Genomic DNA, 56069 nt, shown 5'->3' on the forward strand with positions numbered 1-56069 from the left:
TCACGTTGTCGAACATGCGGCGATTGCCGACGCCGGTGAGGCCGTCGCTCAGCGACAGATGTTCCAGTTCCTTATGCAGGCGCGCGAGTTCTTCCTCGGTGCGCTTGCGTTCGCTGATGTCGAACATGAAGCCGATCAGCGAATCCACGCCGCCTGCCTCGTTGCGCACCACATGCACGACATCGCGCAGCCAGACATAGCCGCCATCCTTGGTCAACGCGCGATAGTCCGCTTCGTGATCCGTGCCCGCCTGCGACTGCGCCACGCAGAAGTTCACGACCGCCTCGCGATCGTCGGGATGCATGCGCGCGGCCCAGTCGTTGACGTCCTTCCACGACGATGGCGCCCAGCCCAGCAACGCCTCGATCTGCGGTCCGATATACGCGAACTGCATGGTGGCCCAATCGATCTTCCACGGAATCGCCTTGGTCGATTCGAGCAGCGTTCGATAGACCGCGTGATCGTCTTCGCCGAGCGCGCGTTCGGCTGGCGCGAGCGTGTCTTCGTGGCGCAGGAATTCAGCCTTGAGCGGGCTTTCAAATGGGTCTTGGCTCATCGTGTCGGTCGGAATGGTTCGTTGCGCGTGTTTACGGCCGTTAAGCGCACGTCTTTAACGCATTCGTTCCGCCCTGTCCCGAAGCCTTACCGCACCACGAAATGCATCACATCGATCCGCCCTTCACCAAAGCCCGCCTCGCAAAAAGCCAGATACAGCCGCCACGTGCGAATGAACGCATCGTCGAAACCAAGCGCACGCACTGCGTCGAGCCGCGCTTCGAAAGCGGCGCGCCAGTGATGCAGCGTGCGCGCATAGTCCGCGCCGAACGCAAGCGACGGCGCCGCGTTCATCCCCGCTTTCTGCGCCGCCTGCACGAAGCGCTCGGGACTCGGCAACATGCCGCCAGGGAAAATCTGCTCGCGGATGAAATCGCTCGACGCGCGATACGCCAGAAAACGCGCATCCTCGATCGTGATCGACTGCACCAGCGCCTGCGCGTCCGGCGCGAGACAGCGGCGCAGCGTGCGGAAGTACGTGGGCCAGAAGCGCTCGCCAACCGCCTCGAACATTTCGATCGACACGATGGCGTCGTATTGCTCACGCAGATCGCGATAATCGCGTAGCTCGATATCGACGAGTTCGCTCAAACCCTCGCGTTCCATGCGTTCGCGCGCGAACGCATGCTGCGCCGCCGATATCGTCACGCCATGTACGCGAATGCCCTCGCGAGCCGCATGCCGCGCGAAACCGCCCCAGCCGCAGCCAATCTCGAGCACGCGCATGCCCGCGCGCAAGCCGAGTGTCTCGACGATGCGCCGGTACTTGCGTTCCTGCGCCGCTTCGAGCGAGGGGCTCGCGTCGCCGTCGAACCACGCGCTCGAATAGGTCCACGTGGGGTCGAGCCAGAGCGCGTAAAAGTCGTTGCCGATGTCGTAATGCGCGTGGATATTACGACGGCTGCCGGCGCGCGTGTTGGGCCGCAGCCGATGCCTGACGTTATGCACGCACTGCGCGATCCAGCCACCGTTCACAGTGCGCTCGACGACCTTCTGATTGCGCATCGCGAGCCGCAATACTGCGGCGGGATCGGGCGTATCGAGCCAGTGATCGCGATACGCCTGCGCAAAGCCGATATCGCCTGAACGGAGAACGGCCCGGCACGCGCGCCAGTCGTGTAGGTGCAGCGTGGCCGCGGGCTGCTGCAGGGCATCGCCGAACACACAGCGGTCGCCGTCGGGCGTGACGAGCACGAGATGACCCACGCGTATGCGTTTGAGGAGGCCCATGAAAAGCCGCGCCGAAAGCGGCATGCCCGCCTGCGCGGAAATCGTCCGCAAAAGATTCATGTCTAGCCTTGTGTTTTGTTATTCGGTCCGTTCTTTCATCGCGTTCGGGTCCTCGGCCGATGGCGGATGTCTGCCGTGGAACGGCACGCGCTTGATCCATAGCCGAAGCGCCTGCCAGTAAATGCGCGCGACGACGGCGACAGCCAGCAGCGGCTGGCTCAATAGCGTGCGCAAGGCAAGCGGGCCGGTCAGCGGCCGCGCCTTCAGGCCGATTGCCGTGCGAATCAATAGCCCGTCGCGGTCGCGATAGTCGATCGCGACCGACAGCCGGTCGCCATGCCGCCGCACGCGAAAGGCATAGTCGCCATCGACGTCGCAGAAAGGGGATACGTGCAGCGTCTTGCGGCAGGCGAGCTCGGTGTCATCGACGATAGGCGCGTGGTCGGGCGCGCTCAAGAGATAGCCGCGATGCTCGCCGAAGGTGTTGCGCACGTCCGCGTACAGCGCGCGCAAGTTGCCCGCGCGGTCATGGCAGAACCAGAAGCTCACGGGATTGAAAGCATGGCCGAAGACGCGCGGAATGGAGAGCAGCCGGATTTCGCCATCGGCGGGAATCGCAGCATCGGCGAGGCGGGCGCGCATCCACGTTTGCAGATCGCTGCCATCGCGCGGACCGAAGTCGCGCTGAAAAAACGCGAACGGCCGAACCTGGTCGATGCCGAACCACGCACGCTTCACTTCGCCAAGGCGCGCGAGGTCGCAAGAGACATAACAAACCGGATACTCGAAGCGATGATGCACCGGCCGCAGGCGCTCGTGCATCACGCGGCCCGTGAGCAAACGTGCTGCCTCGCCGTGGCCGCGCGCGACCTTCACAAGCGCGCCCATTCCGGTTCCACGCCAAAGTCCCGCGCAATCCTCAACGCCGACTTCAGGCCGTCCTCGTGAAAGCCGTATCCGGTCCACGCACCCGCGAACCAGGTGTTGTGCACGCCCTGAATCTCGGGCAGGCGCTGCTGTGCATCCACGGCGGCGAGATCGAGCAGCGGATGCTCGTATTCGTAGCGGCCGAGTTCGCTGCCGGGCGCGGGTTCATCGACGGGATTGAGCGTCACGATCACCGGTGTTTCGAACGGCAGCGGCTGAAGCTGATTGAGCAGATAGCTCACGCACACCGGTTCGGCCTCACCGTGGCCCGCCCACGCGCGCGCGCCGAGATAGTTCCACGCCGACCACACGCGGCGGCGGCGCGGCAGCAACGCGCGATCCGTATGCAGCACGGCAAGATTGCGCTGATAGCGCACGGCAGAAAGCAATGTGCGCTCGCTGGCCGAAGCGTCGTCGAGCAGATGCAGGCTCGTTGGCGCGTGGGTGGCGAGGACGAGAGCATCGAAACGCTCGGGTCCGGCGTCATCGGTCATGACGACGACGCCTTCGTCATCGCGACGAATACCGCGCACGGGCGTGCCGATGCGCACATCGTCGAGCGTTGCCGCGATACGCCGCACATACTCGCGTCCGCCGCCCGTCACGGTGCGCCACCGCGGCCGGTTGTTGACCTGCAAGAGCGCGTGATTGAGACAGAAGCGCAGAAAGGTCGCGGCGGGAAAACGCAGGATGTCGCTGGCGGCGCTCGACCAGATCGCGGCGGCCATCGGCAAAAGATAGTGACGCTGAAACGGCGCGCCATAACCGCCTTCGAGCAGCAACTCGCCGACCGAACACCGGTTGAGCGTTGCACGCTCCAAATGCTGCTGCGCCGATGCATTGAAGCGCAGAATGTCGCGCAACATGCCGATGAACGCGGGCGAAAACAGATTGCGCCGCTGCGCGAAGACCGTGTTCAGACTCGTGCCTGCCCATTCGAGCCGCCCGCCATCGAGCGACACGGAAAACGACATGTCGCTTTGATGCGTCGCCACGCCGAGTTCTGCGAGCATCGCGATCAGGTTCGGATACGTGCGCTCGTTGAAGACGAGAAAGCCGGTATCCACGGGATGCCGTTTGCCATCCAGTTCCACGTCCACGGTGTTGGTATGGCCGCCGAGATAATCCGCGGATTCGAACAACGTCACGCGATGCTTGCGCGCAAGCAGCCACGCGCTCGCCAGTCCGGCGATTCCCGCGCCGACCACGGCGATGCGCTGACCTTGTCCTGGTGCTCTTCGGTTCATGTCGAGAGGTCTCCTCGCGCCGAGTGGGCCATTGCGGGCAGCGGTCAAACGTGTCGTCGCAAATCAATACGATGCGGCGCGCCCGCCGGATGCAAATGGCATGCAAAGGTTTTCAGTCGCCCTGTCCGGGACTGTGAAAGCCTGGCTGTCCGATCTGCTCGGGGCTTTGCGGCACGCGCCGGAACTGCGTCGTGTCGTATCCCATTGCGTCCAGACGCGCGAGGAGCGAGCGATACGTCTCGTCGTTCATGGTCGGCTCGCGCGAGAAGATCCAGCCGAGCTTCTTGTTGGGATAGCCGAGAATGGTGTAGCGATAATCCGGATCGACATAAAGCGTCATCTGCGTCACGTGGATCGGCCAGAAGATGCGTACGCTCCATTCGCCGCCGCCGCTGCCGGGCTTCACCGAATCGAGAAACTGATGATGCGTTTCGGGCGCGTCGAAGCCCTTCTTGCGGCCGAAGAACTCGTCGACGATCTTGCCGTCGTCGCGCAAGGTCCACATGACATGGCTCGCGACGAAATCGCGTTCGGCGAAGTAGGGGATATTCGCGATCACGAACCAGCGTCCCATATAGCGCGGCAGATCGACAGGCACGCTTTGCAAAGGCTGTTCGGCGCGCGGGTTCGGATTCGGCGGACCATTCGAGCAGCTTGCAACCAGCAGGATGATGCCCGCGCCAGCGAGCGCGGCAATGAGTGCGCGTTTCATGAGATGACCTTTGACTGAAGAGTGTTCGGCCGAGTGTTCAGCCGCTTCTCGAACAGGTAGTGCGCGACGCCCCACTCACTACCGGACGCATAGCCGAACAGTTCGGACACTGCCATATAAAACATGCGCCAGCGTTGCAGCCAGAGTGCGGCGTCGTCGCCATAAGTGTTCTGAAGCATCGGCATGACGCAAGCGCGCGCCGCGTCGAGCGCGGCGAGCCAGAGATCGGCCGTGCGCGCGTAGTGCGAGCCGTTGACCCACCATTGGCGCGTCACGCGCAAATCGTCCTGGAAGTTGAGCAGCAGCGCGGCGGACGGCATGGTTCCGCCGGTGAAGAAATAGCGCGACATCCAGTCCGAACTGTCGCGCGAGGAGAAGTGATAAGCGAGCGTGCGATGCGCGAAGATATGCACGAAGAGCTTGCCGTCGTCGGCGAGCCAGCGCGCAATCTTTTCGAGCAGCAGGCCGTAATTCTTCATGTGCTCGAACATTTCGACAGACACAATGCGGTCGAACGCGACGGCGTCGCCATCGGCGGGGAAGTCGAAATCGACGATATTGCCGGTCGTGACCAGCAGGTTCGTGAGACCGCGCTGGGCCGCGCGAGCCTCGATGAACGCGCGCTGTCCATGCGAATTCGACAACGCGACGATGCGCGCATTCGGGTAACGCTCGGCGAGCCACAACGCGAGCGAGCCCCAGCCGCAGCCGAGATCGAGAATGCGCTGGCCATCGGCGAGTTGCGCGCGTTCGGCATAGCTTTCGAGCATCGCGATCTCGCTTTGTGCGAGCGTTTCCCGGCCGCTCGGAAAATAGCCACACGAATATTTGAGGCGCGGCCCGAGATGAGCTTCGAAGAACGCGCCCGGCAACTCGTAATGCTGCGTGTTGGCAGCTTGCGTTTCGATGGCAATGGGGCTCGTGCGCAAATCGGCCAGCAGCGTATCGAGCGCTTGCGTGCGGCGCTCGCCGTCGCCCGCGTGTTCGTCGCGCAGACGCTGGCGGATGAACGCGCGCATGCCGGCGCGCACCAGCGTGTCGGGAAGCCAGCCGCGTTCGCAGAGGCGAATCATCCAGCTTTCGTCCAACGGGGGATTCGAATTGTCGAGCGGGCTGGCTTGTCGTGTCGATGCGTTCATCGGCAAAATCCTCGGTTATGAATGCACGGGCGGCTTCGGCGGCCACGGCACCAGCACGCTGGTCGTGCGCATGTAGTCGCGATAACCGTCGCGCGTTTCGGCAAGCCGCGCTTCGAGCAGCGGAATGCCCGACACCTTGATAAGGAGCCACGCCATCAACAGCGGCGGCGCGATGGTGAGCCAGCTCCACGGCAGGCCGATCGACAGCACCGCGTAGGCAACCCAGTGCACGCACTCGAAGAAATAGTTGGGATGACGCGAGTAACGCCAGAGGCCGTCGCGGCACACCTTGCCGTGATGCGATGGGTCGGCGGCAAAGCGCTTCAACTGGCGGTCGGCCAGCGCTTCGCCTGCCACGGCGATGATCCACACCACGACCGCCGCCGCGATAGCCACCGGATGCGCGGGCTCGACCGAATATGCGGGCACGAAGAACGCGAGCGCGAGCAAGATGGAGATGAGCACCTGCAACTGGAAGAACCAGAACATGTTGCGCGCCGCTGCCGCGCCCCAGCGTTCACGAAACGCGTGATAACGCGGGTCTTCGGGTTTGCCGTGATTGCGCCGCCACAGATGCAAGGCAAGGCGCGCGCCCCAGACGCATCCGCCAGCCGCGACGCATAGACGATTGATGGACGCGCCAGTCCCGGCCACCGCGATAAACAGCGCGACGAGTGCGAGCGATGCCGCCCAGATCGGATCGATCATGCCGGCGTTTTTCGAGCGCAATTGCCAGAGCCATACGGCGCTGAAGAGCAGCACGAGGCCGGCGAAGGCAATCAGGAAGGAGACGACAACGGGCATGCGAAGCTCCACGAACATGCGTTCGATAGAGCAATACGGATGCCGGTTTGGGATGGATGCAGTTAGAGCGCGTCTTGTCGACGGCGAACGAAAACTCGACGTCGGCGTGGGCGTTGGTTCGTCGGATCACCGGTGAAGCAGGCTTGTTAGGCGGCGCGACGACTACTTTCGATCGCGAAGCGCAAACGGTGCGCTGCAAAGAATGCAAGCGCACCGCCTATGTAACGTAGCGCCTTACGTGCCGCGAATCTCGCCCGTGCCGATCACGGGACCCGTCGGCGCACCGGTCGGCGATCCGCCCGGCGGTTCCACCGACACCGCCAGCACCGCCTTGTTGCTCAGCAGCGCCATAATCTCGGGCGGAAGGTTCATGGTCGCAGGCGTGTTCGACGGGAATACGCCTAGCGCGATCGGCTTCGCATCCGGCGGGATCAGCCAGAGCTCGGTCGCGCGATCCGCCGCGATGACCGATTGCACCGCCGGTACGACCACCATGCGCGAACGCGAGACATCGACGGTTGCGGTCCAGTGCGCGACGCCGTCCTTCTGCGCGATGGTCGCCACCATGTATTGCGGCGCCTGAGCGACGGTTGGCTGCGGCGGCGCTTGCGGCGCGCGCGTGAGATTCACCGCGACCAGCACCAGAGCGACGGCGCTCGCGCCGACGGCCAGCCAGCGCCACAGATCGAGGCTGTTCCACCAGCCGCTCTTCTTGGCCACCGAGCCTTCCGGCAGGAAACCGAGATCGCGCTGGATTCGCGTCCAGATGCGTGCGGGCGGTGTCACCGGCGCGATGTCCTGCGCGAGCGGAGCGAGCCGCTCGTGCCAGTCATCCAGCGTGCGTTGCAGGCCGGGATTGCGCGTCACGTCCGTTTCCAGCGCGCGGCGCTCCTGCAGGTCGAGCACGCCGAGCGCGTACTCGGCGCAGCGCAGATCGTCTTCGTTTTGGGCGGGCGTGTTCATTGTTCGAGGCACGTCCTGAGTTGCATGAGGCTTCGGCGAATCCAGCTCTTCATGGTGCCGAGCGGCACTGCCAGACGTTGCGCCAGCTCGTTATACGTCGCGCCCGTGAAGAACGCTTCGCGCACCGCGCGGCCTTGCTGCGGCTCCAGACGGTCGAGACATTGTTCGAGCCGCCGCCGCTCTTCGCTCGATTCGGCCGCGGCGGCGGGCGTCGGGGCATCGTCGGCGATTTCGGGGGTTTCGTCGTCGCCGAGCAATTCCTCGCGGCGCTGACGCATGCGGTCGATGGTGCGATTGCGCCCGAGCGTAATGAGCCAGGTGATGGCGCTGCCGCGTTCGGGATCGAAGGAATCGGCGCGACGCCAGGCGGCGGCGTAGACCTCTTGCAGGATGTCCTCGGCTTCGCCTCGGTCGTGCATCATCCGCAAGATCACGCCGAAAACGCGCGACGAGGTCACGCGGTATAACTCCGCGAACGCTTTCTGGTCTCCCTTCGCGACGCGCACGAGCATGTCGTTCAGGCGCTCGCGCCGCAACAGGCCGGCGTCGGTGTCGCTGCCGTCGTTTCGGTCGGAGTAATTGCCGGTGCTGCCGGAGGTAGTGTCCGTCATGGGCAGAATGGGTCGAGCCGCGCTCGGGGGTGAGGTCCTGCCGAAATATATCACCGTGCCGGCGCGCTGCAAGCAATCTGTCGCCAGGGCGCTATAAAGAAGCCTCGTCATGTCCGTGTCCTTCCGGCATCCCGTTCGTATTCTCAGGGAAGATACGGATCACAACGCGCACGGGATGCAAGCCGCGGCTATTCGAACGCCTCGGAAAAGCGCGCCATCGCCCAGTCGATAAACACGCGCAACCGCTGGCTCATATGCCGATCGGGCGGATAGACGAGAAAGAACGGATAAGGCGCCGGCTGCCAGCCTTGCAGCAGCGGCACGAGTTCGCCGCGCGCGATCGCGGCATTGGCCGCATAGGCGAACGTCTGAATGACGCCGAGTCCCGCCAGCCCCGCCGCGAAGTGCGCCGTACTTTCGTTCACGCCCATGTAGCGGTTCTGCACGCCGTCCACGACGACCTTCGTCGCACCCTTTTCGAAGCGCATGGGCACGACGCGGCCCGATCGTGCCGACATGTAGTTCACCACGCGATGCCCTTTCTCCAGATCGGACGGATGCCGCGGCTTGCCGTATCGTTCGATGTAGCCGGGCGTGGCGCACGTGACGAAGCGCGCGCGTCCGAGCGGCCGGGCAACGAGCGATGGTTCGTCTGCCCGGCCGCCGCGAATCACGCAGTCGACGTTGTCGCCGATCAGGTCGACCTGACGGTCGCTCACGCCGAGCCCGATGTTGATCTCCGGATATTGCGCGGTGAATTCGGGCAGCGCCGGAATGAGCACGCAACTCGCCGTGGACGAACCGATGTCGATCCGCAACCGTCCGCGTGGCCGCTTCTGCGCGGCGCTGAAGCTCGCGTCGATATCTTCGAGTTCGTGCAGAAGGCGCGTGGTGCGTTCATAGTACGCATTACCTTCCGGCGTAACGGAGACTTGACGCGTCGTACGCTGCAGCAGCTTCATGCCGAGATGCTTTTCGAGCGAACCGACGAGCTTGCTCACGGTTGCAAGCGGCATGTCGAGCGAGCCGGCGGCGCGCGTGAACGATCCGGTTTCGACGACGCGCGCGAACACCCGGATGGCAAGAATCTGGTCCATTGATTATCTATGCAGGTGGATAAAGTAATCGCGTTCGACGACTTTATTCAACAATCCATTGTTTGTACAGTGAGGTTCATGCGCTGGCGACGACGCCGGCTTAACTGATCGAATCGGAGAACATCATGACTCAAGAAACGCAAGGCAAGCTGGCAAACAAGATTGCACTGGTGACGGGCGGATCGAGCGGCATTGGTCTTGCGTCGGCGCAGGAACTGGCGGCGGAAGGTGCGACGGTGTTCATCACAGGCCGTCGTCAGGCGGAACTGGATGCGGCGGTCGCGGCCATTGGCGCGGGCGCGACGGGCATTCGCGCGGATGTATCGAAGCTCGACGATCTCGACCGCGTCTTCAGCGAGATTCGCGAGCGTGCGGGGCGGCTCGATATCGTCGTGGCGAACGCAGGCGGTGGCGACATGGTGCCGCTTTCGCAGATCGATGAGGAGCACTTCGACCGCATTTTCGGAACCAACGTGAAGGGGCTCGTGTTCACGGTGCAAAAGAGCTTGCCCTTGCTCGTGGATGGCGGCTCGGTCGTCCTGATGGCCTCGACCACTGGAATTCAAGGCACGGAAAATTTCAGCGTCTACAGCGCGAGCAAGGCGGCGGTGCGTAACTTCGCGCGCTCATGGATTCTGGATTTGAAGGATCGCGGCATTCGCGTGAACGTGGTGAGCCCGGGCCCGGTGCGCACGCCGGGGCTTGCGGGCATCGTGCCCGAAGGTCAGCAGGAAGGGTTGTATGCGCATCTGGCTTCGTCGGTGCCGCTCGCGCGACTGGGCGAGCCGCGTGAGATCGGACGCGCGGTGGTGTTTCTTGCATCCGCTGACGCAAGCTTCGTGAACGGGGCCGAGTTGTTCGTCGATGGAGGGATGGCGCAAATCTAAGCGTCGACGTTGTCGGCGAGGCACTACCTTCCCGCCGACAACATCGTTCCCCGACAGCCCGATGCCTGACATCGGCATGCATAAAGCCGCTTCATTGCCGCCGTGCGCCGTCCTTCCACCGTCAGGCGGTAATCGATGAACAGCTCATCGCCCTTTCGAATGGGCTGGATGGCGAAGATGAAGACGCGCTCGCCGTCCTGCTCGGCTTCGCAGTTCGGCGCGCAACTGTGATTGAGCCAGCGTGCGGAGTTGCCGCCGCGTGCGCCGTCGATCACGCTGCCATCGTCGAGACCGAAGAAGAAGGTGTGACCGTCCTCGGCGGTCGAGCGTTCATGGCTGCGTTGCGCCTGCTTCCACGTCAGCCGCTGCCCCTTGTATTCGAGCAGCAGCGCGCCGGTGGGTAGATCGGCGAGGGCGAAAACGCCCCGGCCATGGACGGGAGAAGTTCGTACTGTGATTCGTCGCATGGTGTGGCGGCTCGCTTGGGTTTGCTTGAATTCGCTCGAAGACGGGAGATTTGTTTGAGCCTGTGCGCGGCGATGGTTATGATGATGCCGTCATAAATCGCTGTCACGCCCATGCACGCTGTTTTAACCCGCAGGCGCAAGAGACGCAAGCCACTCAGAGGCACGCTCGCGCGCTATCGTAACCGTATCGTCGAAGTGTTGGGAGAGGCTCGCGGCGAACGCGTCATGATTCGCTCCATTCACGACGATGGCGTCGAGCGGCGCACCGCCGTCAAGTGGATCAACCTGCTGCCGATGGATACCGAACTCTTCTGACTTGCACTACGTCCTCATTCTTCTCTCATTTTCGGCTCGCAGAATGGCTTCATCGACGAACCGGAAACAACAGGAGACGAACATGAAGACGATCAAAAACATCACGCTGGCACTGGCCTTGAGCGCCGCTTGCATGACGGCGGCAGAGGCACATCCGTTCATTGGCGTGGGTATCGTGGGCGGGCCCGTGTTTCCCGTGGCTTCCAATGCGCAGAGCGCGCCGCCGCTGCCGGTCTACCCGCACGCAATGTACTCCGGCCCCGCGCCGCTGCCGCTCGATGCACCGCCGCCCGTTTATGTGCAACCGGCCCTCGGCAATATCGCGGCGATCATGGGACATGCGAATCCGGCGAACGGCATAGCGGGATCGTAAGGACGCATGTGCTCAGGCCGCGAGGCTGTGCTTGCGCAGCCATTCGAGCACGATCGCAGCGATGGCGTCGCTGTTGTCGTCGGCCATGAGCGCGTGAGAGTTGCCGGTAATGCCGCGCGCGGGCAGATCGATCCATTCGACATCCGTGCCCACCGCGGCCAGCGCGTCATGCCAGCGCCGGACGTTCGGCACCGAATCGACCCAAAACGAATGCTGATCGAGATAGTCGCCCCAAAGGAAGAGATGCGGCACATCGCGCAGAAGAGCGGCGTCGTGATCGTCAGGGGACGGCGCGCCGGATGGCTCCAGCGAGATCACCGCCTTCACGCGTTCCGGCGCATTGAGCGCGGCCGTCAGCCCGAAGTTGCCGCCCTGACTATGCGTGAGGATGATGCTGGTGTCGAGGCTCGCGATGAGCGCGTCGTAAGCATGTTGCGTGCGGGCATTGTTGGTCGCCCAGCGCGGCACGAACTGATGCATGAAGGTTTCCATCCGCCCGACAGGAAAGCGCACGCCTTCGTGCGAGCGTCTTGCCGCTTCATCCGGATGCCACGAGCCCGCCGGCCCGAAGCGGAAGGTTTCTTCCCACGCCTCGCGCGCCGTGCGAAAGTAGGGCGCTTCGGCATATACCTCGGGATACGGCGCCCACGACGCGCGTCCGCGTTCGACCGCATCGGAGACATACACATCCAGACCCGAGCGCAGGAAGAACATCTGCCAGCCGGGACGGCCGTCGGGCGTGGTCTCCCAGTTGACGCCGCTCATGCCGCCGCCATGCCATAGCAAGAGCGGCCATCGTCCGGTGGGACGTTCGAGCCTGATGTATTGCACGTACATCTGTCCCGCGATGATCTCGCCATTCTGATCGACAGGATGCACCGCGCCCTGGTTCGTGCTGACGCGGTCGCGATGCGGCATGCCGCTTAGCGTAAGCATCTCGCCGCCGACGAAGAAGCTGCCGATGTCGCGTACCGAGATGCAGGTTTGCAACTGGCGCTGTGTGTCGGCTGCGTGGGGATGATCGGTCATGGATGGCGCCTTTTTCGGTGGGCACGCGGGATAGATCGTTCCTCATTCTAGATGCTTCCACGACGCGCACCGGCGCAATTACAAACCGCTTCACGCGGTCCCCCGGCGCGTGGTGCACACTACGCGCAGACGAATGGCTTTCACTCGGGAACAACGGCTTATTGTGTGGCTCTAAGGGGTCGACAAACACGCGACAGTGCTTCAGGTGCCGATCGCGTCCACGACACACGCGTGCCTCGCGGCGGCTCTTTTTTCGATTGGAGCCGAGCCAAAGCGCGCCAGCTTGCGGACCATGAATACCCAACTCAGCAACGAATGCAGGACCCGGCTTTTCCGGATCACACTTGAAACGCCGGCAGAAGGCGTGGCCTTCGTCATGGCGGACAGCCGCGAAGCGGCATGGCGAATCGGCAAGACGGTGATGGCGGTCTTGCGCGGCATCGGCATCTACGATGTCGCGCTCAAACACGTTCACTCGTTTGCCGAACTCGTCGCAATGGGCAAAGGCGATGACGAAGACCTGCGAATCTTCGAAGTGGCTTACGACGATGAAAACGGCCCGGTCTGGGCCGGCTCGCCGTACTTCCTGACTAACGATTCATCGCTGCTCGGCAAGTGGGCCGAGCTTTGCGCGGATCTCGCGGCGGATGTGGCGCGTATGGCCATCCGGCGAGCGAAATAGTCCTTGGGCCTGGAACGGACCTAACTCAGGCGGCTGCACGCCGGTTCTGAGCGTCCTCATGCGACTCGGGGTACGCGGAGTCGAGCGCGTTATCCAAAAGAGCAAGCTTGCGTTGCAGCGAGGCGACGCGATGGCACTGCGACGGGACGAGATCGTAGTCGGCATCGAGCTGGGCGATGCGTTTGTCCCAATATCCGGTCGGAAAACGTCCCGGCGCCACGTCGGGCGGCCCGGCATAGCTTGCGAGAATCAATTCCAGATGCCTGAGTTCGCTTTCCGCAAGTTGCGCGGTTCGGCGCTGTCGAAACTCGGGGATGGCGGCATCGATGCCCTTCTTCATAGTCCTTTTCCTGCTCGATTCGTAAAGTAACCATCTGAGCAATTGACGTTCCGATCGTTCGCTTTACCTTCTTCGAAATTGTTTCCAATTGAAAACCAGCTTGCGGTGAGGCTTATCTGGTCTCGTTTCCGCACCTTTTGACATCGAGCGGGTTTTCCCTGATTTTTCTCCGAACGACCGTTCGAGGCATGGAACGCATGCAAAGCACGGAGGAATCGACGGGACATTTCTTCATTGCCTTGGCGCTTTCTTCAAGCAAGTGGTGCTGGGTCTGCTGATTGCTTTGATGCTGTTCGAAGGCAGCGCGGCAACTCCTGCATAAGCGCTAGCCTCCATCGAGGTATCGACAATGAAAAAGACAGCGTCTTCCATCCTGTGCTGCGCCGTTGCGTTGACCGGACTCATCGGCTCGATCGCGGCGCATGCTGAAGAGAGCACCGTGCCGGGCAACACGCAATCGGGCTCTGGCGCATCCGGCAAGTCGGCTGGAACGGCAGGTGGCGCGGGCGCCGCAGGCAAGGCGGGCACCGATCCCACGACGCTCGCGCGTACCGAAGAGGAACGCGTGAAACAGAAGAACGCCAAGAGCAGTGGCTCTGGCAAGGCCGATTCGAAAAGAAAAGACTGGAAAGACTAAGCCCTCGCCATCTCCGACTTATGAACGATAGCCGCACACGCAAGAGCCGTTCGTCGCGACCGCTCGACGCCGAACTGGAAAAGGCACTACTCAAGGTATTCGGATTTCCGCATCTGCGGCCGGGTCAGGAAGAGGTCATTCGAAGCGTGCTCGACGGCGCCGATACGCTCGCCGTCATGCCGACAGGCGCCGGCAAATCGCTTTGCTATCAACTGCCGGCGCTGCAATTCGAAGGCATGACGATCGTGGTATCGCCGCTCATATCGTTGATGCGCGATCAGGCTGCCAAGCTCGCGGAAGCGGGCGTGGCGACGAGGGTTCTGAATAGCACGCTCAAGGCAAGCGAAGCGCGCGAAGCCATGCAGGCCATCGCCGATCATGCGGTTCGCATACTGTTCGTCACGCCCGAGCGTCTCGTCGATGCCGAGTTCAACGCAACACTTCTCGCCGATGGCATGCCCGAAGTTCCGCTCGTGGTGATCGACGAAGCGCATTGCATCTCGCAGTGGGGACACGACTTCCGTCCCGCGTACGTCGAACTCATTCATGCGGTCAAGACGCTGGGCCGACCGCCCGTGCTCGCGCTGACGGCAACCGCAACGCCCGCGGTCGTCACGGACATCGTGCGCGAATTGCAAATGCGCCATGCAAACGTGATCCATACGGGCGTGTATCGCGAGAACCTGCATTTCTCCGTCGAGCAGTTGACGAATCCCGAGGAGAAACGCGCGCGTGCAATCGAACGCGTGAGCGCAATGCAAGGCAGCGGCATTGTGTATTGCTCGACGGTGGCCGAGTGCGAGGCGCTGCATGCCGCGCTCGTCGATGCCGGCGTCGAGGCCGAGCGTTATCACGGCAAGCTTGCGGCGAGTGTACGTTCGGAAGCGCAGGACGCTTTCATGGAAGATCGCGTGCGCGTGATGGTGGCGACCAATGCATTCGGCATGGGGATCGACAAGCCGGACATTCGCTTCGTGCTGCATGCGCAGATGCCCGGCAGCCTCGATGCGTACTATCAGGAAGCAGGCCGCGCGGGCCGTGATGGCGAGCCTGCGGATTGCATTCTGCTCTTCGAGATGAAGGACAAGCAGGTTCAGCAGTTCTTTCTCGGTGGCCGCTATCCGAGTGCGGAGACTATTCGACTCGTGTCCGAAACCGTATGCAAGCTCGCCAAGGAAGACGCTGGCCACACGCTGCAGAAGCCGCTTGAACGCTTGCAGGAAGCGATGCCGAATATCGGTGCGAACAAGTTGCGCGTGGCGGCAACATTGTTGAACGAACTCGGCATGACGCGGCGCACGCAGCGCGGCGGCATGAAACTCATCGACGATGGCGCGGCCTTCGCGCATCTCGATCAAGCAGCGGGCGCGTACACCGCGAGAGCGGAGCGTGACCGCGCGGTGCTGGAACGAATGATCACGTACGTGCAGAGCGCGCAATGCCGCTGGCGCATCGTGCTCGACTATTTCGCTGCCGATATCGACGATGCAAAGTCGCATGAGCTTCTGCGTCAGGCGGAGATGAATTATCGATCGCCGGAGGACGAGCTCGGCGGCAAGACATGCGGTGCTTGCGATAATTGCCTGCATCCGCCGGAGATCAGCGTAAGCGCGCGTGAAGAACGTGAGCACGCACGCGTCGATGAAGCGTCGAAGCCGCTGGGCAAACTAAAGACTTTCGAAGCGGGCGATCGTGTTCGCGTGCGTCGCTATGGCGTGGGCACGGTGGAAATGATGAGCGGTGAAAGCGTTGCCGTCCGCTTCGCCGATGACTCGACGCGCACGTTCGTCGCCCAATTCGTCAAGCGCGCCTCTTAGGTTTTCTTTAGCGTTTTCTTAGCATTTCCCAAGCGCGCAGCTTAAGCGCCTTAAGTCATGAAAGCGCGTTAAACGACGCTTGACAATCAAGCGCAAACAAAGCGTAAAAAGGGCGGCTTCCTCTCGCGAAGCCGCCCCTGTCCCTGGACTGCAATTCGGAGTTCTTCAGGACATGACGAAGCGTAACAACCCGATCGCCAACAACAAACCGCATGGCTCGCAAATGGCTCTTGCGTGGATCGGTGAAATGCCGTCGTTCATGCACAACACGAAACCTCGTCTGTATTACTCGCCAAGAGACCTAAGCGTCTGAGCTTAAAGGGATATGAAGCGTCCACTTAGCTTAGTGCGGTTTTAGCAAAATATTGTTTCCTGGCGACCGCAGCGGAATAAGCAAAGTGCTCGCATATAGTGTCCCTCAAGTTTCTTGAGGAGCGCGCTTCTGCTTGCGCGGTAGCCTGATCTTGAAGAAGCCTGGTCTTGAACATGAACACTTAGCAGGGCACTTAGAGAACCATGAAAAAAACTCTTCTCATCGCAGGCGTTCTTGGCACATTCGCCGCAACGGCTCAGGCGCAAAGCAGCGTCACCTTGTACGGCACGCTCGACGCGGGCCTCGTCTACACCAACAACTCCGCGGGACACAGTAACTGGCAGCAAGGCAGTGGTTCGGTATCGGACACGTATTTCGGTTTGCGCGGGTCTGAAGATCTGGGCGGCGGAATGCACGCCCTTTTCAAGTTGGAAAGCGGCTTCAACCTCAACAACGGCAGCTATAGCGAAAGCAACTCCATGTTCAGTCGTCAGGCGTATGTCGGCTTGCAACATGACCAGTACGGCACGATCACGCTCGGTCGCCAATACGACTCCATGGTCGATTACCTCGCGCCCTTGTCGGAACCGGGCGGCGGCTATGGCAATAACCTGACGGCGCATCCGTTCGATAACGACAACCTCGACAACTCGTTTTCGATCAAGAATGCAGTGAAGTATCAAAGCGCCAACTACGGCGGCTTCAAGTTCGGCGGCTTGTATGGCTTTAGCAATGACGCCGGCCAGTTCTCGAACAACCGCGCATGGAGCGCGGGTGCTTCGTACAGCACGGGTCCGTTGAACTTTGCGGCGTCTTACCTGCAAATCAATAACTCGCGCACAGGCAATACGGGCGGCGCGGTAGCGGCGGGTCAAGGCAGCAACAACAATCTGACCGCCGATCAGCAACGCACCTTCGGCGCAGGCTTGAATTACGCTTATGGCCCGGCGACCGTCGGCTTCGTGTGGACGAATACGCATTACGACAACCTGATCGCGGCGTCGCAAGGCGGCTCCACGTTCGCGCTGCCGGGCGGCACGAACCTGCATATGAACAACTTCGAACTGAACGGCCGCTATGCGTTGACGCCTGCGCTCGATCTCGACGCGTCCTACGCGTACACCGACGGCAAGATCGACGGCGCAAACGGCTCGGGCGATCCGAAGTGGCATACGGTGTCGCTCAAGGCGGATTACTCGCTCTCGCGTCGCACGGATGTGTACGTCGAAGGCGTGTATCAGCATGCTTCGGGCGAGCTTGGCAATGCAGGCGCCAATGTCGCGATGATCAACACGCTGTCGCCTTCGACGACGCAGAATCAGGTGGCGGCGGCGGTCGGCTTGCGTCACCGCTTCTAAGCGTGCGTGCTTCGTTGTTGCCCTAGCATCACGCGATAAAAAGGGGCTGCGATCTCATGATTGCAGCCCCTTTTTGCTTAAATAACGAAGCGCTTATTTCTTCTCTTCCGAGCGCTTGACGAGCTGTTCGAAATCCTGCGCCGCGCCGCCCGTTCCCGCTGCCAGCCGCGCCAGCGCCGAAGCCGCCGTATCGCGCCGCACGCCGCTTTCCGGCCGATACTGCTTAGGCAACGCAATGAAGAACGTCGCGCCGTGATCCGGCTGGCCTTCGCCCCAGACCTTGCCCCCATGACGCTCGATGATCCGCCGCACGTTCGCAAGCCCGATTCCCGTGCCATCGAATTTATCATCGACGTGCAGCCGCTGGAACACGCCGAAGAGCTTGTCCACGTAGCGCATGTCAAAGCCCACGCCGTTGTCGCGCACGAAGTACACCGTGTAGCCCGCGAGTTCGCCCGTGCCTTCCCGCGAGCCGATTTCGATGACTGGTTGCTCGCGCGCGCCGCTGAACTTGACCGCATTGGCGATGATGTTGTTCAACGCCACATGCAAAAAGACGTGATCCGCTTCGGTGGGCGGCAGCGCATCCACCTTCCAGTGCACACGCGCTGACGTTTCCTCGTCGATGTCGGTCTGGATGACCGTATGCACGAGCGCATGCATATCGACCTTATGCGGCCGCAACGCCGCGCGGCCGAGTTGCGCGAAGGAAAGCAGGTCGTCGACGAGACGCCCGCCGAAGCGCGCCGATGTCACGATACGCTCCAGATAGCCGCGCCCACGCTCCGACAGTTTCTGGCCGTCCATTTGCTTGAGCAGATCCGCAAAGCCCACGATATGCCGCAACGGCGCTCGCAGATCGTGCGACACCGTGTACGAAAAGCCTTCCAGTTCGTGATTTGCGCGGCCGAGTTCGGTCGCCAGTTGCGCGATCTCTTCCGCACGCCGCAGCACGATGCCGAGCACGGCCGCACGGAACTCCAGCGCAATCTCGCGCTCGGCGGTGCGCCACGGCAAGGAGCGATTGCGCACCTCATCGGTCCACGTTTCGAAGCTCACGCGCGGCGAGAGCGAAGAAGAAAGCCCCGTTAGCTTCGCGCGCGGATCGCCTGCCCATTCGATGGTCTGCACCACCTCGCGGCGAAACCAGATCACGTAATTGCGATAGATCTTCGAGATCGATACCGCGAGAAAACCCGCGACATTCGGCGAATCTGGCAGCACGGGACAATCCGCCGATGCGCGATCCGACAGCACCACGTCCTCGCTTTGCTGATCGAGCCAGTCGACAAGCGCTGTCACGTCGTGCTCGCTCGGCGTCACGCCGATGAGCGACGTGCGCCCCTCGAAGATCACCGCCGCGCCCGATGCGCGCGTCAAGCCGAGCAGGTCGTTCGAGTCGTTGACCAGGGCTTCGACGAAGCTGTCGGTATTGGCCATCGACGAAAGCAGCTTCGAAAGCATGCGGCGCAGTTCAAGCCGGTAATGGGCTTCGTTTTGTGTTTCACGCGCCTCGATCTGCAGCGAGACGATCTGCGCGACATGCTCGCAAGCCGTGCGTACTTCGAAGGGCGGCAGGCGCGGCGTCGCGTGATGACAGGAGATCAATCCCCAGAGCGTGTCGTCGACGACGATGGACATCGACATCGAGGCAAGCGTGCCCATGTTGCGCATATATTGCAGATGCACGGGCGAGACGCTGCGCAAGGACGCGTAGGTGAGATCGGTCGGCCGGCCAGTCTGCGGATGCAGCGCGGGCACGAGCGGCGCGGCTTCGTAATCGGCGTTCGAAATCAGGCGGATGCGATTGCGCTTGTAGAGTTCGCGCGCCTGGGCGGGAATATCGGACGCGGGGAAATACTGGTTCAGGTATGACTGATAGCCCGGCTCGATGGCTTCGGCGAGCACGTGGCCGTTGCCGGCTTCGTCGAATTGATAGACGAGCGTGCGCCCGAAACCGGTAATGCGCGCAATCTCCGTCGCCGCGAACTGGCAAAGCTGCTCGACCGTGCGCATGGACTGCACTTCGGTGACGAAGGAGCGCACGAGCGGATACATGCTCGAAAACACTTCGGCGGTATGTTGCGCGGGTTCCAGTTCAACGAAGAGCAAGCCTTCATGCCGATGCACGACGAGCGCGAACGGGCCGCTTTGGCTCCAATGATCGATGACGACATTGCCCGTGTGGATCGTCGCGCCATCGCGCGTAAGCCTTCCCAATTCGGCGACGGCGCGGCGGCTGGCTTCATCGCCGATGACGAACGACAGCGGCTCGCCGAGGCAACGCTCGGGCGCGATCGACGTGAGTTGCGCGACATTGCCACTCACTTGCAAGATCGTGCCTTGTGCGTCGATGCTCAAGAGAAGACCGTGCGGCTGGATGCCGCCAGGAACGTGAATGGGCTCGCGCGCGCATTCGGCATACGCCGATGCATCGGGCGCATTGAATTCACTGCTGTGTGCGGTGGAGGAGTTGTCCGTCATTGTCTCGATAAGGCGTTTCGGCGGCGCAAAGGCGCGCCGGTTTGTCCAATGGCCGCAAGCTTCCAGGCAGCAGACGCATTAAGACGACGATCGGGTCGCGGGCTTCGTACGGCCGTGATTCGATGGTCGAAGACGATTTACGGTTCGCACGCCGGTCTTTGAACCGGATTTTTTTCTGCATGTCGATGCGGCACGGCCGGTCATTTCTACTCCGGGCGGCGCATCCTGGCTGATGAAGCAATTGTAAGCGGGCATCGCAATCCTTGTTTTCAGACCGGCGCATTCATGCGGATATTCGGGCATACCGGCGCTTTCGCATGAATCGTTCCGCGCTTCGAGTCGCGCGAAGTCTCGCGGTACAGTGGCAGTTGGTCACGAGCCTTTCATGGAGTCCGACCGTGAAATCCGGCACGGAAAAGAGCGCGCCTTGGGTGGAGGAATATGCACGGACCGCGTCCGCCATGTGGTGCGGCGACCAAGTGCGTATTCGCAATGTCCGCAACTTTGTCTACCGAACGCGGGACGAAGCCACGCCCGCCTATTTCGACGCCATCTATGAGATCTCGCGACTACAGACGGTCGATCTCGTGGTGTCGCGCTGGACGCATGAATCCATTGCACATGTGTTCGTAAGCTTCGGTTTCGATGATGGCCGTTATCTCTCCATCTCCATCGAAACGCGCCGTCGGCAAGGGCAGCATTATTCGACGTGGCGCGGCTTCTTCAAGCATTACGATCTGATCTATGTCGTGGCCGACGAGCGCGATCTGATCGGCGTGCGTACCGATATACGGCGCGAACGCGTGTCGCTGTATCGCGCGCAGGTCACGGCCGCCACCGTGCGCGCGCTGTTCAAAGACTACATGCAGCGCGTGAACGACCTGAACGAACGCGCCGAGTTCTATCACACGCTCTTCAACAACTGCACGAGCAATATCCTGCATCACGCGCGAACGGTCGCGCCGCATCTTCGTTATAGCTGGAAGGTGCTGCTAAGCGGCCACGCCGACGACTACACCTATCGCATGGGCCTGCTCGACAACACCTCGACGTTCGATGAACTCAAGCGGCGCAGTCTCATCGTGCGGCCGGAAGGCGCGCTGATCGACGAAGACTTTTCGGCGGCGATCCGGCGCGCTCATTGAGTGCTTGGGTCAGCCAGCCGTTCTCGCGGCGACGCTGCCGGAACCGGCATGAAGCGCCCGGCGTGCGCAAAGCGCTAGCAACACGCACGACAGCCCGTTGAAGAGAAAGAGTCCGCGTGGACCGAAGACGGTCATCAATAGCGAAGCCAGCGCCGGACCGGTCATGCCGCCGAGCGAGAACAGCACGAGCAAGGTCGCCGAGATGGCGACGCGCAAATGCGCCTCCGTTCTATCATGCACGTGCGAAACGATGAGCCCGTATTGCGTGAACGTCACCGCGACATACGCCAGCGTGCCGCACCACACCACCGCGCGAAAATCGAAGCACAGCAGCACGAAGCTCAAGGTCGCCGAAATCGATGCCGTGTAAAACACGAGACGCCGTCTGTCCACTTTGTCGGAGAGACGGCCCATCGGCCATTGCGGCAGGAGTGCGCCGATCAGCGCCACGCCCATGAAGGTCGCGAGTTCGCTCGTCGAAAAACCGGAGCGTTGAAGATAGACCGGCGTCATCGAATAGAACGCGCTGTAGAGAAAGCCCGCGAGAATGCAGCCCGGAACCGCGAGCGGCGTCGCGGCCATCATCTCGCGCAGGCTCTCGCGCCAGGTTCGGGCGGGCACGCGGTCGAGGTTTTCATCGGCGACCTTGACGGGCCAGCCTTCCAGCAAGGTCACGGGCAGCACGGCGGCGGCGAACAGCGCGGCGGCGATGGAGAATTGCTGCGCACCCGTGCCCGCGCCGACATTCAGCAAGAACTGCCCGGTGCCGACCGCGAGATAGTTGATGGCTGCATACGAGCCGAAGACTTGGCCGCGCCGCTCGTTCTCCACCGTGCCGTTGAGCCAGCTCTCGATGGACGTATAAAGCCCCATGAACGCGACGCCCGTGAGAATACGCACGAGCGCGAGGAGCCACGGCGACTCGCTCGCGCCGAACGCCAGCGCGAGAATCGACGCGGCCGCTGAAAAAGCCACGAATGTCCGATGCTGCCCGATCCGGTCGATGAGCCGCCGGTTCACCACCGCGCCGAGAATGAAGCCCAGGTAATAGCACGACTGAATGAGGCCGATCACGAGCGTCGGATAACCCGCCTGCAGGATGCGCAGCGGTATCAGCGTCTGGAAGAGTCCGTTTCCCGCGACGAGCAGCGCATAGCCGCACAACAGGCCCGCGAGCGCGCGATAACTGCTGCCCGCGCCGCCGGGCGGTGGCGGCGGAAGCGGGTCGCCGCCCGAAGGCGGTGTCTGACGGCCGAAGAGCTTGGCTTCGGTGAGCGGTCCGGTCCGTGCGATGGATGAGGACTCCGGCGTTGTCTCGCTCTGTGTCTGATCGGAAAACTGCGGCGTTTCGTCTGCTATTTTTGTCATGACACTCGTTTGCGTTCGGAACGGCCCTTGGTCGAGGCGCGTTCGCACCCGATGCTACCTGAAACCGGAACGGCGCCTGAGCACGTGTGCGACCAATTCGTGATCGACACCGACATCGTGGCGCTTTCGAGCTTCGCCTCGCGCGCTCACGGTCATGCCATTAGCGAGTACGATGTCAGGCCGCCGCGTGACGATGCGGACATTGAGACGAGGAGCGCCTTTGCGACAGACTTTCGATCTTCGCCGTGGTTGGCCCGCGCGTCGGCGCGCCGGTAGCGCATGACGCGGGCATCGAAGGGGAGCGTGCGGTTCACGCGGCTCGCGTGCTGCATTGCCGCCGCTCATGCCGCTGTTTATGCCGCCGCTTATACCGATGCAGCGCACGCGCAATCATATAAAGACGTCGCGCCGATTGCCCCGCCCGCCGCCGAGCGTCCGCGTGCACCGCAGCCGCCCGCCGAATCCGGCGATGCGTCGCAGGCCGTAGCGATCGCGGATTTACGCGGCATCGCTTTCGTGCGCTCGGACGGCGCGGCCGGTTCCGCCAGCACGCAAGGCACGCAGAGCGCTGCGATCACGGCCAGTGGCGCGCCGCTGCTCGATTCCGCTTTCCTCGATACCTTCGCGGCCGATCTCGCCCATCCGCTCACCTTCGCGCGTCTGGCCGAAATTCGCCGCGCCGTCGTGCAGCGTTATCGCGAGGCGGGCCTGCCGCTCGTCGATGTCTACGTGCCCGAGCAGGACGTGAGCGACGGCGTGGTGCGCATTGCGATTGCCGAGTTTCGCGCGGGGCGCGTGCTCCCTCAAGGCAATCGCTATTTCTCCGATGCGCTCCTCGCCCGCGAGATGCCGCTGCCCGCTGGCGAGCCGATCCGCGAAGCCGATGTCGCCGCGGGCCTCGCGCTCCTGAATTCGAACCCGTATCGCCGTGTCGACGTGATCTATGCGCCGGGCGCCGCCGCGAATACCACCGATGTCGTCCTGCAGACCGAAGACCGGCTGCCGTTGCGCGTCTACGGCGGCTACAACAACGACGGCGTGCCGGACCTGGGCCGCGACCGCCTGCTTGCGGGTTTCGACTATGGCAATCTGTTCGGCACGGATGCACGCATCGGCTATCAGGCGACGGCGAGCAACGACCTCATTTCGGGTAATCCGGATATCGAAGGGCGGCCCAACCGGGCGCGCTTCGTCGCGCATTCGTTCAACCTGATTGCGCCGCTGCCGTGGCTCGACCGTATCGAACTGTTCGGGGTGTATGCGCAAAGTACGCCACGCTTGCCGGACAGTTACGGACAGATGGGCACGAGCGCGCAGCTCAGTTTTCGCTACGACTGGCGCCTTCCGCCGCTCGACAAGGCGGGTGCGTGGCAGCAGCAACTGCAACTCGGCTACGACTTCAAGCGCTCGAACAACGACCTCGAATTCGGCGGCTTTCAGGTGTTCAATGCCAATACGCACGTCCATCAGTTCGTGCTTGCCTACGATCTGACGAAGAGCGACGCATCCGGCGACACGCATCTGAATGCATCGCTCTACGCGAGCCCCGGCTATCTCGACGGCAGCAACAACAGCGACGCCTTCGATACCGCGCGTCTCGGCGCGAAGCCGCGCTATCAGTATCTGCAACTGTCCGCGCAACGCGATACGCCGCTGGGTGCGACGGGCTTTTCGGTATCCGCGCGCGGGCTCGTGCAGTGGACCAACAACACGCTTTTGCCGAGCGAGGAACTCGGGATTGGCGGCGACTCGACCGTGCGCGGCTACGACCCGTACGCGGCGCAAGGCGATCGCGGCTGGAACGTGCAAACGGAGTTGCGCTCGCCGGCCATCACGTTCGGCTTCGCGGCGATGCAGCCGTTTGTGTTTTTCGATGCAGGGCATGTGTGGAACCGCATCCCCGAAGCGGGCGAGGTCAACAATGCATCGCTTGCGAGCATCGGCGGCGGTGTGCGTTTTCAGATGAGCCGCTTCGTCACGTTCAGGGGAACGCTCGGGTTTCCACTCAGGGCAGTCGTGCCGAATGGCTCGAAGGCGCCGTTGGGAGAGATATCGGTGGTGATCGGGAGTTGAGCGTCACGCCCAAGAAAAAGGCCGAACGAGCGTCCGGCCTTCCGCATCACGAACTCAATGTCAGCTAGATCAGAACGCGTGCCGCAAAGCCACTCGCGCGACGAACTGATTCGAATTCGACGACACTTGCTGCGCGCCCGGAATATACGCGTTGTCCAGCACCGAATCCGTCGAAGGCCCGTGGATTTTCTGATAGGCGCCTTGCACATAGACGTCCGTGCGCTTGGACAGGAAGTAATCCGCCATCAAGCCGAACGAGTGAATCTTCGGCTTGACCGTGCCTGAAGCCGCGTCGTACGTCTCGATGGAATACACATACTGCGCGCCGATGAAGAACGCCGGCGTGAACTGGTACTTGCCGTTCACTTCGAAGTTCTGATACTTGACGGCGTTGAGCGTGTTGCCTGCTGCCACGAGCGTGCCGCCTATATATCCATTGGTCGACGGATCGCGATAACTCGAATTCGTATAGGCGAAGCCTGCCGTTGCGGGGCCGAACGAGTAGTTCACGCCCGCGCCGTAGACCTGCATGCGTCTCGCGACGAAGCTCGCATCGTTGGCCGCGATGGCGCCGATGCCACCCGTGCCGACGCCGTCCGCGCGCATATATGCCGCGCCGGCCAGCAAGCCGCCATTCGCATACGAAGCGCCGACGCTATACAAGCGGTTGTCCGCGAAACCCGTGCTGTTGCTGAAGCCATACAAGCCGCCGAACTTGAAGCCGCCGAAAGACGGACTCGCATACTTCACCGCGTTGTTCACGCGAAACGAGTTGTCCGTGTTGTCGTTGTCGAACGGATGCGCGAACAGGTAGCCCGCGAAGTTGCCGTTGGCGGTGGTCGGCGCAAGGTAATCGACGACGGAATCGTACTGACGCCCAAGCGTCACCGAACCGAAGCGTTCGTTCTGCACGCCCACGAAAGCCTGACGGCCGAACATGCGGCCACCCTGACCCGCCGCGCCGTTGCTCAGGTTCAAACCGCTTTCCAGTTGATACACGGCCTGAGTCGCGCCGCCGAGATCTTCGACCCCGCGCAAGCCCCAGCGGCTGCCCGACGCATAACCGCTCGTCAATTCATAGGCGTGATTTCCGCCGACGTTGCTCGTGTAGTCGAGGCCTTCGTCGAGCACGCCGTATAGCGTGACGCTGCTCGCTGCAAAGACGGAGGAAGACAGGCAGCAGACCGCTGCGAACAGAATGGCTTTAATTCTCATGAAAGTCTCAAGTTTTCTTGTTTTATCCGATGACGTCGGCATCGCTCACGCGAAAACGCCAAGGATGGCTAACGATGAGCGACGGATTGTGCGTGATCGACGCGCGCTTGCAAAGGGATTTCGCCGAACATCGAACGTGAGTTTTTTGAATGTTCTGCCAGCAAATTCTTCGCTTGTCGCTGCAGCGCGAAGCGCGGAAAAATGGGCCGAAAGTCGTAAGAGGCAGCCGCGACATCAGCGGCGCTGGTTTTTCCGCTGCGGCCGCCGTCGCCCGTCATCGAACCAGGAATCATCGAGAAACATGAAGTCAGAACGCAATTTCGTGAACGGATGTTTCATCGCGCCCGCAAGCGATCAACGCACCGCCGTCGTCAATCCGGCTACCGAAGAAGTGCTCGGCCACGTGCACAACGCAACGCGCGAAGAGGCGTTGCAAGCCGTTGAATTTGCCGCCACCGCGCAAAAGCGCTGGCGCGTGATGCCCGCCGCCGAGCGCGCGGTGCACATGCAGCGTCTCGCGGACGCCATCGTCGAAGCCTCCGCCGATATCGGCGCGGCGCTCGCCTCCGAGTCGGGCAAGAGCCTGACGGACGCCACCAACGAAGCCATCTACGCCGCGCAGATCACGCGCTATCACAGCGAATGGGCGCGGCGCATCGAAGGCGAAGTCATTCCGAGCGATACGCCCGACGAAAACCTCGTGCTGCATCGCGAGCCGATAGGCGTCGTCGCCTGCCTGATTCCCTTCAATTTCCCCATCTACACGCTGCTGCGCAAGGTTGCGCCGGCGTTGATCGCGGGCAATACGGTGGTCGTGCGCCCGAGCAACAACACGCCGCTGTCCGCGTTCGAATTGGCGCGCGCCGTCGAACGCGCTGCATTGCCGCCGGGCGTCGTCAATATCCTGGCGATGGATCACGCCACCGCCGAAGCCGTCTGCACGCATCCGGCCGTCGGCATGATCACGCTGACGGGCAGCGTTTCCGCGGGCCGCAAGGTGCTCGAATACTGCAAGGCGAATATTGCGAAGCCTTCGCTGGAACTGGGCGGCAAGACGCCCGCGATCATCGAGCCGGATGCCGACTTGCAGAAGGCCGCGCGCGAACTCGTCGCCTCGAAGCTCACGCATGGCGGTCAGCTTTGCACGGCCATCGAGCGCGTTTATGCGCACGCGAGCATCCACGATGAATTCGTTCGCCTGCTCAAGGAGCAGATGCTGGCCAAGCAGATCGGCGACCGTTTCGAAGACGCGAGCTTCATGGGGCCGCTCGTCAACGAGGCATCGCGCAAAGGCATTCACGCCATGGTGATGCGCGCGGTCGAGGCAGGCGCTGTGCTCGAAACCGGCGGCGAAGTGCCGAAGCGCAAGGGCTTTTTCTATCCGCCGACGCTCTTGTCCAACTGCCGTCAGGACATGGAGATCGTGCAGGAAGAAACCTTCGGGCCGGTGCTCGCCGTCGTGCGCTACGGCACGCTCGATGAAGCCATCGCGATGGCGAACGATCATCAATTCGGTCTTTCGTCCGTGCTTTACACCGAAAACTATCGCACGGCGATGAAGGTCGCCAACTCCATCGAAGCGGGCGAGCTTTATATCAACCGCACGCCGGCCGATCCGTATCAAGGCTTCCACGCGGGCTGGAAACGCTCCGGCATCGGCGGTGACGACGGCAAGCACGGCATGCTCGAATTCACGCAGACGCGTCTCGTCGTCATGAAGTACTGACCCAGGCCGTGTCTTCTCGCGAGGACGCCGCCGTTTTCCTTTTCCAACTCACACAAAAATATACGAAGGCTGCGGGCTTTGCGCCCGCGGTTCATCGAGGAGCCTCCCGTGTCATCGAATCCCGCTCAAACCAGCCAGGGCGCGGCTGCGCTGCCGCTTAAAAGCGCGCGCGCCGACCGCTATCTGCAACTCGCGCTGCTCGTGGTCGCCGCCGGCGCGATCTATCCGATTCTGTATCTGCGGCAGGTCTATCAGCCGACGATGCTCGAAGTCTTCCGCATCACCGAAGAGCAACTCGGCTATCTCTACTCCGCGCTCGGCACGATCTTCCTGATCTGCTATTTGCCAAGCGGCTGGCTTGCGGACCGCGTCGCTCCGCGCGTGCTCATCTGTTTTTCGTTGATCGCGACCGGCGCGCTCGGGCTGTGGTATTCGACGGCGCCTTCGTTCGCCTCGCTGATCGTGATCTTCGGCTGCTGGGGTTTGACGACCGGCCTCACGTTCTGGGCCGCCATCATCAAGCGCGTGCAGATGATCGCCGCCGCCGACGAGCAAGGCCGCTTCTTCGGCTTTCTCGATGGCGGTCGCGGCTTGATCGAAGCGCTGCTCGCGACCATCGCGATTTCGGTCTTCGCCTATGTGACGCACACGCGCGGCGACTCCACCGCGGCGGGTTTCAAGCTCGTGGTCTATATGTACGCGTTTCTGTGCATCCTGCTTGGCGTGGTGCTCGGGCTGGTTCGCGATCCCGACGCGGGCGCCACCGCCGTGGCGAAGCGCAAGAGCAACGTGCTGCGCGACCTCGCCGTGCTGCTGAAGAATCCGCAGTTGTGGCTGCTCGCAGCCATCGTGTTCTGCGGCTATCAGGTGTTCTGGGCGACGTACAGCTTCTCGGCGTATCTGCATGAGAAGGAGATTGGCCTTTCCGTGGTCGCGGCGGGTTTCATCACCACGCTCAAGCTGTGGATGCGTCCTATCGGCGGCATCGGCGGCGGCTTTCTCGGCGACCGCTTCTCGAAGTCTTCCGTGCTCGTGTTCGCGCTCTTCGCAGCCGCGCTCTCGCTCGTCGTGCTGATCGTCGCGCCGGGCATTTCGAGTCACGTGCTGATCGCCGTGGTCGTGCTGTTCATCGGCGTGATGACCTATGCCATTCGCGGTCTCTACTGGTCCCTGCTCGACGACTGCAAGGTGCCGGCCGAGACGAGCGGCCTCGCCATCGGCCTCATCTCGGTGATTGGCTACTCGCCGGACGCATTCCTGCCGCTCGTCAACGGGCATCTGACGCAGAACTATCCCGGCGTGCTCGGCTATCAAATGTACTTCGGCTATGTCGCCGTGATGGCCGCGCTCGGCGGTGTCGCCGCGCTCGTCTTCAAGCATCGGCTCAAACGCATGGAACGCAAGGAATCGCAGCAATGAAAATCGCCGCACTGGAAACTCATATCGTCGCCGTGCCGCCGCCGCATGTCGGTGGCATGTACTGGATCTTCGTGAAGCTGCGCACGGATTGCGGCATCGAGGGCGTCGGCGAGATTTACTCGGCCACGTTTCATCCGAAGGCGATGACGCCGATCATCGAAGATGTATTCGAACGCTATCTGCTCGGCCACGATCCGCATCATGTCGAGCGCTTCTATCGCGAAGCCTTTTCGAGTGGCTTCACGCAACGCCCCGACCTCACCATGATGGGCGTCGTAAGCGGCCTCGAAATGGCGTGCTGGGACATCATCGGCAAGGCGGCGGGCAAACCGGTGTACGAACTGCTCGGCGGCCGCGTGCACGAGCGTCTGCGTTCCTACACGTATCTTTATCCGAAGAACAGTCGTGGCGAATACGACTACGACGACCCGGACCTCGCGGCGGAATGTGCCGCGCACAACGTCGAACTCGGTTTCACGGCGGTGAAGTTCGATCCGGCAGGCCCGTACACGGCGTATTCCGGCCACCAGATTTCGCTCGAAGTCATGGACCGCTGCGAAACCTTCTGCCGCAAGGTGCGTGAAGCGGTTGGCAGCAAGGCCGATCTGCTGTTCGGCACGCACGGACAGATGGTGCCATCGTCGGCGATCCGCCTCGCGCAACGCCTCGAAAAGTTCGATCCGCTGTGGTTCGAGGAGCCCGTTCCGCCGGGACAGGAAGACGCGATGGCGCAAGTCGCCGCGAAGACGAGCATTCCGATTGCGGCGGGCGAGCGTCTGACCACGAAGTACGAGTTCTTCAAGCTGCTCGAAGCGCGCGCCGCATCGATTCTGCAATTCAACGTCGGACGCGTGGGCGGGCTACTCGAAGCGAAGAAGATCGCGAGTCTCGCCGAAGTGCATTACGCGCAGATCGCGCCGCATCTGTACAACGGGCCTGTCGGCGCGGCGGCCAGCGTGCAGATCGCGGCGTGCTCGCCGAACTTCCTGATTCAGGAAAGCATCGGCACGTGGGACGGTTTTCACGCCGAAGTGCTGAAGACGCCGATTCGCTGGGAAGACGGCTACATCATTCCGTCGAACGAGCCGGGTCTTGGCGTCGAACTGAACATGGACGTGGTGCGCGCGCATACGCCTTATACCGGCGACCGTCTGCATCTGCAGATGACACCCCGGCCTTTCGACGTGAAAGACCTCGCGCCTGCCAAAGGCTGACACTCACCGGAATACTCAAGCATGGAATTCGATTACATCATCGTGGGCGCGGGTTCGGCGGGCTGCATTCTCGCCAACCGTCTGACGGAGTCGGGACAGTATTCGGTCCTGCTGCTCGAAGCGGGCGGCGAGGACGCGTCGTTCTGGTTCAAGGTCCCGGTCGGCTTCACCAAGACCTACTACAACCCCGAATACAACTGGATGTACTACAGCGAGCCGGAAGCGCAGCTGAACGACCGCAAGCTGTATTGCCCGCGCGGCAAGGTGCAGGGCGGCTCAGGCTCCATCAACGCGATGATCTACGTGCGCGGCCAGCCGCACGATTTCGACGACTGGGCGAAGGCGGGCAATCGCGGCTGGAGCTTCAAGGACGTGCTGCCGTATTTCCGTCGCGTGGAATCGCATCCGCTTGGCAACACGGAGTATCACGGCGCGAACGGCAAGATCCGCGTTTCGCCGATGAAGGACGACGCGCATCCGATCTGCCAGGACTTTCTGCAAGCCGCGGAAGAAGCGGGCTTTCCGCGCACCGACGACTTCAACGGCCCGAAGTACGAAGGCGCGGGCATCTACGATGTCAACACGCGCGACGGTCAGCGTTCGTCGAGCAGCTTCGAGTATCTGCATCCGGTGATGGAGCGCGGCAATCTGAAGATCGAGCGCAACGTGACGGTGCGCCGCGTGTTGTTCGACGGCGCGCGCGCCATGGGCGTGCTCGCCTCGCGTAATGGCCAGGACTTGCAGTTCCGGGCGAAGCGCGAAGTAATTCTCTCGGCGGGTGCCGTCGATACGCCGAAGCTCATGCAACTCTCCGGTATCGGCGAAGCGGAGTTACTCGCAAAGCATGGCGTGACGCTCGTGCATGAGCTGCCGGCGGTCGGCAAGAATCTGCAGGACCATCTGTGCGTGAGCTTCTACTATCGCGCGACGGTAAAGACGCTGAACGACCAGTTGGGTTCGCTCATCGGCAAGGCGAAGGTGGCGCTGCAATATCTGATGACGCGCAAGGGACCGCTCGCCATGAGCGTGAACCAGGCGGGCGGCTTCTTCAAGGGCGCCGACGACGAGCTGGAGCCAAACCTGCAGCTCTACTTCAACCCGCTGTCGTACCGCATTCCGAAGAGCAGCAAGGCGCAACTCGAACCGGAACCGTACTCGGGCTTTTTGCTGTGCTTCAATCCGTGTCGCCCGACGAGCCGCGGTTCGGTGGAAATTGCGTCGGCGAAGGTCGAGGATGCGGCGAAGATCCGCATCAACGCGCTGACGACGGCGAAGGATATCCGCGAAGTCATTCAGGGCAGCAAGCTCATTCGCCGCATCATGGGCACGAAGGCGCTGCGCCAGGTCACGGCCGAGGAAATCTCGCCGGGACCGGGCGTGAAGAGCGACGAAGACATGCTCGCATATTTCCGCGACCAGTCCGGCTCGATCTATCACCTGTGCGGTTCCTGCGCGATGGGTCCGGACGCGCGCACCTCGGTGGTCGACGAGCGTCTGCGCGTGCATGGCATCGAGGGTTTGCGCATCGTCGATGCGTCGGTGTTCCCGAACATCACCTCCGGCAACCTCAACGCGCCGACGATGATGGTCGCCGAGAAGGGCGCGGACATGATTCTCGAAGATTCGCGTCGTGGCGTGGTCGAGGCGTTGAAGCCGCTCGAACTTCCCGTCGCCGCATGAACGAAGCGGGTCTAAGTTGCGCGCCGCCGCCGGTCGGATAACCGGCATAATTTGACTCGATTCGTAAAATGCTGCCAAAGAGCGGCACGACTGGCGTGAAGCGCGTGTTAAATGCGCTCACGTCAGACGAGACAGGAGACAGTTTTGAAGCGGAAGATGCCCGCCCTGAACGCGCTCAGGGCTTTCGAAGTGGCTGGCCACACCGGTAGTTTCACGCGTGCGGCGGAAGTGCTGCACGTCACGCAAAGCGCGGTGAGCCGTCAGGTTCGCCAACTCGAAACGCAACTCGGCGAAGCCTTGCTGCTGCGCCGTCATCATCATCTGGAGTTGTCGGCCACGGGGCGCCTGCTGCTGCAGGCGCTCAAGATGTCGTTCGATCGCATCGAGCTGACGGTGCGCAGCATTCAGGAGAAGACGCATCTCAAGCGCTTGCGCATCAACGTGCCGCCGACCTTCGCGAGCCGCTGGCTCATGCCGCGCCTGCCATCCCTTCGTGCTGCCGCGCCTGAAGTCGAAGTCACCCTGACCACGCGCCGCACCGACGAGCTCGTCGAATCCGGCGCGCTCGATTGCGCCATTCGCTTCGGCAACGGCGAATGGGCCGGGCTCGACAATCAATTGCTGATGAACGAGCGGCATATCGCCGTGTGCTCGCCCGAATTGCTGGGCGAGCGCGCGACGACCTCGGTGGACCTGAATGCGTTCACCTTGCTGCATGTGCTTGCAAGCAACGATCAGCGCTATCTCACCTGGCAACACTGGCTGAACGCGGCGGGCATCGACGATGTCGATACCCACGACGGCTACGAATTCGACCTGCTCGATCATTCGATCCATGCGGCGGTGGATGGCATTGGCGTCACCATCGCGGATCGTCACATGATCGCGCCGGAGCTTGCGCGCGGCGCGCTCGTGCCGCTACTGGATGTCGAAGTGGACGGGCATCAGTCGTACTGGCTCGTGACGCGCGCGGGACAGGACGATGCGCCGCATGTCGCGATGTTTCGCGAGTGGCTGCGCGGACAGGTCGACGAGCAGCAGCGATGCTTTGCGCGGATGCGGGCGGCAAGATGAGTCACGAGTTGCCGGGCGCCGAGCTCTTGCGTCCGTCCACGGGTAACCCCGGCGGGTTGTAAGCCTGCATCGTCAGATGTTGTAGGCGGGCGTGATTGCCGCATCGCCGAGTGTGAACTAGAACAGCGCGATGTTCTTCGGGTGGCGGTCGGCGTTGCGCACGATTCGCGGCCTGAAGGCTACAAAACAGGCTCATGCGGATTTTTGTAGCGCTCAGGCTGCGGCGACCTTGAGGTTTGGGCCGCGAAGGCCGGACGCAACCGCCTGTCGACTCGTTACCATAGGGAACAAACCAATCTAGCGAGACACCATGCGCCGCCTGCCCTCACTCACCGCGCTACGCTTCTTCGAAGAAAGCGCGCGCCACATGAGCTTCAACAAATCCGCCGCCGCGTTGTGCGTGACGCCAGGCGCGGTCAGCCGCCAGATTCGTCTGCTCGAAGACGCGCTCGGCGCGCGGCTTTTCGACCGCGATCACAAAGGCATACGCCTGACCGCGCAAGGGACGGAGTTGCTCGCGTGCGTCTAGGAGGCGTTCGATTCCATTGAACGCACGACCCGCAAGCTCTCGATTTCTCCGAAGAGCGAACGCAAGCGGCTCACGGTGAGCGCGCCGCCGACGTTCGCATCGCGCTGGCTGTCGCCACGTCTCGGTTCGCTGATGGACGCGGTGCCCGACATCGACCTCTCGGTGCGCACCGACGCCACGGGCGAGTTTCAATGCACGATCCGCTTCGGGCACGAGGCGCGGGCGGATCATCGGTCGGCGTTGCTGTTCATCGAGCGGCATGTGCTCGTCGGCGCGACGAAGTATGCGGGCCAGGACGTCGTGGCGCTGCTGGAACGCCTGCCCGCGCTGCACGTTCTGCACAACGACGCGCGCCTCACGCTTTGGCCGAACTGGCTCGATGCCGCGAGCCTGTCGCGCGGTTTCGCGGAAAACGGCATCGAGTTCTCGACGCTCGATCAGGCGATTCGCGCCGCGCTAGCCGCAACCGGCCTCGCGGTGGTGGACCGCAACATGATCGCGGACGAGTTGCACGACGGCACGCTTGCGCAACTGTCGCCGGTGGAATCCACGGGGCCTTATGGATACTGGCTGGACATCGGGCCGTCGGCTGCCGCGCAGGATCATGTGCAGGCGTTTGCGGAGTGGCTGCGCGGCGAAGGGGTGACAAACGCGAACGCAGCGCAGCCTTGAAGCAGTTCAGTTGCCACTCGCCTCGTTCAACGTCAGATGCTTCGTTTCCGGCGCCCATGCAATCGAAACCAGCATCCCGATGAACAGTACCGCGGCGAGCGCGAGCATCGTTACCTTGACGCCGACGCCCGCAATGCCCAGTGGCAACAGAAACGTGCCGATAGCCGAGCCAAGGCGGCTGCATGCAATCGCCAGTCCGACGCCGCACGCGCGCGCCTCGGTCGGAAAGCACTCGGGCGGAAACACGCCGACCAGGTTTGAAAACGCGGACATGGTCAGTGTGAAAAGCGCGAACGCCGCGATCATCCAGAGCGACGCCGACGATGGCAGCACCGCAAGCGCCAGCAGCGACACGCACGTCACCGCGAACGAGCCGATCAGGAACGCGCGCCGCGATAGCTTGATCGTCAGCCAGATGCCGAGCAACGCGCCTATCACGAGCACGCCGTTGAGCAGCAGATCCGCGCCCGAGCCCTCGTTCAGATCGATCGCCTTGAGGATGCTCGGCAGGAACGTGTAGATCGCGAAATACGGGATCACGAGGCACACGAAGAACGCGCAATTGAAGATGGTGCGGCGGATCAGATCCGGCTTGAAGAGCCGCGCGAAGCCGCCGGGCGGAGCGAAGTGTTCGCCGGCGTCGGCGTCGAGCGTTACGTTCGGGCCGAAGTGCTTGCGCACGATACGCCGCGCTTCATCGCCACGACCGCGGCCGAGCAGCCAGCGCGGCGACTCCGGCGTGCCGATACGCAACACGAGTACGAGAAACGCCGGAATGCCGGCCGAGGCGAGCAGCCAGCGCCAGGCGTCCGGCGAGGCATTGGCGTAATGCATGCCGAGCACGTTCGCAATCACGTAGCCGATCGTCCAGATCACGCTGAACGAGCCGAGCAGGGTGCCGCGATGCTTGCGCGGCGAAAACTCCGCGAGAATCGCGTGACCGACCGCGAAGTCGCCGCCCATGCCGAAGCCGATCAACACGCGCAACGCAACGAGCATCGCTGGCGTGGTCGCGTAAAACTGCGCGAACGCCGCCGCCGTGATGATGATGAAACTCAGCAGAAAAATCTTCTGCCGCCCGAGCCGGTCGGACAGCCAGCCGAATACGAGGCTGCCGAAGAAGATGCCGATCAGCGCGGACGAGCCGAGCATGCCCATCCAGAACGCATCGAGCGGAATCTGCCGGTTCATCGACGCCAGCGCGTAACCGATGGTGCCAAGCGCATAACCTTCCGTGAAATGCGCGCCGAACGTCAGCCCCGCGATCTTGATATGAAAGCGGTTGAGCGGAACGTCGTCGAGCGTGACGCGGCCGGCGCCAGGCGACGGGGCGAGATGCGCATCGAGCGCATCGGGAATGACGATTCGAGTATCCAAGGGTGTCTCCTCCACTGCATGAATTGCCGCGCGCGTGCTGGTGCGTGCTTGTGGTTATGGGTGCGCGCGGCGCCGACAGAAGATGATTCAGCGGCCAAGCCCCGCCATCATCATGTATTTGAGTTCGACGTATTCATCGAGCCCGTACTTCGAACCTTCACGGCCGAGCCCCGACTGCTTCACGCCGCCGAACGGCGCGACTTCCGTCGAGATGATTCCCTCGTTGATGCCGACCATGCCGCTTTCCAGCGCCTGAGCGACACGCCACGCGCGGCCCAGATCGCGCGTGTAGAAGTAGGCCGACAGGCCGTAGGGCGTGTCGTTCGCGAGCGCGACGACTTCTTCCTCGGTCGCGAAGCGGAAACACGCCGCGACCGGGCCGAAGGTTTCCTCCTCCGCGATCAGCATCGAAGGCCTGGCATCGGCGAGCACGGTCGGCTCGTAGAACGTTCCGGCCAATGCATGCGCTTTGCCGCCTGTCAGCACCTTGGCGCCTTTTTGCACGGCATCCGCGACATGGGTCTTCACTTTCTCGAGCGCCGCCTCGTTGATGAGCGGACCTTGATCGAACGCGCCTTCGAGACCGTTGCCCGCTCGCAAGGCGTGCACGGCGCGCGTCAGGGCTTGCGTGAAGGCATCGTAGACGCCGTCCTGCACGTAGAAGCGATTCACGCACACGCACGTCTGCCCCGTGTTGCGGAACTTCGATGCCATCGCGCCTTGCACGGCGGCGTCGATATCGGCGTCGTCGAACACGATGAAGGGCGCGTTGCCGCCGAGTTCCAGCGAAAGCTTCTTGAGCGTATCCGCGGATTGCTTCGCGAGCAGTTTGCCGACGCGCGTCGAGCCGGTGAACGAGAGCTTGCGCACGTGCGGCGACGCCGTGAGCGTCTCGCCGATAGCCACCGCATCGCCCGATACGATGTTGAACACGCCGGCCGGAATGCCCGCCTCTTCCGCCAGCACCGCCAGCGCGAAGGCCGATAACGGCGTCTCCTCCGATGGCTTCAGCACCATCGTGCAACCGACCGCAATCGCGGGGCCGGCTTTGCGCGTGATCATCGCGAGCGGGAAGTTCCACGGCGTGATGGCCGCGACCACGCCGACTGGCTCGCGCGTGACGATGATCCGCGAATGCGGCTTCGGGCTCGGGATCACGTCGCCGTAGCTGCGCTTCGCTTCTTCCGCGAACCATTCGAGGAAGCTCGCGGCGTAGGCCACTTCGCCGAGCGCTTCGGCAAGCGGTTTGCCTTGCTCGCGCGTGAGCAGGGCGGCGAGCGCGTCGCGGTTGGCGAGCATGAGTTCGCCCCAACGCTTGACGCGGGCGGCGCGTTCCTTTGCCGTGAGCGCGCGCCACGCGGGCAGCGCGTTGCTCGCGGCATCGATTGCAAGCGATGTCTCCGCGCTGCCGCCGCGCGCCACGTTCGCGATGACTTCGCCCGTCGCTGGGTTGCGCACGGCATACGTGCTTGCGCTTTCTCGCCACGCGCCGTCGATGTAATGGCCGGATCGTAAAAGGTCGCTCATGCGGCGCGCTCCATGAGTTCGTCGAATGCGCCGCGCGCCTCACGCGCTTCGCGGGCGATACGCCGTCCCGCCGTGTAATCGTTGATGAGATCGCACGGTGTGTAGTTGCGGTCGAGTTCGTGCATTTCGTCGTCGCTGAGACGCGTGTCGAGCGCGGCGAGCGCGCTGTCGAACTGCGCGGCCGAATCCGCGCCAACCAGCATGCTCGACACACCCGGACGGTTCAGCACCCATGCCTGCGCAATCTGCGCGGATGTCACGCCGCGTCGCGCCGCCACTCGCGCCACCGATGCCGCGACGCTGCGCGAAGCGGCATCGCCATACATTTGCGCGGTGAAGAAGTCCGTCTGATTGCGATTCGAGCCGGCGTCGTTCGTCAGCAGACCGCGCGCGAGCGGACTGAACACCGACACGCCGACGCCCTGATCGATGCAATACGGAATCATCTCGCGCTCTTCCTCGCGATACGCGGCGTTCAACTGCAATTGCATGTTGATCGGCTTGTGCCAGCCGTGGCGTTCGCACGCCTGCACGATCTTGGCGAACTGCCAGGTGTACATCGTCGAGACGCCGATATAGCGCGCCTTGCCCGCGCGCACGATATCGTCGAGCGCGGCCAGGGTTTCTTCGACGGGCGTGTTCACGTCGAAAAAATGCAGCATGTAAATGTCGACGTAGTCCATGTCGAGACGCTTGAGCGACGCGTCGATGCCGTCCATCACATGCTTGCGCGAATGGCCGCCCGCGTTCGGCGTGCTCGCCATGTCGTAGCCCACCTTCGTGGTGACGACGATATCCTCGCGCCGCACGAGCCGCTTCAGGATGCGGCCGACCACTTCCTCGCCGACGCCGGTCGAATAAAAATCGGCGAGATCGATGAAGTTCACGCCGGCATCGAGCGCATGGCGCACGATCGGCTCGCTTTGCGCTTCATCGAAAATCCAGGGCTTCCATTGCGGCGTGCCCATGTTCATGGTGCCGAGACACAAGCGCGAAACCTTGAGTCCGGACTGGCCGAGACGTACGTATTCCATGGTCGTCTCCTCAGCGCTTCTTCGGCGTGTAGAACGGATTCGAGACATCGCGCGCCGCCTCGAACACGGAATGTCGATACGGCAAGCCTTCCATGGCCGCGACGATTGCGTTCCTGCACGCGCGATAGTTGTTCTCGAAGACGGCGTCGAGATCGTCGGTCTTGGGATTCACCCAGTTCGCCGATACGACCACCCACTCGTTCTCCGCCTCGGGCGGCAGCGTGCCTTGTTCGAGCGCTTCGGCCACGGCTTTCGCTATGCCGGCCTGCGATGCGCCCCAGGTCGCGTTGCCGTGGAAGTCGCCGTCGATCGGCGCCTTGTTCACGTAGAGCGTGAGCGGCTTGGTCGGCACGCCGGGCCGTGCGATCACGACGAAGGGCGCGTGCCCGGCCGATGGCGTCGCGAGCGCGGTGGCGAAGGCCTGACCGGCGGGACCGTCGCGCGGACCGACCAGCACGTTGATATGGGCGAGATTCACGCCCGGTCCCTCGAAGCCTTCGCCGATATACAGATTCTTTCGCATGGACTCCAATCCTTTGCGTTACGTTGAGGATGAACCGATTTTGCGGCGGGCGTCGCGCGATGAGGAATCGACGATTTGTCAGCGTGGGTGTGAGATTCAATCAACTCCGGGAGTACCCGTAGGGCGAATCCGAAGCTCGACTTAGTCCGTCCTAATTTCCATCGGCGGCAGGCATGGTAGAACGTCTAGCCGACTCGAATCAAACGGAGGTTGTCGATCGATGGACTATGCAGGCTTAGCAGAAGCTCACGCGTTGTGGGTCATCGCGTTCGTGCTCGTGGCGGCGCCGCTTGGCGCGGCGCTCGCCTGGAGCGCGTTCGTGCGCTTGCTCGACACGCGCGAGCGGCCCACGCAGAGGACGCTCGTCGTGTTCGCGGCGCTGGTTCCGCTTGCATGCGGCGTAATGGTGTTCGCGGCAATCGCGACGCGCGTCGAGCGCGGCGAGGCGTTTTCGAGCGCCGATCAGCTTCTGCTCGATAGCATCCGCAAAGGCGTGCCGCCGCTGGCCGCGCAGAGCTTCGCGCGCTTGACGCATCTTGGCGATCCGCTGTTCCTGGCGTTGTTGTGCGCGCTCGTCTGCGTGGCGCTGGCGTGGAAGCGGCACGTCGGACTGGCGCTCTTTCTGATCGCGACGACGAGCCTGGGCGGTCTGCTCAATCGCGTGCTCAAGCTGTCGATGCATCGCGAGCGGCCCATCGGCGCGCTCGTGCCGTTGCCCGAGAGCTATTCGTTTCCGAGCGGCCATTCGTTCGGATCGATGGTCTGCTACGGCATGTGCGCCTATGTGTTGATGCGCGTCGCCTCGCGCGGCGGCGATGCGCTCATCGTCGCTTCGACCTGTCTTCTAGTGCTGCTGATCGGCACGAGCCGCGTGGTGATCGGCGTGCATTTTCTGACGGATGTCGCGGGCGGATTCGCCTCGGGCGGCGCGTGGCTCGCGTTTTGTATCGGCCTGGCGGAGTTGGCGCGCCGCGTGCCGGCTAGCGGCATGCGGACGAGGTAAGGCGCACCTCGTCCACGACGTGCGCGCTCAGATCTTCTTGACGAATTCGGACTTGAGACTCATGGCGCCGAAGCCGTCGATCTTGCAATCGATATCGTGATCGCTATCGACAAGGCGGATGTTCTTGACCTTCGTACCCATCTTGAGTACGCCGGACGAGCCCTTCAGCTTGAGATCCTTGATGATGGTGACGGTGTCGCCGTCTTGCAAAATGTTGCCCGCCGAATCGCGATAAACCTTCGTTTCGGCTTCGGCGGCGGGAGATTCATCGGCCGACCATTCATGCGCGCATTCGGGGCAAATGAAGAGCTTGCCGTCTTCGTAGGTGAATTCGGAATGGCATTGGGGGCACGGGGGCAGGGCGGTCATGCGGGGTCCTTCGATGCGAACAGGTGGTGCGGAAAGCGGAACGAAAAAGCGGAACGAATAAGCGGAACGAAAAAGCGGGACGAAGTATAGCGGTCGGAGATCGCCTGCCGATTCCCGCGCTGTCTTAATAATGAGTATCGCTCAGGGCTGGCAAGGTCGGCAAGGCGCCGCATCCGCGAATCCATGGAATGTCGGCGGCTTCGGCCATCTCCTTGTCGCCCGCGCTGTCGCCATAGGCATACAAGGTCATTGGGCGATATGCGCCCCACCATGCCTTCAGACGCTCGACTTTCTCCGGCCCCCAGCAATTGGCGCCGATGAACCGGCCCGCGTATCCCGATTCCGTCAATTCCAGTTCGGTCGACAGCACCGTGCCGATTCCAATGGTCTGCGCCCAGAGACGAAGATACAGAGAAGGCGACGCGCTCACGATCACCACCTCGTGCCCAAGCGCCTGATGTTGCCGCACGCGTTCGATCATCTCCGGCCGGATCATGGCCGGCAGGCGCGTGGCACAGAAGCTTTGGGCAGCGAGTTGTAGCGCATCGCGCGAGACGTGTTTCAGAGCGTACTTCAAATACTCGGCCTTCGCGGTTCCGCGGTCGCATCGGCCTAATGCCATGCCTGTCAGCGCCGGCGCCGCCCATATGGCCGATGTGGCGAAACGAATTGGCCCGACGGTGTGCAGCACGAAAGCCTTGAGGCTGTCGCCGGTGGTAATGGTGCCGTCGAAATCGAATGCGGCGACGGTGCGGTGTTGCTTGGACATCGAAGGCTCCATGTAAAACGCTCGTTCCTCAGCGCTTGGGCTGCGACCGCGCAGCCAGCGCGGCGGGGAGGGTCACGTTCATCAGTTGATCGGCGCGCGCAAGCAGATCGACAATATCGGTTTCGAACGCATCGACTTGCAGGGACAACAGTTCGAGTTGCTGAAATGCCTGACGCACCATCGCGCGGCGATCGAGCAATGCGCGCGCGGCGCTCGCGTTGTCCGAGGGCTCCGGCAAATCGGCGACGGCGCTCAAGGCAGCAAGACCGATAGCCAGACCGTCGTGCGCTTCCGTGATGTGTTGCCGCGACGACTTCACGCGCGCCGGGAACGAGTGCAACGAAGTCTTGAGCGTGGTCAGGAGGCCGCGAAAATCCAGTTCCGGCGTTTCCGTGCCCAGGTATCGGCCTGTCAGGCGGTCGATCAGACCGGGTCTATGTGCAGCACGCTCGAGCAGGTCGCGCATCAGGCCGGCGCCATCCAGTTCAGCGAAGTCGCGCATCATGCGGGTGAACGTTTCGACAGCCTCGCCGCATGCATGCAACGGCGCTTCGGCCATGACGACGATGTGTTCGAGCCGTGGCGGTACGAGCCGGCGAATCGCGCGTTCGATACGTGCCTGCTGTCGAGGATACAGGCCGGGAAACTGTTGGCGCGCGCACTCGAAACACTGGTTCAGCAACGGATGGCCAGCGTCTCCGAAGAGCGTCTTTCCCGGCTCGCCCAAGCTTTGCGGTGCGCTCGCGGCGCGTTCCTCGCGCGACACAAAAAGCGGGCGCACGGATGGCTCACGGACGACGTTGCTGCGCGCATTGGAACTGCGGTCGGCTCGGGAATCGTTGGCTTGCAACCTGCCCGGTGTGTCCGGGAAGCTCAGCGGTCCGGGTTCACTAGACATTCGCATACTCTTGCCGGTTACGCCACGCCATGACAGATCTCCGTTTCAGGCGCGGTCGACGCGGCCGCCATAAGCGGCGACGAAATCCGCGAGCCCACGGTTGTAGCCCATGCCGACCGCCTTGAACATGAACTGTCCGTCGCGACGATAGAAGCTTCCCACCTGCACGGCGGTTTCCAGCGAGAAATCTTCTTCGAGCGGATAACGGGCGAGCACCTTGCCGGTATCTTCCTCGGAGATTTCGATGTAGCTGTTGCGAACCTGTCCGAAGTTCTGCTTGCGCTCCGCTGCGCGATCGATCGTCACGACGACCGAAATTTCGTCTACCGCAGCGTCGAGTTTCTTGCTGTCGATGAAGATGACTTCGTCGTCGCCACCGCCGCTACCGGTTTGATTGTCGCCGCTGTGCACGACGCCGAGACACTCGGACGACGACATGCCCTTTCGTGGCCATTCGTCGCCGGGCTGGAAAAACGTGGTTTCGCGGTCGAGCGTGCGAATTTCCGTGTTGTAGAAGATGAAGTGCTTCTGCGACAAGAGCTTCGGATTGCTCTGTTCGTCGTATTTGCACAGGAACACGGAGACGTCGAGGTCGAAGTTGTCGCCGGTATCGGTGGCATTGGCGTCCCACCCCAGGCCGATGCGGAACTTGCTTGCGTGCGGCGCTTCTTTCGACAGATTGATCCGGCCGCCTTTGGACAGATTGATCATTGACATGGATTACTTGCTCTCGTTTGAAGGTTTTGGATCGCGCCGCGATTCCGGGCGGCGCGTCCGGATCAGGAAGCAGGGTTGTCGGAAGTCGCGTCGCGCGTGACTTCGCGACGTTGCACGATGATCGAACTGACGACCGCAACGCCGATCGTGCATGCGCCGATTAGCCCCGTAACTACTTCCGGAACGTCGACGTTGACGCACAGCATGATTGCCGCAAGCGCGCCGATCGCCCAGAACGCGCCGTGTTCCAGAAAGCGATATTGCGCGAGCGTTCCTTTCTTGAGCAGGATCAGCGTCATCTGACGGATATAAGCCGCGCCCACGCCGAGTCCGAGCGCAATCAGGAAGATGTTGTTGGTCAGGGCGAATGCGCCGATCACGCCGTCGAAGCTGAACGACGAATCGAGTACTTCGAGGTACATGAAACCCGCGACGCCTTCGCGCACGATCCGTTCGCCGGTCGCGTCGCCGCTGACCAGATCGCCGACGCCATGCGCGACGATGAAGGCGATGACGCCGCCGCCGCCCGCCAGCAGAAACGATGCGCGCTCGCCGTCCGGCAACTGGGTGGAAACGAGCGCGATGATGCCGAGCGTCAGCGCCACTTCAATCGCAGAGAGGCGGCCCAGTCGCGCGAAGGGCTTCTCGATGACCTCGATCCAATGTTCTTCCTTGTCGGCGTTGAACATGAAGCCGAAGAACACCATCAAGAGAAACGCGCCGCCGAATGCCGAGACTTCGTGATGCGCCGAAGTCAGAATGGCGGCGTACTGATCCGGCGCTTCGAGCGCGAGCCTGGCGGCCTGCCACAAGCCAATGCCGCCCGCCACCGCGACGATCAGCAGCGGAAACAGCAGCCGCATGCCGATCACGGCGACCGGCAGGCCGAACGTCATGAAACGGTCGCGCCACTTGTCCGACCAGTTGCGCAGGACGGCCGCGTTGGCCACGGCGTTATCGAGTGAGAGGGAGACTTCGAGCACGCACAGCACGGCCACGAGGATCATGTCCTTCACGCCGCCGATCAGGAATGCGAGCACGAGCGCGATGAACGTCAACGCGAACGGGATTTTGAATTGCTTGATCATGTATTGCTCAAGAGAAAAAATGGCCGGAATGGATCGCTTACTTGCCGCGCACCCAGTCACAAAATTCCTCGGTAATGAGTTGCTCGTAGATCGCCTGATCGGAGATGTCGAGCGATTCGAGATGCAGGAAGCCTGCATTCGGCAATTGCTCGGCGACTTCTTCGAGGAAGGCGAATTCGTCGGGATTACCCACGCCGATGAGCGACCAGTAGATCGGGAACTTCTGCGTCTCGCGCAGCAGCTTCCAGACGCGCGCGCGGTCGAAAGCAGGGTTCTGTCCATCCGTCACGAACAGGACCCACACGGGCATGTTGTTGGCGGGTGCGGCATTCGCGACGGTGACGTCGTTCTGCGGCGCGCCGAATAGCCGGCGGAAAAAGCCAGGCTTGTCGTTCGCATCGGGCGCTGCCGCCGCGAAGAAGAAATTGACGATATCCGTCATCACAGGCGCGTATTCCGTCGCGCCCCACTTGCGCACCGACGCATTCTTCATCACCTCTTCGGTGATATAGGCGCCATAGTTTTCGGGCGTCGCCGTTGGCAGGCGGTCGAAGGTGTCAGTGAAGGTCCAGGTATCGATTTCGCCGTTGTCATCGAACTTCATGGCGATGCCAAGCATGCGGTCATGCGTTTCCTGGATGATCCCGGATTCGTACAGACCCTTCGCTGAACCCGAGATGTCCAGCGCCGCCGCTACTCGCACGACGGGCGGACGCGGCAGGCTACGCTTGCTCAGGATGATCGAAACGCTGTCGGCGCGCGCAGCGAGGGCCGGTTTATTGAGGTTGATGATGGACATGCGAGATTTTTCTTTTAGTGGTTACGGTCGTTGAACCGGGCGATGAGATCCTGCTCGAGCTTGCGTAGCCGCGGTTCGTCGGCTTTGCGTTTGCGTTGGCCTTCGTCGATGATCTTTGCCATTTCGTCGAGCGCGGCGAACAACTTCTGCTGCGTGTATTCGAAGGTTTCGGTCGCGATGACGGGACGCTCCGCCAGTCTCGTCACCGCGCCGGCGTTGGCGTGCAGTTGGTCGGCCTGCGCGCGTAGCGCCATGTCGGCGGCATCGAACGTGGCGTTCGCGAGGTCGGCCGCCTTCTTCGAACTCAGTTGCTTGATGTAAAGCGAGAACGCGTTGGTCCACGCGGGAATCAACACGGTTTTCGCCGTGCCGAACTTGGAGATGAGCGTTCGCTTGTGATCCTGCTCCATGCGGATCTGCGGCGCGAGTTGTTCGGCCATCAGCATGGCGCGGCTCAAGTCGTCGATTTTTTGCGCCAGTGCGTTTGCGCGGCGACGCGTGTCCATCATGCGTTGCGCGGCGAACGCGTCGCCGGCTTGAGGCTCTTGCGCAAGCGCCACGCGGTACGACTCGAGCGAAGCCTCGCCATGCGCCTTGGCCGCTTCGAACTGGCGGAACGTTTCGTAGTTGTCCGCGTACATCTGATCCAGTTCCGCGATATCGCGGTTCTGCCGGCTCGCCGTGGCCTCCAGTTCGACGACGAGCGTACCGATGCGCTTCTCCACTGAATCGAACTGGGCGAGCAACTGTTCCCGGGTCGATCTGAACATCGACACTAGTTTCCCGGCCAGGCCGCGTTTTTGGATGGAAGCAGGGTCGAGGCCCTTGGCGGTCACGATCAGGTTGTTGAGCAACTCGCCAAAGTGGTCGGCGTCGGAGGCACGCGCCTCGGACAGAAGACGCTGCGAAAGGCTGGCGACGCGCTCGCCAGCCGTGGCGCCAAGCTGGTCGATCTGATCGTCCGTGAGTAGTTCGGCCGAGGCTTCGCGAACCGTTTTGGCCGCGTCACGCAGGACCGGCGTCGATGACGGCGATGCATCGCCGCGCGTGTCGTCTGTCGCGAGGTGAAAAGGCTTCGCGTTGCCATCCCCAAAAATGGGTTTCATTTTTCTCTATCTCGTTATTCTAAGTAATGCCAAGCTATGGTTTGTCGATGAACCCCCCGGCAACCCCGGGCATTGGACGCGCGAAGTAAAGGTTCCGCAAGCCGCAGCAACACTTTGAATCAGATATGCCTGCGGAATGGGCGAGCGCGCTGGCGTTAAGGATCGATCGTTCTTTTATATTGGATCCAAAATCCTTGATTCAGAAAATTTTCTGGTTCAGAATGCCCCTCAAGCCGCATCCCGTTTCGCCTTCGAACCGACCGCCCCGGGAGCCACCATGACCGACCAAGCGCAGACCGTCGCCGGCGCATACGCCACCAGCGACACCGCCCGAGCACCATCCAGAACGCAAACCAGTCGCGCCGTCACCGCCGCTGTCGTCGGCAACGTGCTCGAATGGTTCGACTTCGGGACGTACGCGTTTCTCGCCACCGTCATCGCCAAGGTCATGTTTCCGGCCGGCGACGAGTTCGCCGCCATGCTCGGCACGTTCGGCGCGTTTGGTCTCGGCTTCGCGGCGCGTCCGCTCGGCGCGATCATCTTCGGATGGCTCGGCGACAAAAAAGGCCGTAAGTGGACGCTCACCTTCGTCATGCCGCTCATGGCCGCCGCCACGCTCTTCATGGCGCTGATCCCTTCGTATGCGTCGATCGGCATCTACGCGCCGATCCTGCTCATCGCCGCGCGCATGCTGCAAGGCCTTTCGGTCGGCGGCGAGCTTGGTAACGCGGTCGCGTTTCTGGTCGAATGGGCGCCGCAAAACCGCCGCGGCTTCTACGGCAGCTTCCAGCAATGCAGCACGCTAGGTGGCACGCTGCTCGGCTCCGGCGCGGCCGCGTTGATGACCTCGACGCTGTCCTCGCAAGCCATGCTCGACTGGGGCTGGCGCGTGCCGTTCATCATCGGCGCGGTGGTGATCGGGCCGATCGGCTGGATCATCCGCAAACGCAGCGAAGAGACGCCCGCTTTCGCGCAGGCAAGCGATGTCGCGCCGCCGCCGCATCGCGCGCCCGCGCTGCTCGGCTTGCAAGCTTGCGGGCTCGTGATCGTTTGGACGGTCTCGCTCTACACGTTGCTCAACTATCTGCCGTCGTTCACGCAGAAGTACGCGGGCATGAGTTCGTCGGCGGCGCTCTGGCTCAATACGGCGGGGCTCTTCGCGATGACGGCATCCATTCCGTTTTGGGGCGCATTGTCGGACCGCGTCGGACGCAAACCGATCTACGCTGTCGGCTGCGTCGCGTTCCTGATCCTGCCTTATCCGATTTTTCACTTGATGCTCGAATACAAGTCCGCGCTGGTCGTCGGTCTCGTGCAGGTGCTGGGCGGCGTGTTGATCGGCATCTTCTCGGGCGTCGGCCCCGCCGTGCTCTCCGAACTCTTTCCGACGAAGATCCGCACGACATGGATGTCGATCGGCTACGGCATCGCCAATGCGGTGTTCGGCGGCTTCGCGCCGGTCATTTCGATCTCGCTCATCAAGGCCACCGGTTCGCCCGTCTCGCCTGCGTACTTCGTGATGCTCGCGGCGCTGCTCTCGACGATCACGGTCGCGACGATCCGAGAAACGGCGCATCAACCGTTGCAATGAGGACTTTCGCATGCGCTGGAGCAGAACTCTCACGGTAGTCAATTGCCACGCCGAAGGCGAAGTGGGCAACGTGGTGACGGGCGGCGTCTTCGACGTGCCCGGCGCCACCATGTTCGACAAGATGATGCATCTCGAAGAAGTGCGCGACGACCTGCGCCGCATCTGCATCTTCGAGCCGCGCGGTTCGGCCAACCAGAGCGTGAACTTTCTATTGCCGTCGACCGATCCGCGCGCGCAGATGGGCTACGTGATCGCGGAATCGACCGAATATCCGGCGATGTCCGGTTCCAACACGATCTGCGTGGCCACCGTGCTGCTCGAAACCGGCATCCTGCCGATGACCGAGCCCGTCACCGAACTCGTGCTCGAAGCGCCCGCCGGTCTCATTCACGTGCGCTGCCGCTGCGAAAACGGCAAGGTGACGCAAGTCGAGTTCACCAATCAACCGGCCTTCGCGAACCATCTGGACAAGACGATCGAGGTCGAAGGCGTCGGCACGCTGACAGTCGATGTCGGCTACGGCGGCATGACCTATGTCATCGTCGATGCGCAAAAGCTCGGCTTTGCCATCACGCCCGACGAAGCGCGCCAACTATGCGAGCTCGGGCAAACGATCAAGGCCGCCGCGGCCGAGCAATTGCCGTCGCCGCATCCGCTGAACCCGAACATCAAGGGCATCACGCAGACCGAATTCGTCATGCCCTTGCGGCGCGAAAACGGCGTCCTGACCTCGCGCAATACCGTGATCGTCTCTCCCGGACGCTGCGACCGCTCGCCATGCGGCACCGGCACATCGGCGCGGCTCGCGGTGATGCACGCGAAAGGGCTGATCGAAGCGGGCGAGCGCTTCGTGCATGAATCGATCATCGGCTCGCGCTTCGAAAGCCGTATCGATTCGCTGACGCAACTCGGCGATGTGCCCGCAGTCGTGCCCGTGGTCGCGGGACAGGCGTGGATCAGCGCGATATCGCAAGTGGGCGTGGATCCGACCGACCGCTATCAGACGGGCTTCACGTTGTCGGACACGTGGCTCGAAGCCGTCGACGACAAGCTCATCAAATCGCGCGCGAAGCCATGAGCCAGCCGCGGCAGGAAATAGCGGATGTGATCGTGGTCGGCGCGGGCGTCGTTGGGTTGTCGTGCGCGTGGGCGCTGCTCTGCGAAGGCGCGAGCGTGACGTTGATCGATCGCGACTTCGAAGGCGACCGCACGTCGCACGGCAACGCGGGCGGTATCGCCGTGTCGGAGAACACGCCGATTGCCGTGCACGGCATGTTCACGCAAGCGGCCAAGTGGCTAATGGACCCGCTCGGGCCCCTCGCGCTCGACTGGAAACACGTGCCAAGCGCGCTGCCGTGGTTCATGGCGTTTCGGCGCGCGGCGGAACCCGCGCGGTTCGACGCCATCTCGCGTGCGCTTTCGCGGCTCAACAATCGCGTATACGAAGACATCTTGCCGATGTTCGACGATATCGGCGCCACCGCGATGCTGTATCGACGCGGCGCGCTTACCGTCTATGAGACCGATGCGGCCTTCGCTGCCGATCAGCCCGAATGGGCGCTCAAGCGCGAACTCGGCGTGCGCTGGCATACGCTGAATCAGGACGAAGTACGCGCCGCCGAGCCAGCGCTTGCGCCGGTGTTCCGGCATGGCGTGTTTCTCGACGACTGGTCGCATATCGGCGATCCGCGCCGGCTCGTGACCTTGCTGCGCGAACGCGTGATGGCGTTGGGGGCGCGCTTCGTGACCGGCGTCGCGCGCGCGCTCGAACCCGCCGACGGCGTTCTGCTCGACGACGGCTCCCGCGTCTTCGGCCGCCGCATCGTCGTGGCGGCGGGCGCGTGGTCGGCGACGCTTGCGAAGTCTGTCGGCGACCGCGTGTTGCTCGACAGCGAACGTGGCTATAACGCGACGCTGCCCAGGCACGGCATTGCGTTGTCGCGCGAAGTGATCTTCGCGGAACGCAAGTTCGTCGCGACGCCGCTGGATATCGGTTTGCGCATCGGCGGGGCGGCGGAATTCGCGGGGCTCGCCGCGCCGCCGAACTATCGGCGCAGCGAGGCGTTGCTCGCGCTCGGCCGGCGCTTTCTGCCCGACATCGACGAAACGGACGCGGTCAACTGGATGGGGCATCGCCCGTCCACGCCGGATTCGCTGCCGGTAATCGGCGTCTCGCCACGCGCGCCGTCCGTGGTCTATGCGTTCGGACACGGCCATCTCGGCCTGACGCAATCGGCGACCACGGCCGCGCTCGTCGCCGATGTGCTCGGCGAGCGCATGCCGCGCGTGCCCCTCGAACCTTATTCCATCGCACGTTTTCAGCACTGACCAAACGACAGGAGAGAAGAGATGCAAGTCAACTGGCAAGGCGTTTTCCCCGCGGTCACGACCAAACTCACCGCTACCGGCGCGCTCGATCAGGACGCCATCGTGAGCGGGCTGAATCGTCTGCTCGACAACGGCGTGGGCGGCGTCGTGATGATGGGCATGGTCGGCGAGAACGCGCAACTCACGCCCGAGGAAAAGCGCACGGTGCTCAAGCTCGCGGTCGAAACGGTGAACGGCCGCGTGCCCGTGATCTCCGGTCTCGCCGAACTGAACACGGCCAACGCCATGCAGTTCGCAAAGGATGCGGAAGCCATCGGCGTGCAGGGCCTGATGGTGTTTCCGGGCCTCACTTATCGCTCGGACGATAGAGAAACCGTCGAATACTATCGGTCGATTGCGCGCTCGACGAAGCTCGGCCTCATGATCTACAACAATCCGCGCGGTTATGGCGTGGACATGCGGCCCGACTTGCTCGAACAACTGAAGGACGAAGCCAACGTCGTCGCGATCAAGGAAGAAACCTACGATACGACTCGCGTCACCGATCTCTATGCGCGCTTCGGCGACCGCTTCACCGTGTTCTGCGGCGTGGACGATCTCGTGCTGGAATCGGTCGCGCTCGGCGTCAAGGGCTGGGTATCGGGCATGGCCAACGCGGTGCCGCGCGAATCCGTCGAACTGCTCAAGCTCGCCGTGAATGGCGAATACGACAAGGCGCGTGCGCTGTATCGGGCATTGATCGACCTGTTTCATCTGGACACGCACGTGAAGCTCGTGCAATACATCAAGCTCGCCGAAAACATCACGGCGGGTTATCCGGAATACGTGAAGGCGCCGCGTCTCGTGCTCGAAGGCGAGGAGCGGCAGCGCACCATCGCGATCGTCGAGAAGGCGCTCGCCAACGTGCGTGCGCTCGCTCAATGAACGGAGCACTAATGTGAAGTCCACGTTCTTCTGTATCGACGGTCATACTTGCGGCAACCCCGTGCGCGTCGTCGCGGGCGGCGCGCCGCCGCTTGCCGGCGCGAACATGATCGAGCGGCGCGCGCATTTTCTGCGCGAGTTCGACTGGATTCGCACCGCGCTCATGTTCGAGCCGCGCGGCCACGAAGTCATGTCCGGCAGCATTCTCTATCCGCCGACGCGCGACGACTGCGATCTCGCGATTCTCTTCATCGAAGTCAGCGGCTGTCTGCCGATGTGCGGACACGGCACCATCGGCACGGTGACGACGGCGATCGAAAACGGTCTCGTGCGGCCGCGCGAGCCGGGCGTTTTGCGGCTCGATACGCCAGCGGGCGTAGTCATCGCGCGTTATCGCGTCAACGGCGAACACGTGGATTCGGTGCAACTCGTCAACGTGCCTTCGTATCTGCATTCGCAGGACCTCTCCATCGAAGTGGAAGGCTTAGGCGAGATTCGTTTCGATGTCGCTTATGGCGGCAATTTTTATGCGATCGTCGAGCCGCAGCGCAATTTCGAAGGTCTGCACGCGCTCAAGCCATCGGACATTCAGCGCTTGAGCCCGCTGCTGCGGCAGAAGGCCAACGAGAAGTACAGCTTCGTGCACCCGGAAAGCGAGCAGATTCGTGGCCTCAGCCACGTCATGTGGACCGGTGCGCCGACAGTCGAAGGCGCGAGCGCGCGCAACGCGGTGTTCTATGGCGACAAGGCCATCGACCGTTCGCCGTGCGGCACCGGAACCTCGGCACGCATGGCGCAACTCGTCGCGAAAGGGCGCTTGAAGATAGGCGAGCGTTTCGTGCATGAAAGCATCATCGGGACGCTGTTCGAAGGCGTGCCGGTATCGGCCGCGCGAGTCGGCGAGTACGACGCGATCGTGCCGACCATCGAAGGCTGGGCGCGCATCACGGGCCACAACACTCTCTTCGTCGATGACCGCGATCCCCTGGCCCACGGATTCCTGCTGAAGTGAAAAGGAGCATAACGTCATGCTGATTCTTAAGAACGCACGCGTGCTGGACGCCGAGCACGAACGCGACGACGGCCGCTATTCCGTCGTGATCGATGGCGACACCATCCGCGAAGTCACGCGCGAGCCGGTAGAGGCGAGCGGCGCGCAAGTGATCGATGTCGGCGGCAAGACGTTGATGCCCGGCCTGATCGATTGCCATGTGCATGTCATTGCATCGGTCGCGCATCTCGGCAACAACAGCCGTTTGCCGAACACGTTCGCCGTGCTGCGCGCCGTGCCCATTCTCGCGGGCATGTTGAATCGCGGCTTCACCTCCGTGCGCGACGCGGGCGGCGCGGATTACGCGTTGTCGCGTGCAATCGAGGAAGACGTGATCGCGGGACCGCGCTTGTTCGTCGCGGGCAAGGCGCTGTCGCAAACCGGCGGTCATGGAGACTTCCGCGAGCGTTTCGACAACTCCGACCCGGACCCGTGCGGCTGCAGCCGCAACCTGGGCGCGATCGGCCGCGTGGTCGATGGCGTCGATGCCATGCGCAAGGCCGTGCGCGAAGAGATGCGCGCCGGGGCGCATCACATCAAGATCATGGCGTCGGGTGGCGTGGCGTCGCCGACGGACCCTATCGGCAATCTGCAATTCTCCGTCGATGAAGTGAAGGCCGCCGTCGAGGAAGCCGCGTCGCATCAGACCTACGTGATGGCGCATGCGTACACGCCGAAAGCCATCGCGCGCGTGGTGAAGCTCGGAGTGCGGACCATCGAGCACGGCAATCTCATCGATGAAGAAGCCGCCGATGTCATGGCCGAACACGGCGCGTTCGCGGTGCCGACGCTCGTCGTCTATGACGCGATGAACCGCGTCGGCGCGCAGATCGGCATTTCGGCCTTGTCGCTCGAAAAGAACGAAGCGGTGCGCGTGCAAGGGTTGAAGGCGCTCGAACTGCTGCACGAGCGCGGCGTGAAAATGGGCCTCGGCACGGATCTGTTGGGCGAGATGCACGAGTATCAGAGCGACGAACTGTCGATACGCGCGGATATCGTCGGCTCGTTCGAAGCCATTCGCCAGGCCACTGCCGTGGGCGCGGACATCCTCAACATGCAGGGCAAGCTCGGCGTGATCGCGGCGGGCGCGTATGCGGATTTGCTCGTCGTCGACGGCGATCCGCTCAAGGACATTCGCGTCTTGACGGGGCAAGGCGAGCGCATCTCCGGCGTGATGAAAAACGGCGCGTGGGTGCGCGAGAAGCTGCTCTAGGCCGCGTGCTACGATTCCCGCGCCGAATGTCCGCAGCAGAAACCAAGAAGACCCACGCCATGCCATTGGCCGCGCCGAAATCAAGACCCGCCGCCGCGAGCGACGCCACCCGCAAGATCGTGCGCACGACCACGGTCGAACTCGTCACGACCGCTATCCGGCAGCGTATTCTGAGCGGCGATCTCGCGCCCGGAGAAGCGCTGCGGCAGGAAGCGCTCGCGGATGAGCTCGGCGTGAGCCGCGTGCCGATTCGCGAAGCGATCACGCGTCTGACGGGTGAGGGCCTTTTGACGAACGTGCCGCACAAAGGCGCGTACGTGGCGGAGTTGTCGATCGAGGAAGTGCAGGAGACGTTCGAGATTCGCTTGCGTCTGGAGCCGTGGCTGTTTTCCCAAGCCATTCCGCATATCACCGAAGGCGAAATTGCCCGGGCCGAAAATCTCGTCACGGAGATGGACGGCGCGGAATCCGGCATGTGGGGGCAACTCAACTGGCGCTTTCACGAAACGCTCTACGTGCCTGCGCACCGCGATATCACGCTGCAGATGTTGCGCGTGCTGCACGACCGCAGCGACCGCTATTTCCGGTTTCAGGTGAAGCAGGTGCCGATCCGTCAGCAGTCGCACGACGAGCACATGGCGATGGTCGCCGCATGCCGCAAGCGCGATGCGAAACTCGGCGCGAAGCTGCTCGAACAGCATGTGAAGATCGCGGCGCAGCAGATTGTCGCGGTGGTCGAGGCGATCATGGCGCGGTGACGCGAATGCATGCCTCGCGCGTTGGGTCTTCGTGATCCGGTGCGTCGATCTCGAGCATGAATTCGCCTTTGCCTAGCGTGGCGAGCGCGGGTTCATCGACCATGACGACGGGCACGTTCAGCCCGTACAGCTCGTTGGCCGTGATCGCGCCAATGGACAGAATCAGATCGCGCTCGCCAAGCACGATGCCGCACGGCCCCATGCCATTGCGCAAGGCCTCGGCAAGCACGCTGCTGCTTGAACTCGACCCGCGCGCACGCGGCATGACCAGCACGCGCGCGGCGAGACTTCGGCCGCAACCCGCATGCGTCTTGTCGACGATGACGCCGCGCTCTGCGTCGTAGCCGCCCCAGAAACTGAGCGGCGCAAGGGCTATGGAAAGGCCACGCGCCCGGCCCGGAACGAGCACGGTGGCGCTCAAGGAATCAGTTGGCTTCATCGATACACACCTTTCCTTCGAACGCCGAGCGTACGCATTCGTTCATGCTGCCAAAGGCCACCGTCACGCCGATATTCGCGGGCGCGTAATGCGCCCACTTGCCCGAATTGGTCATGACGAGACCGGTGATCTGCTTCATTACCGGCGTGATGTACGTGCAGGTGTCCACGACGATCTGCACGCCGCGCGCGGCCAGCCGCTCCGCCGTGCCGTCGTCTTCCAGTTGCCAGAGCACGTAGCGGCTCGTATTCACGTAGAAGCCGCAACGCATGGCACCTTTGTAGCGGTCGAAGAGCAACGAGAGCGCGCGGAATTCATCGACGGAAAAATGCGGCGTGCCGAGGCTCACGGCGGCGAGCGGAGCGCCGGGTCGGGCCTGATTCCAGCGGCGGCGGATGGCGGCGAGATCGGCGGCGCTCACGCGGACGGTCCGTTCGGGCCTGCGGCCTTGCAGCGCGGCATCGAGCGTCGGCGCTTCGGGCGTGATGCCGACCGCATGAAAAAGCGCCACCGAACCGCTCGATGCCGCCGCCGCGCCGAGCGCCTTGAGTTCGTCTTCGCTGGTGTCGCCGGGCAAACCGGTGATGGCCGCGACCGTGGCGCCCGCTTCGCCGCCCAGCAGGAAACCGAGCGTGGCGAAGTCGGCGTCGCGATGTGACGACGCGTTCAAGTCCGGCGCTTCGATCACCACCCGCGCCGCGCGATTCTCTGTGACATGCAAGCCCGCATGCGGCACGCGGCCGGTAATGGCCGCCGCGAGATCCAGAAAGTCGCCGTAACGGCTGGTGCGCGCGCCGAGCACGGAATTGGCGAACACGATGGCATTCGATTCCGCCCACGCGATCTGATCGCCGAGCCGCGGCCGATGCTTCAACTGATACGGCGCGCACGTGAAGCTCGCCTCGCAGCCGAGTTCGAGATGCGCGTTCATCAGGCGCTTCGCCGCGTTGGCCGTTGCCGAATCTCCGCGATACAGCTCCGGGTGAATCAGATCGAGCGAGCCGACATTGAGCGTGGTCGGCACCGCGATTTTCGCGCCGCTCGCGACGAAACGTTCCACGAAGTCGAGACTCGCCGCGCCGTGATACAGACAGCCGTCGATATGCGCGCAGGTGACGTCGATGAGCGCGCTGGCGTCCATGACACGCGCCGTCGCAGCGACGATGCGCATGGCAAGCGCGGGGCCGGCGCCGAAAGCGCCCTGCAGCATGGCGGTGTCGCGGGAGTCGAGGGTGAGCATCGGCGGGGCGTTTTGGTAACGGTTGCAACAGGATAGCGGAATCGCGCGTTGCGCTCAAATCGCGATGCATCTCGATAATAAGACATGCTGAATAATCGGGGTTATCCCATCCCCCACCCTGCAAGGGGGGTCGCCTTGCCGCGCGCCGCTGCAACACTGGCTGCGAAGGGCGATGACGTGGCTGCAATGGCGGTCATCGCCCGATCGCGATGTTTCGCCGCGAATGGGCAGGATATAACCAGGAGACATGCATGCGCTTCAGCAGCAAAGGGCTATGCGCCGCCATACTTGGGCTGACAGCAGGAAGCGCGGCCGCGCAGTCCAGCGTCACGTTGTATGGCGTGGCGGACACGTTTTTCCAGTTTCTCGCCAATGGCGGGCAGCAATCGTGGTCGCTCAGAAGCGGCGGCAATAGCGCCTCGCTGCTCGGCTTCAAAGGCAGCGAAGATCTGGGCGGCGGATTGAAGGCGGTATTCACGCTCGAAGGCGGCTTCAACGTCAACAACGGCACGTCGCAGGTGGACTCGTCCGCCATGTTTTATCGACAGGCCTGGGTTGCCCTGACGCACGAAAAGTACGGTTCGCTGCAAGTCGGGCGTCAGTACCAGCCGACCTTCTGGCTGCTCTATCCGTCGGACCCGTTCCGTGCCAACGAAGCGCTCTCGCCGCTCGCCGCCGCCTCGACGACTGTCGATCGCAATACGCTCGCCACGCAAACGGCTGGCGGGCGTTCGAGCAACGCCATCGTCTACAAGACCCAGAACATGGGAGGTGTCGAGCTGCGGGGCATGTACGCGCTCGCGGCGAGTGTCGCGCAGCCGTACCCGCTGACTACCGGCAACATGCTCGACATCGCCGCGAGTTATACGGGCCATGGCCTCTACGCGGGCGTCGCTTACCAGAATCAGCATCCGGGTTCGAAGACCATGCCGGGCCTGCCCGCCACGCTGCCGACGCTCGGCACGGAGCACTTCACGGGGGCGCTTGCCTATCGCGTCGGGCCGGTGAACTTCCAGTTCAACTACGCCTATCACCGCCCGAAGGATACGCCCGCGGGTTCGCTTGCCGCGCGTCTGAATGCCGGGCATCCGTTCAGCACGATGGAAGCAGGCGCGACGATCCAGGCAACGCCCGCCGACACCATCGAGATCGCGGCCATGCAGCGCGTCGCGCGTGGCGTGCACGACAACGCGTGGCTCGTGCAAGCGGGCTT

Annotated in this window: 52 protein-coding genes and 1 pseudogene (2 of these 53 cut by a window edge); 23 read left to right on the forward strand and 30 right to left on the reverse strand. The window is 62.7% G+C overall.

Going from position 1 to position 56069, the window contains the following annotated elements; translation table 11 throughout:
* The 10 genes from NCT03_RS25650 to NCT03_RS25695 all read right to left on the reverse strand — a co-directional run.
* Positions 1–556, reverse strand: the 5' portion of a protein-coding gene (locus NCT03_RS25650) for a sensor domain-containing diguanylate cyclase (protein ID WP_244829838.1). It extends 488 nt beyond the left edge of the window; the window shows 556 of its 1044 coding nt (coding positions 1–556); the start codon lies at positions 554–556; its stop codon lies off the left edge, out of view.
* Between the two features lie 86 nt (positions 557–642).
* Complete coding sequence (locus tag NCT03_RS25655; RefSeq protein WP_250494405.1) at positions 643–1845, reverse strand: SAM-dependent methyltransferase; 1203 nt, start codon at positions 1843–1845, stop codon at positions 643–645.
* A gap of 18 nt (positions 1846–1863) precedes the next feature.
* The gene (locus NCT03_RS25660; RefSeq protein ID WP_250494406.1) at positions 1864–2673 is read right to left on the reverse strand and encodes a DUF1365 domain-containing protein; all 810 of its coding nucleotides are present in this window, start codon (positions 2671–2673) and stop codon (positions 1864–1866) included.
* The gene (locus NCT03_RS25665; RefSeq protein ID WP_250494407.1) at positions 2658–3959 is read right to left on the reverse strand and encodes an NAD(P)/FAD-dependent oxidoreductase; all 1302 of its coding nucleotides are present in this window, start codon (positions 3957–3959) and stop codon (positions 2658–2660) included. Before NCT03_RS25665 ends, NCT03_RS25660 begins: the two co-directional genes overlap by 16 nt.
* Positions 3960–4071: 112 nt before the next feature.
* Entirely contained in the window at positions 4072–4671 is a 600-nt protein-coding gene (locus NCT03_RS25670) for a lipocalin family protein (RefSeq protein ID WP_250494408.1), read from the reverse strand.
* Complete coding sequence (locus NCT03_RS25675) at positions 4668–5810, reverse strand: SAM-dependent methyltransferase (RefSeq protein ID WP_250494409.1); 1143 nt, start codon at positions 5808–5810, stop codon at positions 4668–4670. Before NCT03_RS25675 ends, NCT03_RS25670 begins: the two co-directional genes overlap by 4 nt.
* Positions 5811–5825: 15 nt before the next feature.
* A complete protein-coding gene (locus NCT03_RS25680; RefSeq protein ID WP_250494410.1) occupies positions 5826–6614 on the reverse strand; it encodes a DUF1295 domain-containing protein in 789 nt (262 codons plus the stop codon).
* 234 nt (positions 6615–6848) lie between these two features.
* On the reverse strand, positions 6849–7577 hold the full coding sequence (locus tag NCT03_RS25685) for an anti-sigma factor (RefSeq protein ID WP_244829831.1): 729 nt from the start codon (positions 7575–7577) through the stop codon (positions 6849–6851).
* Positions 7574–8188, reverse strand: coding sequence for a sigma-70 family RNA polymerase sigma factor (locus NCT03_RS25690; protein WP_244829830.1), 615 nt, complete (start codon positions 8186–8188; stop codon positions 7574–7576). Before NCT03_RS25690 ends, NCT03_RS25685 begins: the two co-directional genes overlap by 4 nt.
* 188 nt (positions 8189–8376) lie before the next feature.
* Entirely contained in the window at positions 8377–9285 is a 909-nt protein-coding gene (locus tag NCT03_RS25695; protein ID WP_244829829.1) for a LysR family transcriptional regulator, read from the reverse strand.
* Positions 9286–9410: 125 nt separating this feature from the next.
* Between NCT03_RS25695 and NCT03_RS25700 the strand changes: the two genes are divergently transcribed.
* Complete coding sequence (locus NCT03_RS25700; protein ID WP_244829828.1) at positions 9411–10172, forward strand: SDR family NAD(P)-dependent oxidoreductase; 762 nt, start codon at positions 9411–9413, stop codon at positions 10170–10172.
* A gap of 23 nt (positions 10173–10195) precedes the next feature.
* Here the strand turns inward: NCT03_RS25700 and NCT03_RS25705 are convergent, their stop codons facing one another.
* The gene (locus NCT03_RS25705; protein WP_250469065.1) at positions 10196–10639 is read right to left on the reverse strand and encodes an SET domain-containing protein; all 444 of its coding nucleotides are present in this window, start codon (positions 10637–10639) and stop codon (positions 10196–10198) included.
* Between the two features lie 397 nt (positions 10640–11036).
* On the opposite strand from NCT03_RS25705, the gene NCT03_RS25710 reads away from it, so the two are divergent.
* On the forward strand, positions 11037–11327 hold the full coding sequence (locus NCT03_RS25710) for a hypothetical protein (protein ID WP_250494411.1): 291 nt from the start codon (positions 11037–11039) through the stop codon (positions 11325–11327).
* 12 nt (positions 11328–11339) lie between these two features.
* Here NCT03_RS25710 and NCT03_RS25715 read toward each other — a convergent pair whose 3' ends face one another.
* Positions 11340–12356: an alpha/beta hydrolase gene (locus tag NCT03_RS25715; protein ID WP_250494412.1), complete on the reverse strand. Its 1017-nt coding sequence runs from the start codon at positions 12354–12356 to the stop codon at positions 11340–11342.
* 292 nt (positions 12357–12648) lie between these two features.
* On the opposite strand from NCT03_RS25715, the gene NCT03_RS25720 reads away from it, so the two are divergent.
* Positions 12649–13038, forward strand: coding sequence for a hypothetical protein (locus tag NCT03_RS25720; RefSeq protein WP_244829824.1), 390 nt, complete (start codon positions 12649–12651; stop codon positions 13036–13038).
* 25 nt (positions 13039–13063) lie between these two features.
* Here NCT03_RS25720 and NCT03_RS25725 read toward each other — a convergent pair whose 3' ends face one another.
* The gene (locus tag NCT03_RS25725) at positions 13064–13378 is read right to left on the reverse strand and encodes a hypothetical protein (RefSeq protein WP_244829823.1); all 315 of its coding nucleotides are present in this window, start codon (positions 13376–13378) and stop codon (positions 13064–13066) included.
* 349 nt (positions 13379–13727) lie between these two features.
* On the opposite strand from NCT03_RS25725, the gene NCT03_RS25730 reads away from it, so the two are divergent.
* The 3 genes from NCT03_RS25730 (at position 13728) to NCT03_RS25740 (ending at position 17503) form a co-directional block, all read left to right on the forward strand.
* Positions 13728–14015, forward strand: a complete 288-nt coding sequence (locus tag NCT03_RS25730) for a hypothetical protein (RefSeq protein WP_250469074.1) — start codon at positions 13728–13730, stop codon at positions 14013–14015.
* A 20-nt stretch (positions 14016–14035) separates the two neighbouring features.
* Entirely contained in the window at positions 14036–15832 is a 1797-nt protein-coding gene (locus NCT03_RS25735) for a RecQ family ATP-dependent DNA helicase (RefSeq protein ID WP_250494413.1), read from the forward strand.
* Between the two features lie 516 nt (positions 15833–16348).
* Positions 16349–17503 (forward strand): porin, encoded by a 1155-nt coding sequence (locus NCT03_RS25740; protein ID WP_250494414.1) that lies wholly within the window; start codon positions 16349–16351, stop codon positions 17501–17503.
* A gap of 93 nt (positions 17504–17596) precedes the next feature.
* Here the strand turns inward: NCT03_RS25740 and NCT03_RS25745 are convergent, their stop codons facing one another.
* A complete protein-coding gene (locus NCT03_RS25745; protein WP_250494415.1) occupies positions 17597–19987 on the reverse strand; it encodes an ATP-binding protein in 2391 nt (796 codons plus the stop codon).
* 398 nt (positions 19988–20385) lie between these two features.
* Between NCT03_RS25745 and NCT03_RS25750 the strand changes: the two genes are divergently transcribed.
* Positions 20386–21132, forward strand: a complete 747-nt coding sequence (locus tag NCT03_RS25750) for an Lnb N-terminal periplasmic domain-containing protein (RefSeq protein WP_250494416.1) — start codon at positions 20386–20388, stop codon at positions 21130–21132.
* 9 nt (positions 21133–21141) lie between these two features.
* On the opposite strand, the gene NCT03_RS25755 is transcribed toward NCT03_RS25750, so the two are convergent.
* Positions 21142–22500, reverse strand: coding sequence for an MFS transporter (locus NCT03_RS25755; protein WP_244829817.1), 1359 nt, complete (start codon positions 22498–22500; stop codon positions 21142–21144).
* A 279-nt stretch (positions 22501–22779) separates the two neighbouring features.
* Between NCT03_RS25755 and NCT03_RS25760 the strand changes: the two genes are divergently transcribed.
* Positions 22780–24573, forward strand: a complete 1794-nt coding sequence (locus NCT03_RS25760; protein ID WP_250494417.1) for a ShlB/FhaC/HecB family hemolysin secretion/activation protein — start codon at positions 22780–22782, stop codon at positions 24571–24573.
* 69 nt (positions 24574–24642) lie between these two features.
* Here NCT03_RS25760 and NCT03_RS25765 read toward each other — a convergent pair whose 3' ends face one another.
* The gene (locus NCT03_RS25765) at positions 24643–25788 is read right to left on the reverse strand and encodes a porin (protein ID WP_250494418.1); all 1146 of its coding nucleotides are present in this window, start codon (positions 25786–25788) and stop codon (positions 24643–24645) included.
* Between the two features lie 68 nt (positions 25789–25856).
* Positions 25857–26081, reverse strand: coding sequence for a hypothetical protein (locus tag NCT03_RS25770; protein ID WP_250469080.1), 225 nt, complete (start codon positions 26079–26081; stop codon positions 25857–25859).
* Between the two features lie 8 nt (positions 26082–26089).
* Here NCT03_RS25770 and aldA point away from each other — a divergent pair, with 8 nt between their 5' ends.
* The 6 genes and pseudogenes from aldA (at position 26090) to NCT03_RS25800 (ending at position 34102) form a co-directional block, all read left to right on the forward strand.
* Positions 26090–27514, forward strand: a complete 1425-nt coding sequence (gene aldA, locus NCT03_RS25775; protein ID WP_250494419.1) for an aldehyde dehydrogenase — start codon at positions 26090–26092, stop codon at positions 27512–27514.
* A 93-nt stretch (positions 27515–27607) separates the two neighbouring features.
* Entirely contained in the window at positions 27608–28933 is a 1326-nt protein-coding gene (locus NCT03_RS25780) for an MFS transporter (protein WP_350029325.1), read from the forward strand.
* Positions 28930–30147: a mandelate racemase/muconate lactonizing enzyme family protein gene (locus NCT03_RS25785; protein ID WP_244829812.1), complete on the forward strand. Its 1218-nt coding sequence runs from the start codon at positions 28930–28932 to the stop codon at positions 30145–30147. Before NCT03_RS25780 ends, NCT03_RS25785 begins: the two co-directional genes overlap by 4 nt.
* 21 nt (positions 30148–30168) lie before the next feature.
* Positions 30169–31827 (forward strand): GMC family oxidoreductase, encoded by a 1659-nt coding sequence (locus tag NCT03_RS25790; protein WP_250469083.1) that lies wholly within the window; start codon positions 30169–30171, stop codon positions 31825–31827.
* Positions 31828–31983: 156 nt separating this feature from the next.
* Positions 31984–32901, forward strand: a complete 918-nt coding sequence (locus NCT03_RS25795; RefSeq protein ID WP_244829810.1) for a LysR substrate-binding domain-containing protein — start codon at positions 31984–31986, stop codon at positions 32899–32901.
* Between the two features lie 310 nt (positions 32902–33211).
* Positions 33212–34102, forward strand: a pseudogene (locus NCT03_RS25800) (LysR substrate-binding domain-containing protein).
* A 6-nt stretch (positions 34103–34108) separates the two neighbouring features.
* Here NCT03_RS25800 and NCT03_RS25805 read toward each other — a convergent pair.
* The 4 genes from NCT03_RS25805 to fae form a co-directional block, all read right to left on the reverse strand.
* Complete coding sequence (locus NCT03_RS25805) at positions 34109–35467, reverse strand: MFS transporter (RefSeq protein ID WP_370652263.1); 1359 nt, start codon at positions 35465–35467, stop codon at positions 34109–34111.
* 99 nt (positions 35468–35566) lie between these two features.
* Positions 35567–37006, reverse strand: a complete 1440-nt coding sequence (locus NCT03_RS25810) for an NAD-dependent succinate-semialdehyde dehydrogenase (protein WP_250494421.1) — start codon at positions 37004–37006, stop codon at positions 35567–35569.
* On the reverse strand, positions 37003–38040 hold the full coding sequence (locus tag NCT03_RS25815; RefSeq protein ID WP_250494422.1) for an aldo/keto reductase: 1038 nt from the start codon (positions 38038–38040) through the stop codon (positions 37003–37005). The genes NCT03_RS25810 and NCT03_RS25815 overlap by 4 nt, the downstream gene beginning before the upstream one ends.
* A 10-nt stretch (positions 38041–38050) precedes the next feature.
* On the reverse strand, positions 38051–38563 hold the full coding sequence (fae, locus tag NCT03_RS25820; protein WP_250494423.1) for a formaldehyde-activating enzyme: 513 nt from the start codon (positions 38561–38563) through the stop codon (positions 38051–38053).
* A 220-nt stretch (positions 38564–38783) separates the two neighbouring features.
* Here fae and NCT03_RS25825 point away from each other — a divergent pair, with 220 nt between their 5' ends.
* The gene (locus NCT03_RS25825) at positions 38784–39566 is read left to right on the forward strand and encodes a phosphatase PAP2 family protein (protein ID WP_250494424.1); all 783 of its coding nucleotides are present in this window, start codon (positions 38784–38786) and stop codon (positions 39564–39566) included.
* A 27-nt stretch (positions 39567–39593) separates the two neighbouring features.
* Here NCT03_RS25825 and NCT03_RS25830 read toward each other — a convergent pair whose 3' ends face one another.
* From NCT03_RS25830 to NCT03_RS25860, 7 genes are all read right to left on the reverse strand, one after another.
* Complete coding sequence (locus NCT03_RS25830) at positions 39594–39935, reverse strand: zinc ribbon domain-containing protein YjdM (RefSeq protein ID WP_244829803.1); 342 nt, start codon at positions 39933–39935, stop codon at positions 39594–39596.
* A 124-nt stretch (positions 39936–40059) separates the two neighbouring features.
* Positions 40060–40704 carry an HAD family hydrolase gene (locus NCT03_RS25835; protein WP_250494425.1) on the reverse strand — a complete coding sequence of 215 codons (645 nt, stop codon included), beginning with the start codon at positions 40702–40704 and terminating at the stop codon, positions 40060–40062.
* 28 nt (positions 40705–40732) lie between these two features.
* On the reverse strand, positions 40733–41602 hold the full coding sequence (locus tag NCT03_RS25840; protein WP_250494426.1) for a hypothetical protein: 870 nt from the start codon (positions 41600–41602) through the stop codon (positions 40733–40735).
* Between the two features lie 45 nt (positions 41603–41647).
* On the reverse strand, positions 41648–42313 hold the full coding sequence (locus tag NCT03_RS25845) for a TerD family protein (RefSeq protein WP_244831020.1): 666 nt from the start codon (positions 42311–42313) through the stop codon (positions 41648–41650).
* Positions 42314–42381: 68 nt separating this feature from the next.
* Positions 42382–43407, reverse strand: a complete 1026-nt coding sequence (locus tag NCT03_RS25850) for a DUF475 domain-containing protein (RefSeq protein WP_250494427.1) — start codon at positions 43405–43407, stop codon at positions 42382–42384.
* A gap of 37 nt (positions 43408–43444) precedes the next feature.
* Positions 43445–44206, reverse strand: coding sequence for a VWA domain-containing protein (locus NCT03_RS25855; protein WP_250469103.1), 762 nt, complete (start codon positions 44204–44206; stop codon positions 43445–43447).
* Positions 44207–44220: 14 nt separating this feature from the next.
* Complete coding sequence (locus tag NCT03_RS25860; protein WP_250494428.1) at positions 44221–45312, reverse strand: toxic anion resistance protein; 1092 nt, start codon at positions 45310–45312, stop codon at positions 44221–44223.
* A gap of 277 nt (positions 45313–45589) precedes the next feature.
* On the opposite strand from NCT03_RS25860, the gene NCT03_RS25865 reads away from it, so the two are divergent.
* Genes NCT03_RS25865 through NCT03_RS25895 form a run of 7 tightly spaced genes read left to right on the forward strand, consistent with a single transcriptional unit; the run spans position 45590 to position 53177 of the window.
* Complete coding sequence (locus NCT03_RS25865) at positions 45590–46903, forward strand: MFS transporter (protein ID WP_250494429.1); 1314 nt, start codon at positions 45590–45592, stop codon at positions 46901–46903.
* 10 nt (positions 46904–46913) lie between these two features.
* Positions 46914–47981 (forward strand): proline racemase family protein, encoded by a 1068-nt coding sequence (locus tag NCT03_RS25870; RefSeq protein WP_250494430.1) that lies wholly within the window; start codon positions 46914–46916, stop codon positions 47979–47981.
* Positions 47978–49231, forward strand: coding sequence for an NAD(P)/FAD-dependent oxidoreductase (locus tag NCT03_RS25875; protein WP_250469107.1), 1254 nt, complete (start codon positions 47978–47980; stop codon positions 49229–49231). The genes NCT03_RS25870 and NCT03_RS25875 overlap by 4 nt, the downstream gene beginning before the upstream one ends.
* A gap of 21 nt (positions 49232–49252) precedes the next feature.
* Positions 49253–50155 (forward strand): dihydrodipicolinate synthase family protein, encoded by a 903-nt coding sequence (locus NCT03_RS25880; RefSeq protein WP_250469109.1) that lies wholly within the window; start codon positions 49253–49255, stop codon positions 50153–50155.
* Positions 50156–50168: 13 nt separating this feature from the next.
* Positions 50169–51167 carry a 4-hydroxyproline epimerase gene (locus NCT03_RS25885; protein ID WP_250494431.1) on the forward strand — a complete coding sequence of 333 codons (999 nt, stop codon included), beginning with the start codon at positions 50169–50171 and terminating at the stop codon, positions 51165–51167.
* Between the two features lie 16 nt (positions 51168–51183).
* Entirely contained in the window at positions 51184–52419 is a 1236-nt protein-coding gene (locus NCT03_RS25890) for a metal-dependent hydrolase family protein (protein ID WP_250494432.1), read from the forward strand.
* A gap of 59 nt (positions 52420–52478) precedes the next feature.
* Positions 52479–53177, forward strand: a complete 699-nt coding sequence (locus NCT03_RS25895) for a GntR family transcriptional regulator (protein WP_244831019.1) — start codon at positions 52479–52481, stop codon at positions 53175–53177.
* Here NCT03_RS25895 and NCT03_RS25900 read toward each other — a convergent pair.
* Complete coding sequence (locus NCT03_RS25900) at positions 53164–53616, reverse strand: aconitase X swivel domain-containing protein (RefSeq protein ID WP_250469115.1); 453 nt, start codon at positions 53614–53616, stop codon at positions 53164–53166. The genes NCT03_RS25895 and NCT03_RS25900 overlap by 14 nt on opposite strands.
* Complete coding sequence (locus NCT03_RS25905) at positions 53603–54856, reverse strand: aconitase X (RefSeq protein ID WP_250494433.1); 1254 nt, start codon at positions 54854–54856, stop codon at positions 53603–53605. Before NCT03_RS25905 ends, NCT03_RS25900 begins: the two co-directional genes overlap by 14 nt.
* Positions 54857–55107: 251 nt before the next feature.
* On the opposite strand from NCT03_RS25905, the gene NCT03_RS25910 reads away from it, so the two are divergent.
* On the forward strand, positions 55108–56069 hold the 5' portion of the coding sequence (locus tag NCT03_RS25910; protein ID WP_250469118.1) for a porin. It continues 154 nt past the right edge of the window; only the first 962 of its 1116 coding nucleotides appear in the window; its start codon is at positions 55108–55110; the stop codon falls past the right edge of the window.

Source organism: Caballeronia sp. GAWG1-1 (assembly GCF_023631465.1).
Lineage (GTDB): Bacteria > Pseudomonadota > Gammaproteobacteria > Burkholderiales > Burkholderiaceae > Caballeronia.

What these genes read in the sequence shown, in the direction of transcription:
- NCT03_RS25655 (WP_250494405.1), bottom strand. Translation starts at nt 1,845, where the DNA reads ATGAATCTTTTGCGGACGATTTCCGCGCAGGCGGGCATGCCGCTTTCG.
- NCT03_RS25660 (WP_250494406.1), bottom strand. Translation starts at nt 2,673, where the DNA reads ATGGGCGCGCTTGTGAAGGTCGCGCGCGGCCACGGCGAGGCAGCACGT.
- NCT03_RS25665 (WP_250494407.1), bottom strand. Translation starts at nt 3,959, where the DNA reads ATGAACCGAAGAGCACCAGGACAAGGTCAGCGCATCGCCGTGGTCGGC.
- NCT03_RS25670 (WP_250494408.1), bottom strand. Translation starts at nt 4,671, where the DNA reads ATGAAACGCGCACTCATTGCCGCGCTCGCTGGCGCGGGCATCATCCTG.
- NCT03_RS25675 (WP_250494409.1), bottom strand. Translation starts at nt 5,810, where the DNA reads ATGAACGCATCGACACGACAAGCCAGCCCGCTCGACAATTCGAATCCC.
- NCT03_RS25680 (WP_250494410.1), bottom strand. Translation starts at nt 6,614, where the DNA reads ATGCCCGTTGTCGTCTCCTTCCTGATTGCCTTCGCCGGCCTCGTGCTG.
- NCT03_RS25685 (WP_244829831.1), bottom strand. Translation starts at nt 7,577, where the DNA reads ATGAACACGCCCGCCCAAAACGAAGACGATCTGCGCTGCGCCGAGTAC.
- NCT03_RS25690 (WP_244829830.1), bottom strand. Translation starts at nt 8,188, where the DNA reads ATGACGGACACTACCTCCGGCAGCACCGGCAATTACTCCGACCGAAAC.
- NCT03_RS25695 (WP_244829829.1), bottom strand. Translation starts at nt 9,285, where the DNA reads ATGGACCAGATTCTTGCCATCCGGGTGTTCGCGCGCGTCGTCGAAACC.
- NCT03_RS25700 (WP_244829828.1), top strand. Translation starts at nt 9,411, where the DNA reads ATGACTCAAGAAACGCAAGGCAAGCTGGCAAACAAGATTGCACTGGTG.
- NCT03_RS25705 (WP_250469065.1), bottom strand. Translation starts at nt 10,639, where the DNA reads ATGCGACGAATCACAGTACGAACTTCTCCCGTCCATGGCCGGGGCGTT.
- NCT03_RS25710 (WP_250494411.1), top strand. Translation starts at nt 11,037, where the DNA reads ATGAAGACGATCAAAAACATCACGCTGGCACTGGCCTTGAGCGCCGCT.
- NCT03_RS25715 (WP_250494412.1), bottom strand. Translation starts at nt 12,356, where the DNA reads ATGACCGATCATCCCCACGCAGCCGACACACAGCGCCAGTTGCAAACC.
- NCT03_RS25720 (WP_244829824.1), top strand. Translation starts at nt 12,649, where the DNA reads ATGAATACCCAACTCAGCAACGAATGCAGGACCCGGCTTTTCCGGATC.
- NCT03_RS25725 (WP_244829823.1), bottom strand. Translation starts at nt 13,378, where the DNA reads ATGAAGAAGGGCATCGATGCCGCCATCCCCGAGTTTCGACAGCGCCGA.
- NCT03_RS25730 (WP_250469074.1), top strand. Translation starts at nt 13,728, where the DNA reads ATGAAAAAGACAGCGTCTTCCATCCTGTGCTGCGCCGTTGCGTTGACC.
- NCT03_RS25735 (WP_250494413.1), top strand. Translation starts at nt 14,036, where the DNA reads ATGAACGATAGCCGCACACGCAAGAGCCGTTCGTCGCGACCGCTCGAC.
- NCT03_RS25740 (WP_250494414.1), top strand. Translation starts at nt 16,349, where the DNA reads ATGAAAAAAACTCTTCTCATCGCAGGCGTTCTTGGCACATTCGCCGCA.
- NCT03_RS25745 (WP_250494415.1), bottom strand. Translation starts at nt 19,987, where the DNA reads ATGACGGACAACTCCTCCACCGCACACAGCAGTGAATTCAATGCGCCC.
- NCT03_RS25755 (WP_244829817.1), bottom strand. Translation starts at nt 22,500, where the DNA reads ATGACAAAAATAGCAGACGAAACGCCGCAGTTTTCCGATCAGACACAG.
- NCT03_RS25760 (WP_250494417.1), top strand. Translation starts at nt 22,780, where the DNA reads ATGACGCGGGCATCGAAGGGGAGCGTGCGGTTCACGCGGCTCGCGTGC.
- NCT03_RS25765 (WP_250494418.1), bottom strand. Translation starts at nt 25,788, where the DNA reads ATGAGAATTAAAGCCATTCTGTTCGCAGCGGTCTGCTGCCTGTCTTCC.
- NCT03_RS25770 (WP_250469080.1), bottom strand. Translation starts at nt 26,081, where the DNA reads ATGATTCCTGGTTCGATGACGGGCGACGGCGGCCGCAGCGGAAAAACC.
- aldA (WP_250494419.1), top strand. Translation starts at nt 26,090, where the DNA reads ATGAAGTCAGAACGCAATTTCGTGAACGGATGTTTCATCGCGCCCGCA.
- NCT03_RS25785 (WP_244829812.1), top strand. Translation starts at nt 28,930, where the DNA reads ATGAAAATCGCCGCACTGGAAACTCATATCGTCGCCGTGCCGCCGCCG.
- NCT03_RS25790 (WP_250469083.1), top strand. Translation starts at nt 30,169, where the DNA reads ATGGAATTCGATTACATCATCGTGGGCGCGGGTTCGGCGGGCTGCATT.
- NCT03_RS25795 (WP_244829810.1), top strand. Translation starts at nt 31,984, where the DNA reads ATGCCCGCCCTGAACGCGCTCAGGGCTTTCGAAGTGGCTGGCCACACC.
- NCT03_RS25810 (WP_250494421.1), bottom strand. Translation starts at nt 37,006, where the DNA reads ATGAGCGACCTTTTACGATCCGGCCATTACATCGACGGCGCGTGGCGA.
- NCT03_RS25815 (WP_250494422.1), bottom strand. Translation starts at nt 38,040, where the DNA reads ATGGAATACGTACGTCTCGGCCAGTCCGGACTCAAGGTTTCGCGCTTG.
- fae (WP_250494423.1), bottom strand. Translation starts at nt 38,563, where the DNA reads ATGCGAAAGAATCTGTATATCGGCGAAGGCTTCGAGGGACCGGGCGTG.
- NCT03_RS25825 (WP_250494424.1), top strand. Translation starts at nt 38,784, where the DNA reads ATGGACTATGCAGGCTTAGCAGAAGCTCACGCGTTGTGGGTCATCGCG.
- NCT03_RS25830 (WP_244829803.1), bottom strand. Translation starts at nt 39,935, where the DNA reads ATGACCGCCCTGCCCCCGTGCCCCCAATGCCATTCCGAATTCACCTAC.
- NCT03_RS25835 (WP_250494425.1), bottom strand. Translation starts at nt 40,704, where the DNA reads ATGTCCAAGCAACACCGCACCGTCGCCGCATTCGATTTCGACGGCACC.
- NCT03_RS25840 (WP_250494426.1), bottom strand. Translation starts at nt 41,602, where the DNA reads ATGTCTAGTGAACCCGGACCGCTGAGCTTCCCGGACACACCGGGCAGG.
- NCT03_RS25845 (WP_244831020.1), bottom strand. Translation starts at nt 42,313, where the DNA reads ATGATCAATCTGTCCAAAGGCGGCCGGATCAATCTGTCGAAAGAAGCG.
- NCT03_RS25850 (WP_250494427.1), bottom strand. Translation starts at nt 43,407, where the DNA reads ATGATCAAGCAATTCAAAATCCCGTTCGCGTTGACGTTCATCGCGCTC.
- NCT03_RS25855 (WP_250469103.1), bottom strand. Translation starts at nt 44,206, where the DNA reads ATGTCCATCATCAACCTCAATAAACCGGCCCTCGCTGCGCGCGCCGAC.
- NCT03_RS25860 (WP_250494428.1), bottom strand. Translation starts at nt 45,312, where the DNA reads ATGAAACCCATTTTTGGGGATGGCAACGCGAAGCCTTTTCACCTCGCG.
- NCT03_RS25865 (WP_250494429.1), top strand. Translation starts at nt 45,590, where the DNA reads ATGACCGACCAAGCGCAGACCGTCGCCGGCGCATACGCCACCAGCGAC.
- NCT03_RS25870 (WP_250494430.1), top strand. Translation starts at nt 46,914, where the DNA reads ATGCGCTGGAGCAGAACTCTCACGGTAGTCAATTGCCACGCCGAAGGC.
- NCT03_RS25875 (WP_250469107.1), top strand. Translation starts at nt 47,978, where the DNA reads ATGAGCCAGCCGCGGCAGGAAATAGCGGATGTGATCGTGGTCGGCGCG.
- NCT03_RS25880 (WP_250469109.1), top strand. Translation starts at nt 49,253, where the DNA reads ATGCAAGTCAACTGGCAAGGCGTTTTCCCCGCGGTCACGACCAAACTC.
- NCT03_RS25890 (WP_250494432.1), top strand. Translation starts at nt 51,184, where the DNA reads ATGCTGATTCTTAAGAACGCACGCGTGCTGGACGCCGAGCACGAACGC.
- NCT03_RS25895 (WP_244831019.1), top strand. Translation starts at nt 52,479, where the DNA reads ATGCCATTGGCCGCGCCGAAATCAAGACCCGCCGCCGCGAGCGACGCC.
- NCT03_RS25900 (WP_250469115.1), bottom strand. Translation starts at nt 53,616, where the DNA reads ATGAAGCCAACTGATTCCTTGAGCGCCACCGTGCTCGTTCCGGGCCGG.
- NCT03_RS25905 (WP_250494433.1), bottom strand. Translation starts at nt 54,856, where the DNA reads ATGCTCACCCTCGACTCCCGCGACACCGCCATGCTGCAGGGCGCTTTC.